Source organism: Vibrio sp. 2134-1 (assembly GCF_033339495.1).
In genome coordinates, this window is the sequence record NZ_JAWOUS010000026.1 from 1 (window position 1) to 45,890 (window position 45,890).

The window sequence follows — 45,890 nt, forward strand, 5'->3', positions numbered from 1 at the left end:
TTTAAAATACAAAACGCCCGATGAAGTACATCGAGCGTTTTAGTTAAAAAGTGTCAACCCATATCAGGACGGGTCAGGTAAACATCACTGCTCGCTCTGTCTATTCTTGTCTCATAAACCACTGAACACATTGAAAGGCCATATAAAACGGCTCAGTACCAAACGTTGCACAAGGTTCTGGTGGCTGAATCTCAATTACACCATCGCACTTGGAAATTATTCTAAGCGTTGGGCATACTTCTGACTTCATTTTAGTTGTAGATATGAACCATGACGTCATTAAGCCAGATAGAACCGCAATTTTTGGAATTTATGCAGCAAGAGATGCAAGTAGATGCAGCTCATGATCTTAAACACGTAAAACGCGTGGTCAAAACAGCGAAACAGCTCTGCAAAGAAGAAAATGCAGACATCGCGATTGTATTACCGGCTGCCTATTTGCATGATTGCTTTACTTACCCGAAAGATCACCCAAATCGCAAAGAGAGCTCAATCATCGCAGCCAAAAAAGCGGTCGCATTTTTAGAGAGTATCGATTATCCGCAGCAATATCATGATGCCATTGCTCATGCGATAGAGGCACACAGCTTTAGCGCAAACATCAGGCCAAATACGTTGGAAGCCAAAATCGTCCAAGATGCCGACCGTCTGGACGCTTTAGGCGCAATTGGCGTGACGCGATGCATTCAAGTCAGCACTCAATTTAACGCGCAACTTTACAACGACAGCGATATATTTGCCGAAGAACGTGAACTTAACGATAAACAATTCACTCTGGATCACTTTCAAACCAAGTTATTCAAAATCGCTGAAACCATGAACACGGAGTCAGCGAGACGCGAAGCGCAAAAACGCAAAACCTTTATGCAAACGTACCTAGAGCAGTTACACGACGAGGTAACAGCGTAAATGTCAGAAAGCTATACGTTAATTAAAGAGCTTAAACGCCAACTAAAGTTAGCTGGGCTGCATTATGCGGATGTTGCACAACACCTTAATTTAAGTGAAGGAAGCGTCAAACGTTTACTCGCTGAAGGTCAGCACATTAGCCTTGAGCGCTTAGAACGAATTTGCCAATTGATTGGTTTAGAAATGGCGGAACTATTTAAGCTCGCGGCTGCGCACAATAAAGGTCTAGAGTCGCTAACGTTAGAGCAAGAAAAGCAGCTGGTTGACGATAAAGCCCTGCTGCTCGTGGCGATCTGTGTTGTAAATGGCTATCAGTTTGAACAAATCGTTCAGCAATATACCTTCAATGAGTTGGAACTGGTGCAAAAGCTTGCTCATTTGGATCGGCTGAACATCATCGACTTGCAGCCAAATAACAAAATTCGTTTGCGTATATCTCCGACATTTAAGTGGCAGATGGGCGGCCCTATTCAACGGTTCTTCCAACAGCAAGTTCAAGACGCCTTTTTCCAAAGCTACTTTTCTGGTGAAGATGAAAAGTTCTCCATGGCAACAGGATTGATGAGTGTACCAACCAACAAGAAGCTACAACAGAAACTGCAAAAGGTCATCGATGAGTTTTATCAGGCTTGCCAAAGTGATAGCTCTCTCGATATGGACGAAAAACACGGCACCTCTCTGATTATTGCGATGCGTCGCTGGACGTTCCCTCTGTTTGAACCATGGGAAAGAAAACTCACCAATAAGTCTCGCAATTAGTAACTCAATAAACAAATGGAAATAAAAGCAACGAATTTCGTTACTTTTGGTGGCATACAACGTCACTTGAAAGAGAAAGCTGGTTTAATCGTTCATTGAGCATAAAGTGCTCCCATCTCATTCGACTTTGTTTAATCGGGGCCCGTATGTTTTTCTCAAAACGCTTTTTTCCTTACTTTGTGACGCAATGCCTTGGCGCACTCAATGACAACATCTACAAAAACGTTCTGTTATTGATGGTGACATACAGCCAAATTGATAACCTACCAATATCCGTCAATCTATTCGTTAATTTGGCGGCAGGCTTATTCATCCTACCTTTCTTTCTATTCTCAGCGCATGCTGGTGCCGTCGCTGACAGCATGGACAAAGCCAAATTAATCCGACGTCTAAAGCTCATCGAGCTGGCTATCATGTCTTGCGCAGCAACCGCTATTGCCACCCAAAGTGCCATGCTGATGCTGGTTCTGCTGTTTATGACAGGCACTCAATCGGCCTATTTTGGCCCCGTGAAATACGCCTTACTACCACAAGCGCTCAAACCAAATGAGCTTGTTAAAGGAAATGCTTGGGTTGAAATGGGCACGTTTCTTTCGATTCTTATAGGTACGCTTAGCGCAGGCCTGCTGCTAGCCATTCCTAATGGTACCTTGATTGCTTCTTGTACCGTGATTGCCTTGTCTTTGCTTGGGTTCATGAGCAGCGTGAATATTCCAGCGATGCCTAGCCAATCAGATGACAAAGCGAAATTTGAACCGATTTCTGGTTTAAAGAACACGTTAAAAGTGGCAAAAAAGCAGAGAGGCATCTGGATGTCTATTCTTGCCATCAGTTGGTTCTGGTTCATGGGTGCGACTTACCTAACTCAATTCCCTAACTTCGCACGCGAACATTTGTTCGCAGATAGCACTGTCGTTTCTTTACTGTTGGCATTGTTTTCCATTGGTATCGCGACAGGCTCTTGGTTGTGTGAAAAGCTCTCTTTCAACCACGTTGAGCTTGGTATTTTGCCATTCGGTATCCTTGGTCTGACAGTCTTTGGCGTCGACTTGCTATGGGCAGTCCCAAGTTATCCATCACTTCCGGTGCACTTTTATGATGTTCAAAGCTTCGTTGCTGAATCAAAACATCTACGCGTCATGATTGACCTGTTCCTTGTTGGTGTAAGCGGCGGTGTCTTTATTGTTCCTCTTTATGCGTTCATCCAATCGCGTTCAAACAAAGGGGAGTGTGCACGTGCCATTGCTGCTAACAACATCATGAATGCGTTGTTTATGGTGGTGTCTGCTTTGGTTTCGATCGTTGTACTCAGCGTACTAGAGCTTTCTATTGTGGAACTGTTTGTCATGATGGCAATAGGTAACTTCTTCGTGGCAATCTATGTCTATCGTCAAGTACCGGAATTCACACAACGCTTTATCAGTTATTTACTCAGCCATTGTATGTATCGTGTGTCCGTAAAGGGGCGCCAACATATTCCTGAACAAGGTGCTGCGTTAATCGTGGCTAACCATGTTAGCTATGTCGATGCATTGATTTTGATGGGAACCTCTACTCGCCCGGTTCGTTTTGTGATGGACAAATCCATCAGCGAGCTACCTGTTCTTAAATATGTATTCCGTCATGCCGGTGTTATCCCGATCTGTTCTCCACGTAAGTGTGCCGACACTTACCGACGAGCATTTGAACAGATTGAACAAGCACTTAACGACGGTGAGGTTGTCTGTATCTTCCCTGAGGGTCGTTTAACGTCTAACGGTCAATTGGGTGAGTTTCGCCCTGGTGTAGAGAAAATCCTTGAACGTAACCCTGTTCCTGTCATCCCTATGGCGTTAAAAGGGCTTTGGGGTTCTTTTTTCAGCCACAAAGGCGGACATGCTCTCACAAAACGACCGACTCGTTTTTGGTCAAAAGTGGATGTTGTTATCGGTGAAGTGTTAAGTCCTGCGTCTTTAAATCGTCATCAATTGCAACAACAAGTACAGGATTTACTGGGCTGAGTCGCTTGCTACAGCAGTCAAACTTTGCAGCAAAACGTAAATATGCACCACAAAGCACAAGTAGTTTCTTGTCAATTAGAGTAGGATATCTACGACGTCATAAATCTAGGAGGTATTATGAAAATCATCATCTTACATGGTCTTTATATGCATGGGCTGGTCATGCAGCCTCTTAGCCAAAAGCTGAGAAAACTCGGATACGAAACGCAAGTACTCAGCTATAACACCGTTGCTATCGATGAGTCTTCACTGTTTGATTCTATTGATCATTCGCTTAATCCACTGACCACAAACGTGCTCGTGGGACACAGCTTGGGAGGCTTGATGATTAAGCGCTATCTCGCCAACAGAAAACCGAGCACTAACTTAATCTCTCATGTTGTCGCTATCGGTTCGCCTCTGAAAGGCGCGTCCATTGTAGGTCGAATTCAAGATCTCGGATTGGGTGCAATTTTAGGCAATTCGCCACACCACGGATTAAACAAACATGATGACGCTTGGGATTTCCCTCAAAAACTCGGCAGTATCGCAGGAACGATGCCGATTGGCGCTCGCCCATTGTTGATCCGTAATGACAACACCATGTCGGACGGTACCGTTACCGTAGAAGAGACAAGACTGGACGGTATGCAAGATCATATCGAAGTGAAGCAAACGCATACGAGCCTGATTTACAACACCTTCGTGCCGCAGCAGATTGATCACTTTATTCGCACAGATTATTTCCGTCGATAGCACACTTTTCCATCATACAGATGGAATCGACTTTCCAAGCTATTCAGTTCGCAGTACTATCCTAGCTCCACTTCTTCACAACTTAGATGAAGTGGTACATTTTTAATTGTTCTCAGGGCGGGGCGAAATTCCCCACCGGCGGTATACTTTTTCAAGTGAGCCCGCGAGCGCTCGATTCGTCGAGGTCAGCAGATCTGGTGAGATGCCAGAGCCGACGGTTATAGTCCGGATGAAAGAGAATAAGAATACACCAGCATAGCGAGTCAGATCGCTAAGAATGCTGGTGCACTTCTTTTTGATCGTATTTTACGGCGATCTCTCATACCGCCCTGATTCTGGTGAAATTTAGGAGTTAACCATGAATCAGTCATCACTACTTGCCGAATTCGGCGACCCAATTACTCGCGTTGAAAACGCACTTATCGCTTTAAAAGAAGGCCGTGGCGTACTGCTTCTTGATGATGAAGATCGCGAAAACGAAGGCGATATCATTTATTCAGTCGAGCACCTCACTAACGAGCAAATGGCATTGATGATCCGCGAATGTAGCGGCATCGTTTGTTTGTGCTTGACAGATGCTCAAGCAGACAAACTGGAACTGCCTCCAATGGTAGTAAACAACAACAGCGCAAACCAAACCGCATTTACGGTTTCTATTGAAGCGAAAGTTGGTGTAACAACGGGGGTTTCAGCAGCAGACCGAGTGACGACCATTAAAACGGCGGCAAACCCGCATGCGAAACCTGAAGATCTTGCTCGCCCGGGCCACGTATTCCCTCTGCGCGCACGTCCAGGTGGTGTAATGACTCGCCGTGGTCACACAGAAGGTACGATTGACCTGATGCAAATGGCAGGGCTTCAACCCGCTGGCGTACTATGTGAAGTGACCAATCCAGATGGCACGATGGCAAAGGCACCGGAGATCGTAGCATTCGGTCGCCTGCACAACATGCCGGTACTGACGATTGAAGATATGGTAATGTACCTAAACCAGTTCGAGTTGAAACTGGCATAGTCAGATCTCAGCTCTTGAAAAAAGCCGCGCATTTGTGCGGCTTTTTTGATCGATCCTCTTTGCACTTGAGTAGTTATACTTATTGAAAACAAGGGGAACAACACCATGAAAGGATTACTGAAACTCGCCGCTCTCGTTAGCTTTCTCTCCATGAATTCGCTTACTCTTGCATCTGAGTGCCCTGATATTCTTCAAGGTAAGCAAAGGTTGTTAAACTCAACGGAAGAAGTCGATCTATGCGAAAGCTTTAAGGGAAAGACACTACTAATCGTCAATACAGCAAGCCAGTGCGGCTTCACTCCTCAGTTCGAACAGTTAGAAACCCTCTATCAAACTTACAAAGACCAAAACTTCACCGTTATCGGTTTCCCGAGCAATGACTTTCGACAAGATAGAGGAAGCGAAACAAACACAGCGAAAGTCTGTTATCTCGATTACGGGGTCACCTTTCCAATGATGGCTCGCTCTTCAGTATTAGGTGTAGATGCGAACCCAGTCTTCAACCAGATTACTAACCAAGCAGGCATAAAACCAAAATGGAACTTCTACAAGTTTCTAATTAGCTCTGAAGGTAAAGTTATTGCTACTTTTCCAAGCTCCACATCACCGACAAGTACTACGCTTACCAATATGATAGAGCAACAATTGTAAGGTGACGACCATGACAACACGCTCAACCATGCTACAACTCGGTTACTTAGGCCTGGTTCCATTTGTGTTTAGTTTAGGGCTGATTTTCACTGACATCTCACTCTTCAATTTAAGTGGTCAGCAATTTTTCATCGCATATAGCGCCGTTATATTAAGTTTTTTATCCGGCATCCTTTGGGGTAATGGCATTGAGCATTACTACCACCGCCTTAGCCGAAATATATTAATTCTCAGCAACCTTTTTGTCTTACTAGCTTGGGGCGCACTACTGCAGGGCCACAAACATTACGCAGTCGCAACCCTACTCTTAGCAATTGGGTACCTTGCTGTTTGGTATGCAGAAAAGCTCGTGAGGAAAGTCGAACAAGACGCCGAGCCCAAGGGATATCAAGGAATGAGGAGCAAACTGACCTTCGGCGTAATCGTAATGCACGGATTGGCTTTAGTTTCATAACCTGGTCTGTCCAGTACTAAGATCACAAAAAAACGTCTTTTTATAAAACAATGTTCATTTCGTGAATGCACACATATTTTGAACACTGTTTTGTTTCATTTATGAATCAATCCACATATAAGTAATTCAAAGCATTCACAAAGGATATGAATATGTTTTTTCGCAAACTTTTGTTTAGCACTGCGATGATCAATGCAACGACAGGTTGCGTGTCTTACCAGGCACAACAAGCCGCCGCTCAAACAGTAAATAATACAGGCGCTGTGCTTACCAATGTGATTAAAACTACGATTGCTCAGCCATGTAATGTTGCAATCACTGCTGCTAGCTTGTTTTATCCGCATGCCATATTTATGACTAGTGTTCCGACTCAAGCATGTACAAGCGTTCTTAGATAATACGAGTGTGATAAGCATAAAAAATGGCGACTCTACTGTCGCCATTTTTAAGCTTCAATGCTATTTATAGTTACAGCGTCAATAAGTAATTAACTAATTGATTGTACTCGTCGTAAGTACGAATTTCGTTGGCCAAAACAATGTATTTATTGTTCACAACCACACCCGGAACCCCTCTTAACGTGCTGGCAGAGAATTGCTTATCAAAACCTTTCTGCATTGAGTTTACGGCGAAACTGTTGTAAGCCGCATCAAACTTCTTACCTTCTACGCCATTATCAACGAAGAGTTGTTTCAGCTCAGCTTCGTCTTTTGGCGCTTGTCGCTTTTGATGAATTTGGGCAAACATGGCAGGAATCATTGTATCTTCAACCCCGAGCGACACCATCGTCGCGTAGGACTTGGCCATCGGAATCGCCATATCTCCGCCCATGAACCCCACATGTACCTTTTCAAACTTTGCCTCTTTTGGCAGAGCAGGTTTTAAACGCTCAATAAGCGACTCAAACTTGTAGCAATGTGGGCAATAAAAAGAAAAGAATTCCGTCACAACAGGTTTCGATGCTTTCTTAACATCCAGAACTTTGTAGTGCTTCCCTTCTTCAAATTGCGCTGCATGAGCGGTAAAAGTCAGTAAAATTGCACTACATAAGGCAAGTAGTTTTTTCATTGTTTATTTCCTTGTGGCATTCAAATGCCAAATCATTTCATTTGGTAAAAAGGGGTAAACCCCAAGTAATTTGAGATGAGGAATTAAACAATCGGAGGACGATAAAGCTTGGTGATCACTGTCACTACTTTTTCGACTAGAGGCCTATCAATCAAAGCAAGGCTATAAGGAAGAAGCAGTAAGTCGTTTTGAGATAAGTTGGCGGGAATTTTGACCATGCAGGAAGAGCTACAACTCGTGTGAGATTGTTGTGCCTTATTGATGGCTGACTCATCGTGATGTGATTCTACGCAGTCGTCATTGACGCCAAGTTGTTTGTGCAGAGCAGCCTGTTGAACAATAAGATCGCGTACTTCAATTGTTTTCATCGGAGCGGAAGCCTGCGCCACAGGAGCGACACTACTCAAAAGCATAGCAACTAAGCAAACTATCGCAGTCAACAATGTACGGTTAAACTTCAACATAGCTACATCAAGGAAAATGGTGATTTAAGATAATACATGATAACGGTTTGACTTCAAGATACGGACTCTCGGCTCGCTAACAAACTCTGTTCTTTGACTATTTTAGGCTAGTGAATTTTCTCTCTAACGCTCCCTCAGTACACGAAACCAGCACAACGAGCTATTCACCGTTCGGATACTCCCCTCATCAGATACCAGCAACAATTCGATAAAACTTGAAATCATTATGAAACACGAGTAATAGTTAGAACAGTTTTTGTACGAACAAGGAAAGATCAATGCTTAAAAAAAGATTCTTTAAGACAAAAGATGAAGTCGAAGTCACGTTCGAGCTAGATAAAGATCAGTGGGACTCTGTCCAAATTGCTGGAGACTTCAACAACTGGCAGCCAGAACCGATGAAATTAGTGAAGAAAAGTCGTCAGTTTAAATTTAAAACCCGCTTACCTAAAGCGCGGAATGTTCAGTTCCGTTACTTGCTCGATGACGCGAAGTGGGAAAATGACCCACAAGCTGATGCTTACGTTCCAAATGCATTTGGCAGCGACAACAGCGTCGTATGTACCACCGAATAAGCGGTAATTTCGCTTTAAGATTCCATACCTAGGCGCAAACGTTGCGCCTTTTTACATCTCTCGAAATGTGATTGGTGATTAGATTTAAATCATTAATTGGCAATTTTATCCAATTAACTCATCCGATAACCTTATTCTGAGAAAGCTTTATTTGAAATAATTCGTAAATTTGTTTAAGTTCCATTGATATTAAATATTGTATACATCACTTAAATGAACGCACAACAAATCAAACCATCTCTAATCATTGTGGAAGACGATCCCAAATTACAAACTATGTTGGGTGAGTATTTTGTTGAACAAGGTTTTCAGGTCAAATGTATCGACAATGGGACGGACGCACCCAATGCGATTATTGACACACAACCAGACGTGGTGCTGTTAGATTTGATGCTACCCGGGCAAGATGGTCTGAGTGTATGTCGTCAAATCCGAGAATGCTACAAAGGCAAAGTGTTGATGCTAACAGCAAGTGATGATGACTTCGATCATGTCGCCGCATTAGAAATAGGCGCAGATGACTTTGTTACTAAACCCATCAAACCTCGCGTATTGCTGGCTCGTATTCGCATGCTATTAAGAAGAAAAGAGGCGGCGCCTACCGAGTCCGAAAACGGCCTACAAATTGGTGTTCTGTGTTTAAACCGGTTGCGTAAATCGTGCGTAATGAACCAAGAAGAAATTGCGCTGACAGACGGCGAGTTCGATTTGTTGTGGGTTCTTGCAACGCATGCTGAAAAAACACTATCACGCGAGTGGCTGACCAAAACACTGCGTGGTATTGAATACGATGGAACAGACCGCACCATTGATAATCGCATAGTGACACTGAGAAAGAAGCTAGGCGATGCTTCTTGCTCACCACAAAAAATCATTACCGTTCGCGGCAAAGGCTACCTATTTATGCCTGATGCATGGAATGAATAATGAGACGTATTTATCTGGAAAGCTTTGTTGGCCTTATCATTCTGTTTATGGCTAGCTTGTGGGGATACGAGTTCTTAGTTTATGAGATCAACACAGATTATGACTACCTATTACAAGAGCATGAGGGTCAAGCTTTTCACGATCTGATCTATCCTATCTATAAAGAACACGGATTAGAATATACTCAACAACAGTTGGAACAATTTGCCACATCAAGCCATCGTTTGTTGGTGCCTCATACGCTTGAAGAGCTTCCAACAGACATCAAAAAGGCGTTTGAAAGTGATACCTCCGTTAACGTCGCTTACGATGAAGAAAGGGATATCTGGTTCCGCCTAGATGCGAGTACGCCTATCTTTAAAATGAGCGATAATCCGAATAGTCCTGTGGTTAAAGCAGCCAACTTTGATGACAATATAGTTTGGTTGTTCTTTTTAGCTGGATTTGCTCTGTATTGCATATTGTTGATCTGGTTCTTAAGCCGTCGGATTCGAGAGCTAGAGAGAGTGACCGTTGAGTTTGCCTCAGGTAATTTCAAGGCTCGAGCTAGTACCTCAAGCGCTAAGTCTGTTGGGACGTTAAACAAAAGCTTTAACACGATGGCCGATAAAGTATCTCGCTTGATCACTAGCAATAAAATGCTAACTAACGCCGTTGCACATGAATTGCGTACCCCAATCTTCCGCTTACAATGGCAAGCAGATTTGTTATCGGATTCAACCTTAACTGAACAACAGAAAAAGTATGTTTACAGTATCGTCGAAGACATTGACGAGATGGAAGAAATGGTTGAAGAATTGCTTTACTACGCAAAGATGGAGCGTCCTGACACAGCATTACAAACTCAAGAAGAAGTCGTCCTATTCAACTTAGTCAAAGAGTTACGACAGAGATGGCAAAAAGAGACTACGCTCGCTATCTCGCTTCAAGAAGTAAACTCAGAAAACGTTCTCGCGTTTGCTGACCCAAAATTGTTAAAGCGAGCCTTAGATAACTTGCTGCGCAATGCAATGCGGTACGCAGATAAGCAGATTTTAGTAGAGATAAAACACGATCAGCACCGCTGCTTCATCAATGTTCATGATGATGGCATAGGTATTGAAGAAAAGCATTGGCCTCATCTATTCGAACCATTTTACAGCGCGGATGAATCTCGCAACAAAAAGACGAGCGGGTTTGGGCTCGGTTTGGCGATTGTCAGACAGATAATGGAGCTTCAACGTGGAGAAGTTTCGATTTGCCATAGCCCACTTGGAGGAGCTTGCTTCACACTTAGCCTCAAAAAATCAGACAGTTAACTTAACCTTCCTACCCCGTTTACAGAAGACGACACTTCAATACACTCAAGCGACAGAGCCCAACAATAAAACAGTGTACATTTAATCCATAAGATTCACACACTAAATGGATAGTACTCATGTATAAATCTTTTATCCTGATTATGGCGCTTACTTCTACGCTTACAGCTTGCGCCTACAACCAAAAACCTGTCGTCGACATGACCAATGTCGACCCTAGTACATATGAACAAGACTTTCTTTACTGCCAAGGCTATGCAGAAAATGTCGACAAATCAGAGGCAGCGAAATCTGAAGCCACTAATGGGGCAGTTACAGGCGCATTGATCGGCGCAGCTGCTGGTGCGCTAGAAGACGGATTAGGTGGAGCGGCTGTCGGTGCTGCTGCCGGCGGTGCTGTAGGAGCTGGAGCTGGTGCTTTGAGTGGAACAAATGATTCAACCAAAACTCAATCTCTCGTATTGCGTAAATGCCTCCAGCACAAAGGCTATACCGTCTACGATCTTGATTAAATAAGCACTTTTCTTAAATTATCGCGCGATGGATTCTATTCACAAATGTTTCACGCTGTAACGATTAATCTCGTTACCTCTCTGGGATATGTGTTCCATCCCAATGCTTAAATAGTAAGGTCATATTTTGAAGCCAGGTAAAACAGGTATACGCCGTGTCATGGATGCGACCGGCTATTCATTTCAAGGATTGAAAGCCGCATGGACACACGAAGCCGCTTTTAGACAAGAATTGATTCTCGCCTTGGTGCTTTCCGTCTGTGCTTTTTTCCTTCCTGTCACCACATACGAAAGAGTGCTGATGATCAGTAGCCTGTTCTTGGTATTGATCGTCGAACTCATTAACTCCGCCGTAGAAGCGGTTGTCGACCGTGTTAGCGATGACTGGCACGAGCTCAGTGGTAGAGCCAAAGATATTGGCTCAGCAGCAGTATTTGTTGCGTTAACTCTTGCCCTTTTTATTTGGGCTTCGTTCTTGCTCTAATTTTTATTCAAGACACTCATTATGAAGACACATGATTTACAACAGAGAGGTATCTCTTACGTTACCTTTACTTTCCTGTTGGCGCTGTATTTCGCTCTCGTCGTAAATATCCCTATTTATAAAGAACTGATCGGCATCTTTACACACTTAGATAATGTCAAGATTGGATTTATTATCACAATACCAATTTTCTTTCTTGCCGCGCTCAATTTCCTTTTTAATTTATTTAGTTGGCCTTGGATCGGCAAGCCGTTCTTTATAATTTTAATCATTGTTTCAAGTATGGTGAGCTACGCAAGCTATAACTATGGCACACTTTTCGATTCTGGAATGATTGCCAATATTGTTGAAACCGATTCGAGCGAGGCGAGTTCTTACCTGAGTGCTCACTCTGTAATTTGGACGCTGATTATGGGAGTTATCCCATCGATAATTGTCTTTAAGGTCAAGCTGCAATCTCAACGTCACCAATTACTGTACTTCTCTATTACCAAATTAGTATCGATGCTGTCGTCGCTAGCTGTCATCGCCGTCATTGCCAGCGTGTACTATCAAGACTACGCATCTGTAGGGCGCAACAATAGCCACCTAAAAAAAATCATCATACCCACCCAGTTCGTTTACAGCACGACCGGGTATGTGAAGGAGAAATATTTCACCACGCCAGAGCCATATCGAGAAATCGGCACAGATGCAAAGCAGTCAGATAGCGCCGTACAGCAAGCACAGCGCAAACCAACACTACTGGTTTTTGTCGTAGGAGAAACCGCTCGAACGCAGAACTACCAACTCAATGGCTATACACGAGAGACAAACCCTTATACTAGTAAATTGGATGTTATCTCATTTCAAGACGTCGCATCTTGTGGCACCGCGACTGCTGTATCTGTGCCTTGTATGTTTTCACAGCTCACGCGAAACGAGTTTGAACGCACCAAAGCGGATAACCAGGACAATGCTCTCGATATAATGCTGCGCGCTGGGGTTGACCTCATTTGGAAAGAAAATGACGGTGGGGATAAAGAAGTAGCCCACAAGATCAAGAAAATTGAAGTGGATCGAAAGCAAGTAAGCCCTATGTGTAATGGCCAAACTTGTTACGACATGGCGCTATTAGATCATTTTGATCAGGAAGTCGCGGATATGCACGGTAACCGAGTGGTCGCCATGCACCTTATAGGAAGCCACGGTCCGACCTATTTTCAGCGTTACCCAAGAGACAACGCCTTCTTTAAACCAGACTGTCCACGTGCAGATATCGAAAACTGTAGCATCGAACAAATAGTGAACACATATGACAATACCATACGCTACACCGATCTTGTATTGGCAGAAACCATCAAAAAACTTAAAGCGTTAGAGTCTGAGTATAATACCGCGCTAATTTATATATCGGATCACGGTGAGTCACTAGGCGAAAATGGATTGTTCTTACATGGTATGCCTTATGGCCTTGCACCAGATTTCCAAAAACGCGTTCCTTTGATCATGTGGCTGTCTTCGGGCTTTAAACAAGCGAAGCAGATCAATACCGACTGTTTGTATAAACAAGCACAGAATGCAGGCCAATACTCACATGATAACGTATTCCACTCTTTATTAGGCATTATGGATGTACAAACTCAAGCCTACGATAGCAAGTTAGATATATTCAAAGCCTGCCGAGCCGTTTCCTGAATCATTCAATAAAGCCTGGCTCAAAGTGTGAATCAGGCTTTTTCTAACAAGGTATTTAAACTCATCGCCGCGCCAAGCGTTATACTGACAGTCCGCGATCCATACATCGAGATAAGGACTAGGATGAAAATTGGTATTATTGGTCTAGGGGATATCGCTCAGAAAGCATACCTTCCTGTTATCACTCAGCTTCCAAATATCGAACTTGTATTTTGTACCCGCAACCCAAACACACTTGAGAGCCTGGCTAAGCAGTATCGAATCTCAGAGATCTGCCAAGACTACCAGCAACTTCTACACTTTGGCGTCGATGCCGTCATGATTCATGCGGCAACAAGCGTACACCCTCAAATAGCGGCATTTTTTCTGCAGCATGGAATTCCAACCTTTGTCGACAAACCATTAGCGAACAGTGCTGATGACGTGGAAAAGCTGTACGACATTGCCGAAAAAGAGAGACAGCCACTCTATGTGGGCTTTAACCGTCGTCACATTCCACTTTACAACCAACATATGCCACAAGTGCAGCAAGGCAACATATCTGACTTAAAGTCGCTACGCTGGGAAAAGAACCGTCACCAACTACCGGGGGATGTTCGTACCTTTATATTTGATGATTTTATTCACCCATTAGACAGCGTTAACGTCACAGCCAAAGCCGATCTAAGAGATGCTTATGTAACTCATCAACTTGAAGGTGGTCAGTTGGCGCGTTTAGATATTCAGTGGCAACATGGAGATACTTTGCTCCACGCCTCGATGAATCGCCACTTCGGTATCACTACAGAGCGCGTTCAAGCTTGTTATGCAAACAAGGCAGTTGAGTTCGACTCCTTCGTTGAAGGCAAACTATGGCAAGCTAACCAAGAGCAAAAAATCAATTTGAAAGACTGGACGCCAATGCTGACGAGTAAAGGTTTCCATTCGATGTTGCTCGATTGGTTTGGCGTCGTTGAGTCTGGAAATATTGCTGATGAAGTAGTAACACGCAACATTGCCAGCCATCGATTGGCAGAGCAAATTTGTCAATATCTCGAGAAAGTTGTCTCTAGATAATGCGATTCTTGGCTATATGCTTGATTGAGTATTACGCTCTATACTAAAAAGACTTGCCTTAGGGAAGGCATTCATTCTCTGTTAAGACTACGGCGATTATTCTATCAATCAGGTCAATGAGGGCACGAAAGCACACATCGACAAAACAGACGGTTTAGATTTGTTTTACGGTGCTCTCAGGTATCTGGATCATCACATTCAAGAATAAAGGAAATAGAATGAGAACACTTGGTAACATCATTTGGTTTGTATTTGGTGGCGTATTTATGGGGTTGCTATGGTGGTTTTTTGGTATTTTGGCCTTTATTAGCATCATCGGAATACCTTGGGGGCGTGCGTGTATCGTTATGGGTAATTTTTCCTTTTTCCCATTCGGTAAAGAGGCCATCTCACGCGATGAATTGACCAATGAAATGGACATTGGCACGAGTCCGCTCGGCGTTATTGGTAACGTCCTTTGGTTTGTATTTGCAGGCCTTTGGTTAGCTATCGGTCACGTACTTTCTGCCGCAGCATGCTTTGTCACCATAATCGGCATTCCGTTTGCGCTCCAACACCTCAAGCTAGCGGTTATTTCACTCGCACCAATTGGTAAAACGGTTGTATCGTCTGAAGAAGCTGCAATGGCTCGATATAACATCAATCGTTAGCGATCGGCTAATGCACTTTCTATCCTCTGGGCAGTCATGCTCAGAGGGTAACGCCCGTCAAAAGTAAGCCTATAATCGCTATCGCATATTCAATAATGGCTGATTGTATATTCATACCGTCACCTTTACGTTGAAGTTTATCCTAGCTCAGCACTGCTTTACTTTTATAATTAATCAATACACCCAAGTGAGTTCAAGATGCTAGACTCATAGCGTCGTCACTGATTCAAACTCCAAGAACGACGTAACGAAAAAGCGAGCTATCCTATGCTCGAAATATGGGTTCTTTCCCCCCTCGAAGTAGAGTTCAACAACAAAAAAGACGAACTATAATCATAGCCAAAATTAATGCTTTTCGACCTAAAATATCTCACATCAATCAAAGAAAGCTTCTAAGATTTTCTCTTTTTGAGTAAATATAGACAGTTACAGTAGCGAAATTCTTCTCGGTAAAAATCCCCACTCAATCTCATGATCAGTTTTTAAAAAAACAACAAAAATTCGTTGTTATCTAGAGTAATTATTTTATTTGTCGCAGAGCAATTCCATCAATATCATTTGCGACATCGGAGCGCTAGAGCATTGAACTTTTTAGCATTTATCACAGGTATAGAACGTAAAAAACCTTTTATTACTTATTTTTCTTTTTTACATATGTTCTAACTCAACGTCTATTCAGACAGGAATATACCGTGGATAAATATCAAGCAGCTTATGCTAAACGTCTAGAGAAACTAAATGGTGATCCATCTCCTAAAACGATAGCCCGCCTTTCGGCTTGGGATGCGTTTTTTAACAAGGAGTACGAGCTCCAAGACTTGGAATACCAGCTATCGGACGCTGCACACCAGCACTATGAACAGTCGCATGCGAAGAGCGACATTAGCTTCAAAGAATTCAAACGAGCGTTCTATAATGAATCCATCAAAATTTACAATTTAACTGATGGCGCTTCTATCCAGAAAGTATTCACCCCATTACTTTTGCTTACAACGCTCTGGATAGTGTTTGTATGCCTATTTAACAAGTGATCATCAAACTATTCCAACAACGATCAGTATGGGACTACAGGTATGGCTCTATGTCAGGGGGGCTAATTGGCTCGGTCTCCTTCACTAAATTAGTGACTCAATTACCCGCAATTCCATAGGCTAAAAGTGACAAGGGCATCCATTGATGCCCTTTTTATTCAAAGGAACGCAACCTAGACCTTTGGCCCACTTGGGTATAAAACCATTATGCGTTAAGCTGCACGCTATTATCCGATTGATAAAGAGTGGAGCGAAGTGATGGAAAAAGTAGGCTCTCGAGCATTGATTGTCGAAGGTGGAGCCATGCGAGGCGTATTTTCATGCGGCATACTCGATCATTTTCTTGCTAGCGAGTTCTCTCCATTTGATAGCTTTTGGGGAGTGTCTGCGGGTGCTAGCAACTTGGCTGCCTACTTAGCTAAAATGCCCGGACGTAACTTAAAAATCTACCTCGATTACAGCTTAAGAAAAGAATTTATCTCTCCATCTCAACTTCTACGTGGTGGTGATATGATGAACTTAGACTGGATGTGGAATGTCACCCTCGAAGAACTTGGCATCGATAAATCTGCGCTCAAAGCTGATTCACGACCTTTCTTTTTAGGCGTGACGCGTCAAGACAATGGGCAAGCGGAGTACCACCTTCCTGATGTCGACGACTTGGCAGAAACAATGAAAGCCAGCAGCGCACTGCCTGTACTTTACCGAAATGGCGTATCACTGAACGGAATTAGATACGTTGATGGTGGCGTCTCAGACGCACTTCCTGTTGCAGAAGCAATAAAGCGAGGAGCCAAAAAGATTATGATTTTACGCAGCCAGCCCGCAAGCTATCAAAAGCCAAGAGGAAGATTCAGCGCCCTAACTAGGAGGATGTTGAAAGAAACGCCCGGATTAATTGAACCGATGTTGACACGTGAAGTTCGCTACAATCAGACCTTAGCGCTGATCAACAACCCACCACCTGGTATCAAAATCATTCAAGTGTGTCCTCCTGAAACATTCAAGTTGAAACGGCTGAGTCGATCGCCAGCACCACTGCGTCATGCTTATGAGTTAGGAATTGAAGCAGGAAAGGAAGCCATCATACGATGGAGTCAGAAGTAGAAAAAAGCCACGTGGATTAAACGTGGCTAACGCAAATTCGATGGCAGTGGATTATCGTATTTGCTTCTGGTCGAGCCCAATATTCAGGCTCAAAACTGTTTTAATTTGCTCGCTAACTGAAAAAGCGAGTAGGCTGTCAAAACTAGTAAGTTTCAAACAACCCAGAGTTGTAGTCTTGGATGGCTTGTTCTATCTCTTCCATGCTATTCATGACAAAAGGGCCATAATGCACCACGGGTTCATTAATTGGCTCACCAATAAAGATCAGTGCACCACTCTCTTTTTCGGCCTGCAATTCAACCCATTCACCTTTCGATAAAATGGCCATTTCGCCTTGATTGATCTCACGACCTTTTAATTGAATACGACCTTTATAGACATAGAGCATCATGTTGTTGTCTTGATCCGTGTTCAAATTCAAAGCTTGACCACCCATCGCTCTCCAATCGGCTACCGTGGCAGCAACACCTGTCTCTGTTAGCGGCCCCTGAATTCGTTCGTTGTTTATAGTCATATGACCCGCAATCAAACGTACAACCCCCGTATTCGGAGTATCAAACTCAGTGATCGTTTCAGGTTGAAAGTCATGATATTGAGCTGGCTGCATCTTATTTTTCGCAGGCTGGTTAATCCAAATTTGGAAACCATGCAGTTCGCCTTCCTTCATAATAGGCATTTCGCTATGGATGACGCCTCTTCCTGCTGCCATCCACTGTGCACCACCGGAACGAAGCTCGCCAACATTATCCATATGATCACGATGCTGGAAATGACCTTTCAACATATAAGTAAGCGTCTCGATACCGCGGTGCGGATGCGGAGGGAAACCGCCGATATAGTCAGCACGGTCTTCTGATTTGAGTTCATCCATCATCAAAAATGGAGAAAAGCTAGCATGATTGAAACCCGCTACTCGGCGAATTTTCACTCCATCACCATCAGCAGTAGCTTGCGCAGGAATAAGCTGACGAATTTCTCTGAATGTACTCATACTAGTTCTCCTAGTTTATCTTTGTGACCGCTTGCAAATCGCATGTTCAATCTATGGCTATCGATAAGGTTCTATTTTAGGTTGATGAGCTAAAATTATGAGCCATACTATTCGTTCTACTTATTCAACTTTTTCGAACAATACAATTTATCGAGTTAATAATGAGCACATTTAATTTATCTAAAATAAATGTAGCTATTTTCTAAACAAGGTGTATAGTGTGCCTTGGCTCTTAGAAGAGAGCTGTTAATGCAACATTTAGTTTAAGTTTCCTCTCAGTAAAATCTTGAATCCCCAATTCAGACACCTGCGTACAACTTCCTCTTGATTGAACATTCAATAGCTTAGAAAAGATCCACAAAACAAATCATAATTTTAATGTTTAATTCAAAGGTATTTTTATGTCTAAAGTAACTGGTTCAGTAAAATGGTTTAACGAAACTAAAGGCTTCGGTTTTCTATCTCAAGACAACGGCGGCCAAGATGTATTCGTACACTTTAACGCTATCGTTTCTGACGGTTTCAAAACACTGACTGAAGGTCAGAAAGTAAGCTTCAATGTAGAGCAAGGTAAAAAAGGTCCTCAAGCGACTGAAGTAACTCCTCTATAAGACTGCTTTTCTTGGTGTAGCATGCCCATGCTGCACCAAACCTCTCTCCTTCAAAAATATTCTTTCATCAATCACTCAGCCTAATTTTAGGCATTGCTTTGTGCTATCTAAAATAAACTGAATAGTACTGCTTAATTTATTATTTATAGGAAAAATCATGTCCTCAAAAAGAACTGGCCGTCAAAGGCATTGGTATCAATTACTTAACAAAGAGAAAATCACTAAAAAAACAGGAGAATAAATGTTAGAAATTGAATTTAATTTAGAACAACCTCAAACCTCTTGGAACGCTAAAATACATCAATTAAATGGTGATATTTTACGAAGACACGTATTACCGAAACTTCTTTCTCATAGCTTTATGATCGATTTTGAATATTGTGAGAAAACGCAATCTGGAACTATTCTCTGTGATTCAGGTTCAAAGTTAGGAAGTTTTACTGTTAACTGATTCAGTTTTCATGCATTAATGGATAATGCAACTAATTTGGAAGGTATCCAATGGCTAGAAAAAGTAAGAAGCAGTCAGAAAAAGACAAAAAAGAGTCTGAACAAAACGCGGCGGCGGTAAAGCAGAAAACTCGACGCCGCATAGAAGACATTATGGAACAAAGAGAATTTGATAAGTTATTCGATCTATAAATGCTCTCTAGTGCTTTCTCTGCCTTTATCGTTGTGCAAGGTACCGCCACCTACCTTTGCTCAAACGAATCTCCACTCTTTTAGACTACTCTTCTAATTACACGTGCCTCTCACACACGCAAAAACAACTGGCTCCTCTATACTCAAGTGACTTGCAAATAATCGTTTCGCTCACAGGAAACCCCGTGACTAATGACAGCTAGGTTATTTGCGTATAGCCAAAGCGATATTTTTGCGTATAATCCCTCTCGTTTGCTTCGTATAACCCCAATGATATGGTTTGGGGGTCTCTACCAGTTCCCGCAAAGTGCTGATTACGAAGAGTTGAGATCATCGTGGGTCTTACTCTTTGTGATAGCGTTCGATTTATTTCTATCTATACCTATTCTTAGAGTAACTGCATCCACAATACACATAAGGTGGAATATGAACGCATTTATTCAAGGTCTTCCAAAAGTAGAGCTGCACTTACATATCGAAGGTTCACTTGAGCCGGAACTCTTATTCAAATTAGCAAAACGAAACGGCATCGAGATCCCTTACTCTTCTCCGAGTGAACTACGCAGTGCATATCAGTTCACTGACTTACAATCATTTCTCGACCTCTATTACCAAGGAGCGGGAGTTCTGCGTACGGAGCAAGATTTTTACGATCTCACTTGGGAATACTTACTGCACTGTAAAGAAGACAACGTTGTTCATACCGAAATCTTTTTTGACCCTCAAACACACACAGAACGCGGCATAGACTTTGACACTGTTATCAATGGAATCGCTCGCGCGCTAAAAGATGGTCACGAAAAACTTGGCATTACCTCGCAAATTATTGCGTGTTTTCTCCGTCACCTTTCAGAAGAGAGTGCCATAGAGACCCTACAGGCTATTCTGAAACACCGTGATAAGATCATTGGTGTTGGACTAGATTCTTCAGAACAAGGTCATCCGCCAGCTAAATTCAAGCGCGTATTTAAACAAGCAGTAGAAGAAGGCTTACTTACCGTTGCTCACGCAGGTGAAGAAGGCCCCGCACAAAATATTAGCGATGCAATTGAAATGCTTTACGTGAGCCGCGTGGATCACGGTGTTCGCTGTGTTGATGATGAAGCATTAGTTGAATCCTTAATCGAAAGCCAAATGCCACTGACAGTGTGTCCGTTATCGAATCTTAAGCTATGTGTATTCGACGATATGAAAGATCACAATATTGTGGATTTGCTACGAAAAGGTGTCGCCGTAACGATTAACTCAGACGATCCTGTGTACTTTGGTGGCTACATGACGGATAACTTTCTGGCCGTCAACAACGCACATCCAATGAGTAAGAGTGAACTTGCCCAATTTACAATGAACGCGATTGATGCCAGCTTTATCGATAACGAGTTAAAGGCGAAATATCGTCACCTTGTTAGCCAATACGTAAACCAGCACGAAGCGTTGCAATAAAGGCATCAGTGCCACGCCTTAGGTCAAACGCGTAGGTATTAAAACCCTACAAAAACTCTGTGGTTAACCGCATTTATAAACGCTAGACTGAGAAAGCTAAACTAGCACACAAAAAGGAATAGAATCATGATTCAACAAGGCCAAGCTCTACCAGTTGCAACTCTAAGTGAGTTGACTGCCGATGGTATGGTTAACCACGACGTTACAGAACTGTTTGCGAACAAGAAAGTCGTACTCTTTGCTGTACCTGGCGCATTCACCCCTACCTGTTCAGAAGCTCATCTACCAGGCTATGTGGTATTAGCTGATGAGCTAAAGGCAAAAGGTGTTGATGTAATTGCGTGCGTTTCTGTAAACGATGCATTTGTGATGCAAGCGTGGGGCGAAGCTCAAAATGCTTCTGAGATTCTGATGTTGGGTGATGGCGACGCTAGCTTTACTAAAGCATTGGGTCTTGAAATGGATACAGGCGGCTTTGGTGGTATTCGCTCACAACGTTACGCGATGATCATTGAAAACGGCACAGTGACTAAGCTTAACGTTGAAGAGCCAAAAGAGTTTGAAGCAAGCAAAGCAGAAACGATTTTATCGGCGCTTTAAGCTTACTCCTAAATACAAAAACGGAAGCCATCGCTTCCGTTTTTTGTTGGCTAACGCATTCTGACAACACTCGTTTGTTGCTTACGCTGCATTTCCGCAAAAGTCAGCACAAACGGGGATGACTGCTTTACACGGCTTGGTAATGAAGAAAGCGCATTGTAGGCATCCTGTTTCGTTTTAAAATCACCAACAGTTACCGTATACCAACGCGTGCCTCGGCTGTTTTTCCAGTTAACCCAAACCGGATGCTTAGGATCGATATAGCGAATATAATCTTTCACATCTTTTTCTTGCTTTAGCGCGAGTACCTGCATTGTGTAATGGTTTGGGTTTAAATAACCATATGCATCCTGAGAGGTCATGACTCCAACACATTGGCCGCTATCGACCTCCTGCTGGTAAGGCATAGCGCAGCCCATGAGCGATAAAATCAATGTCAAAGATAAAATCTTGTGCACGTGTCACTCCATTCTTGTTCTAGTTTCTTTTCTCTCGCACCCAAAAACACAAAACGCTCTTGGTCAGGTAAAAACACACCCTTACAAGAAGGCCTGCGTTTTAACGCAACGAGTATTCCAAAAACGTAAGGCGACCACGTTGGTCGCCTTAGTAAATTGATTTAATAGAACATTAACAAGATAGAGTGATATAGACAGAAGTTCGCTACTGTTTAGAACCAGCTAGCGACCAATTGTTTAAACCAGTCTAAAATTCGCTTGAATAAACTGCCTTCCTCCACGGACTCCAATGCAACGAGCTCGGCTTCATTTACGACCTTACCGTCGACTTTGTAAAGCACTTTACCAACCACTTGTTGCTCAGAAATTGGCGCAACTAAATCACCGTTGTATTCAACTTCCGCTTGCAGATTTTTTACATCTCCTTTTGGCAAAGTGAGATAAACATCGTTAGCTACGCCGACAGTAAGCTCGTCTTTTTCGCCCATCCAAACTCGAGCTTTCGCAAGTTCCGCACCCGCCTCAGTCGGCATTACCGTATCGTAAAAGCGGAAGCCATAACTCAACAGCTGCTTGCTTTCTGATTCACGAACATTCTCACTCTTCGCTCCCATCACTACGGCAATCAAACGCATATCACCTTGTGTTGCAGAAGTCGCTAGACTATAACCCGCGCCGCTTGTATAACCAGTTTTCATGCCATCGACATTCATACTACGATCACGAAGCAAGCCATTACGGTTGTATTGAGTGATGCCATTGTAAGTAAACGAGGTTTCGCTATACAGCGGATAGATATCAGGTAAGTCACGAATAATCGCTTGGCCCAACTTGGCAATATCATAAGGTGTCGAATATAAACCGTCACTGTCTAGGCCGTGAGGGTTGGTGAATGCCGTGTTAGACAATTCAAGCTTGGCGGCCCAACTATTCATCAAACTCACAAACCCTGATTCACTTCCCGCAACATGCTCAGCAATAGCGACACTGGCATCGTTACCAGATTGAACAATCAGACCACGGTATAAGTCAGACAAAGAAACGGAAGTATTGACTTCAATAAACATTTTTGAAGAATCTGGGAAATTTTTTGCCCAAGCATTTCGGCTGATGACAACCTCATCATTCAACGTAATATTGCCTGTATTAATTTCTTGACCAGCTACATAAGCAGTCATCAACTTCGTTAAACTCGCGGGGTTTAAACGTTTGTGGGCATCACGTTCAACCAGTACTTTCCCCGTATGGAAGTCCATCAAAACATAACCACGAGAACTGAGTTCCGGCGCATTTGGCACAACTGAAGGCGCAGCATAAGCCAACGAGGATACAGCAGCGAACCCTGTAATTAACACTGTGTGTAATATAGTACTTTTTCTCATCATGACATCTTATCTTAGTAGCATTTAAGGCTTACAAACGGTACCCGAATGAATTCAAAGCGCGGGATTACCTAGTTAAAAAACGAGTATATTGAAACGGCGCTCAGTTACAGCCACCTTGTTACGATTGGTTACTTTTACTCAATGTTTGTCGAAAATAATGAGAGGTAGGTAGAGCTTTCGTCTTGAAGAATGAAACAGGAGCGAAAATAATTCCGTAACGCTATGTTTTTGAGAGGGGAGAAAAAGCGCGCAAGTCAATTCAGGGAGTAAGTTGGTATAGGAAAAGTAGTTGAGCTTTTATCCATATCTAAATAGGAAACAACAAAAACAATCAACAATAAGTCCAGCTAATTACTTACCAAGAAAACATATTGAAAACGCATCATAAAATCGTAATTAATTACCGATAAATTTAAAAACCTAATATTATAATTTATGTAAATTTCATTTATTATTAAACTGGAGAAAAATACAGCTTTCCTTTTTTAAAACTAAGAGACGATTTTTTCGATGTTTTTAGGTTTATCTCATCAGAGAACTTGGTATAACAGTGAGGGATAAGGCATCCGGACTTAGCGCGAAAGGATAACCCACTGTTATTTAAGTTCACACGCTGCTTTTTAATGACTAGAGACTTTAAACTGCGGTTACCTTCGGTTTGTACGGCTATTCTTTGACGTATCCCAACCCAGTACGACTCAAACGACGACATCATACATATCCTCTTTCATGATATAAGCATTAATAATTAAACATCGCTAAAAGCTAAGCTTGTCTTAAATAAAAGTACTAGAAATTAATTTTATTTCATCAAAAAAATCAACCCGCATATTCCACACAAATTTAGTGGTTATGTCAAATATTAATTATCATTAATTTTATTTATAATGGATATAAAATCAGTTTATAATTTTTAAATAATTTAATTATTAGAAAGCAGTATAACCAGTCCATATTTAACATGGAAATATGAGCTTTGTTTTGCATCATAATATATAAATACATTAAAGATTCATCTACGAACTAAATGCTCTTCAAGAGGTGATATAAATTAGCATTTCGAGACTAAATGAGAATAAAAATAGCGCACCGTATATGGTGCGCTATAGATTTGATTAAGGTCACTGTATAAGCATAGATAAAACTAAACTCATTTGACGTAGCTAGGCCAAGATTGCTTATGGTTTAAGTTTCAATACTTTATCAATATCTTCTGCGCTGTGGCGCTCAGGTAACTGCTCCCATTCTTCACCCCATGAACGGTTCACAATTCGACCACGTTTTACCGCTTCACGCTCATCAATTACTTTTGCCCAACGCACAACGTTTTTGTAGCTTTCTACGTCTAAGAATTCAGCCGCATCGTAAGCACGACCCAACACAAGGTTGCCGTACCATGGCCATGTTGCGATATCAGCGATGCTGTACTCATCGCCACCTAGGAATTCATTGTTCGCAAGACGCTTGTCTAATACATCTAACTGACGTTTTGCTTCCATTGTAAAGCGGTTGATTGGGTACTCGAACTTCTCTGGTGCGTACGCGTAGAAGTGACCAAAACCACCGCCTAGATATGGCGCAGAACCTTGCAGCCAGAATAACCAGTTCATTACCTCAGCACGCTTAGCGCCTTCTTTTGGTAAGAAATGATCAAACTTCTCTGCTAAATAAAACAAGATGTTGCCAGATTCAAACACGTTCACTGGCTCAGAACCCGAACGGTCAACCAATGCCGGAATTTTAGAGTTTGGGTTAACAGCCACAAAGCCAGAGCCAAACTGGTCGCCATCGCCAATCTTAATCAGGTATGCATCGTATTCTGCTGCCGTTACGCCAGCCGCCAAAAGCTCTTCAAACATGATCGTCACTTTCTGACCATTTGGGGTACCCATTGAGTAAAGTTGGAATGGGTGCTCACCAACTGGAAGCTCTTGCTCATGACGTGCGCCAGAATCCGGACGGTTGATGCTCGCCCACTGACCGCCGTTTTCATTATCGTTTGTCCAAACTTTTGGTGGAATGTATTCGTTAGCCATTGTTTTCCCTTATTGTGTTTGAATGCATCTTCAAACTGACGGGTCTTACGCGCCAGCAAGCATTATTAACATCACCTCTTCGCCAACTGCGATTAGGCATACTCAAGATATTAGGTCGAATTCGCTAAATAAAAGTCCTGCAATCTCTTTTAGTTAGAACCTTTGGTTATGGGATTTTCTTTCACGCTATAAGTAAAAACGTCGCGATAATGTGAACTAGGTTCGAGATGCCAACGATGAGTAAGCGACACTCGGCGGCGCACCTCTATTTGGGGATTTAGAACAACCGCTAAACTTCAAAGTCACCAAGAGTGAAGTTGTTTTGGATACTTTAGTTCAAACGACCTACGTGCGTGAAAGATAATCTACCTAGGTATTTTGAACAAAAAACGCCCTTCATGGAGATATGAAGGGCGTTTTTGATGCCTACTGAGGAGCTGTTATATCAAAAGGCTCGTATATCAAAAGGCACTCCGCTTGATATGACCAATTATAAAGATGACTCAAACAAGCCTGTAATACCTTTCAAAGGGAAAAGCCTTGCTTGTTCCAACCCTATCAACGTTACTTTACTAAGGTCATCAATAAAGAAACGACTGGTCATCGTGTGTTTGCCACCATTAATGAAAATCTCGATGACAGAATTGTCGATATATATATCAATCGTCTGCTTAGCGTCCAATCTTGGTGCTTTTCGAATGCTACCAAATTCTTCTGCGCACAAATGAGACATGTGACGACGGTCCAGAATAAACTCGTGCTTTGTCGCACTAAAGACGATGTTGTCACCTTTGAGGTTACTCAGCTCAAGTTCAAAGCCATCGCCCTCAAGGTCTAATTGGATCAAACAACTTGTGCTTTCCAGTGTATGGGACTGTGCAAAGACCACCTCTTCTTTTCTTAAACTCTCCAATTCAGGGAGTGGAGTTTGAACAAGAAAACCATCTTTCAACGTTAGTTCTCTAGGAAGAGACAACATTCCTGCCCACTGGTGTGTGACCGATGGTGTGTCGATTTCTGGCAACCCTATCCATGCAATAAGAATGCGACGCCCATTCTCATCTAAATAGGTTTGTGGGGCGTAGAAATCAAACCCATAATCTGGCTGCAAAATATCTTGGTGGTTTTCTAAAGTCATCGACTCTAGGTTCAACTGATCACCCACGATATATGCGACAGAATAGATGTTTTTGAAATCATAAGGATTACCACTGCTCACGCCCTGCGGAGAAAACAGCATCACCGATTGACCATTAATCTCAAAGAAATCAGGACACTCCCACATGTACCCAAGGTCAGAAAACTTGGTCTTGATAGGACCTTTATGCTGCCACGTTTTCAAATCTTTGCTTTGATAGAGCGCCATTGAACCATGCTCGGTTTTGGTTTGAGCTCCCACCACCATCAAATAGTCATCGCCTTTCTTCCAAACTTTTGGATCACGAAAGTGCTCCGTGTAATGTTCGTTCTCAATGACCACACCATGCTTTTCAATGTTGCCGTCTGAATCCATGGTGGCAAAGCACTGTGTTGGAATTCGATTCCAGTTTTGGTCACGCTTATTACCAGTAAAAAACAGCAAAGCCTTGTTGTTTTCCACCAAAGCGCCACCCGAATAAACACCATGTGAATCGTAGTCTTGGTCGGGATGAAGACCCACACCATGATCAGTAAAATAGATGAAGTCTTTAGTAGAAAGGTGGTACCAATACTTCATTCCATGGACTGGTCCCACAGGCGTCCACTGGTAAAAGATGTGGTGCTCACCATTGAAATAGCACAACCCATTTGGGTCATTTAACAACCCAAATCTAGGGGCGATATGAAAACTAGGAAAGCCTTTATCTTGCTGACGTGAAAGTGTCATTTCTTCGATATCACACTGAGGGATTTGCTCAAGTCGGCGATATCTTTGCTCTACAGTCCAACGGTTGTTTAAGCTCATAATTTTTCTCAACTGAAATTGGATCTGGAGATCATTGCCCAATAAATTGCAGCAATTCTGTCTGGGTCGGAAGCGCGGTCATTGCGCCTTTTTGCGTCGTCGCTAATGCACCACAGCCATTTGCCCATTGAATCGCAGAGCTAACAACAGGATGATTTTTCCAATCGTCATACCTAGACAGGCATGCCAGTAGCCCTCCGACAAAAGCATCACCCGCACCTGTGGTATCAAGCGGACTAACGACTTGACCTGTGATCAGTTCACTCTGACTTTCAAAGACGCGCCAAACACCTTTCGCACCTTGTGTCACCAAGACCAAAGCAATATTCAAAGCGGCTATTTGTTGTAAACCTTGCGCCATCGATGTTGAGTCAGTTAAGAACAAAAGCTCTTCTTCAGAGAACTTAACCACATCGGCCATCGCTACAGCCTTCATCACGACAGCTTGGATTTCTGATTGATCTTGCCACACTTCATCACGCAAGTTAGGGTCAAAGCTAATGAAACCACCAGCGGCTTTTACTCTTTTGATCGCCTCAAATGTGCTGCTTCGACTTGGCTCATTTGCCAGTGAAATCGAGCAGACATGCAGCCAATCACCTTGCTTAAAGTTAGGGATGTCTTCAACAGACATAAACTGATCAGCGCTCGGTTTTACCATAAACGTAAAGCTGCGCTCACCTTGCTCGTCTAAATCCACCACCACTGTTGATGTTCTTTGCTCAGGATCTTTAACGAGAAACTCCGTGCTCACGCCCTCTTGATCGAGCGTTGATTGCATGAATCGACCAAATGGGTCATCACCTACACGTCCAAAAAACGCACTCTTACCAGATAGACGAGCAATAGCTACGGCGACATTCGCTGGTGCACCACCGGGACATTTGAGTAAAGAAGTCTCAGATTCCGGTATTAGATCGACAACAGCATCACCAGTTACCCACACTTGATTCATCTTGCTTACCTTGAAATTAAAGCCCTGATAGTCCAACGTGTTGAACACCTTCACTACCAAGTAAAAATTGAAAAAGGCTAGCCAAGCCATTAGTGCTTGACTAGCACCCCAAACATTTAGGAAAAGAAGTGGATTTTGGGGGACTCCACCCCTAAGGAGTTCAGATTAAGCCGCTGCTTTTCTACCGACTTTAGCGCGGTCACGCATACCAAGAACAATGGTGAGAACAAATGCGGTCAAGAACGCGATCACCATACCCGCGATGTAGTACCCAATCTTCTCTGGCGTAATGGAAATGATGCCTGGAAGACCAGCTGCGCCCAATGCCTGAGCTTTCACATTAAACATTGTGATGAACGCACTTGATAACGCCGCAGCGCAAACTGCCGCAATAAATGGGTAACGTAGTTTTAAGTTAACACCAAACATAGCCGGTTCTGTAATACCCAGCAAACCCGTAACACCAGATGGAATCGCAATACCTTTCATCTTCTTATCTTTGCTCATCACGCCCACCGCCAACGCTGCCGCTCCTTGAGAAACGTTAGACATCGCCGCAATAGGAAAGATAAAGGTGCCGCCCGTCGTCGCAATATCCGCAAGAAGTTGAGTTTCAATCGCAATGAAGCTGTGATGCATACCAGTAATAACAAACGGAGCATAAATAAGACCAAATACCGCACCACCAACAAAGCCAGCAGTGTTGTATAGCCAGTTCAGACCATCACCCAATAGGAAACCAATATCACGCGTGAACGGACCGACGACAGTAAACGTCAGCAAACCCGCTATGAAAATCGCCAGTAATGGCGTTAAAAGGTTGTCTAAAACAGAAGGTATGACTTTACGTAAGCCTAGCTCAACCTTCGCAAGAATGAATGCCGATACCAAAACCGGTAACACCGAACCTTGGTAGCCCACTTTTTGGATTTCAAAGCCAAGAATATTCCAAACCGGAATGTTGCCAGACACAGATGCGCCGCCGAATCCCCAACCATTCAGCAAGTCAGGGTGAACCATCAACATACCTAGCGCCGCCCCTAAATATGGGTTACCGCCAAACTTCTTACTGGCTGAAAATGCCAGCAGAATAGGCAGGTAAACAAACGGCGCGTTCGCAAACGTGTTGATCATGTTCGCCAAGTCTGTCAGTCCTGGGTTGGCATCAATCAAAGATTTGCCATCAATGAACAAGCCTTGAGCAGTCAATAGGTTATAGATACCCATCAACAAACCACCAGCGACGATTGCTGGAATGATTGGAACGAAAATATCAGACAGCCCTTTCACCGCGCGCTGAACAATGTTTTGTTTCTCTGCGCCAGCAGACGCAACGTCGTTGGTGGACATTTCACTCATCCCCGTCAACTTCGCCATTTCTGCATAAACTTGGTTTACGATGCCAGATCCAAAAATGATTTGGTACTGACCCGCAACTTTGAACTGCCCTTTTACTCCTTCAAGGCTATCAATCGCTTGTTCATCTATTTTTTGCTCATCTGCAACGGCAAGGCGTAAGCGTGTCGCACAATGCGCAAGTGCGGTGATGTTGCTTTTACCACCTAATAGAGTTAACAACTCTTTTGCTACTGCCGGATAATTCATTTCATACCCCATTGGATTATTATCTGAGCTTGCGAAATTTTAGGGAACGTTTGCAAAACAGATTTTTGCTCAATAAAACCAAATGATCAAAGATAAAGCAGAGAGAATGTGAGAATGATCGTCAAATTCTCTCCCTAAGAGCAGTATAGGAGGTTAGAATCGCTACTTATCAAAGAGCTTTTCATCTTCTCTTTGCAAACAATCCCAAAAACGAAAAACAGAATGGATAGGAACAATGGCGAGTCTGCATGATGTCGCCCGTCTGGCTGGCGTATCAAAATCAACAGTGTCACGGGTTATAAACGATGAATATGGCGTAAAAGAAGCGACAAAACTGAAAGTCCGCCAAGCAGTAGCGGAGTGTGGCTATGTGCCAAACCAAGTCGCTAAAGATCTAAAATCTCAAAAGACCAATCTGGTTGGTGTCATTGTTCCTCGGGTTTCCTCTCATGCCACATCCCAAGGTGTCGATGGATTAACCGATGTCCTTGAAAAAGCAGGGAAACATGTCTTACTTGCTAGCACTCACCAAGCCCACGAAAAAGAACTGGAATACATTCAGATCTTTAACCAAAAACGGGTTGAAGGGATCATTCTTTACGCCACCCACCTCGATTCCAAGCTGGTAAAAGCAATTCAAAACTCAGCCGTTCCAGTTGTGCTCGTCGGTCAAGATGGTTCCATGTTTAATATTCCAAGCATCATTCATGATGACGCACGAGTAGGGTTTGAAGCGGGAAATAGACTGGTTGCAAAAGGTTGCCAAACCATGGGTTTTATTGGCGTGCAAGGTGACGATATCGCGGTAGATAAGCAACGCTCTGAAGGATTTGTTCAAGCGCTGCAACACCATGGTTTTGAGATCGCCTTCCATGCTCGTGGTGACTTTACCATCGATTCTGGCTATTCATTGGCAAAACAACACTTAACAAAGAACCCTAAGCTAGATGGCTTGTTCTGTGCGACAGACCGTATTGCTATCGGTGCGATGAGAGCGATTCAAGAGCTCGGGTTAACACCGGGTAAAGACGTTTTAGTGCTAGGAGTTGGTGATGATGAGCTCGCATCAGTGTGTACCCCAACCTTATCAACATTTAACTATGCATTTGATAAAGCGGGTGAAAATGGTGCGAAACTGCTACTAGATAGAATTGCCAACAGAAGTTTTGAAATGAGTAAGATGGTACTAACCTTCAAAACAATTGAGCGTCAGTCCTGTTAATGAAAAAGCGCCAACTGAAATCAGTTGGCGCTTTTCTTATTACTCTTTGTCGGTTAGATCCCTTTAGAACCAAGTTTCCATTTGCAGTGCAAACAGAACTTCACCACCATCACCCATCGTTGCAGCACCCGCATCCTGGCTAATCGAGTAGCCATTCAAGTCTTCGCTCCAATCAACGTAGCTAACTGCAAAACGTAGCTCCGGACGGTCAAAGAAACCTGCAGCGGTAGACATCTTAAGCGTTGGTGCGATTGTCGCTTTGTAAAAACTGCCACTTGCTTTATCAATCGCATTGTCTAGGTCCATGTATTGGTATGAGCCTTCATAAACCATCTCAAAGTTCTGCGTAAACTCTTGCGCTAAGCGGATGTTGAACGATGCCCACGTAAATTCATCATTTTTAGCAAAGCGATCTTGGCTGTGTTCTGCTAGCAACGCAGGTGCTACACGCCAGTTGTCGCCGATGCGTGTTACACCATAGCTGAACAAGCGTACGGCTTTTGCGTCTTCTAACAAATCTCCGTTTGAACCGATGCCTTTAAGTTCCGCACCCAGTCCATCACCCATCAAAATACCGGTTTTAGAGAAGCCTTCACTCATGCCAAAGAAGGTATCGCCATGGTAAGCAAACATCGCATGTAAACCTTTGTCCGCTGCGCCTTCTACGCGATCATTGTTATCAGCTGACGTCATGCCGCTCAGCATCAATTGCCAATTACCAAAACGGTTGTTCATTGTCGCGATATAGTTTTCAACATCAGTTGACGAGCTATCAATCTCACCAAAATCACGACCATAGATCGAGAAGTTTGCTTTCCATGAATCGTTCATTTGGACGTCATACACGCCAGCACCAGTACCAGATAGGAAAACGATATCCGAGTCAAAGAAGTGAATGTCAAAGTTATCACGGTCAAATCGTTTACCTGCCCAAAACGTTGCGTCAGCAAACGCACTTGATTCAGAGAACATGCTCAACTTGTTTAGCTCAGCATATACCTGACGAACGTTTAATTGACTCTCACTCGCTGTCCATTCGTTATTGGTTTCCGTACTATCTGCCAACATGATTCGGAACAATGCGCTGGAACCATCATCTGCAAAGCGTTTGTGAATAAGGTTTGCTTCCACATAATGATCATCCTCAACCCCTAATCGTCCAATTGGCGCGCCAATAGCACCAGCTGCCGTCATGTAAGGACCAGTACCCACTGCACCATTCAGATCATCATTAATGAGCAGCCCGGAACGAGCGTAGCCATGAAACTCAAAGCTTGAGGCTTTCTCATTTGCTTCTGTGGATACTTTTTCTGTCTGTTCAAGTCTCTGTTCTAATTCATTAATTCGCTTTTCAAGAGCGTCAACATCTGTTGTTGCGAATGCAGGTGCTGTAACCAGCCCAAGCGCTACTGCCATCGTCAAAGTGTGTAGTTTCATTTCCATAGTCTCACGTAAATTTATACTTAGGTTATTTGCAAACGTTCCCAAGTAAAATTGCAAACTTATGGTGACTTTAAATACCTATCTAAAGTCTGAATTTCAGAGCGCTCAGACTCAGAGCGTCTCTACCACTTGTGTCAATGATGGCGATAATATATAAACTTTTCGGGAACGTTACCGTTAAGAGGCCATTTTGTTACTTCTATCACGTTCAATTGTGTTACTTACAGAAAAATCATTAACCAGCGCACATTTGAATTAATTGTTAGCGCTAGAGGAAGTAGTTTGAAGGTGACAGGCTACAAGGAAGGAGTTTAGTGTTCATTTGAGAGAATAGTGCTCACTCGCTTCTCTATGCTCCTTGATGGTAACTCATCTCTATTTATTGATGAAAAGTAGCAGCTAAGGTTGAACGTAACTAAGAGCGAAGCGGATCTCGATACCTTGGTTCAAACGACATGAAAGGCAGTTAAGGCCCTTAACTTTCGTGAAGAGCGTTTTGTTATTCTAGTCCAAGCTAACGAAACTCATTTTTGGACAAAAATGAGTTAGATTTCTTGCTCAAACTCACCGATCTAGGATTAGCAACACTAAACCATATTTTCTAGCAGCAAAATGTAAGACCTGACTCCATCGTGTTTTGTAGCTACGAATGCTTATATCCCACTGCCTAGTGGTGCTTAGTTAGGCAGTGAATAATCAATATGAGCTATGAAGTTTAAGTGAGCCTTGTGATTTGGTCTCTGACGATATCTAGAGCTGATTGCAATTGTGGGCGGCTTAATGGACCTGCCAGTGATATCCTCACTGCTGCCGGCACTTCATACCGACCCACAGCAAACATTTCCGCTTCTCTCACTCTGACCCCATGTTTCAACAACGATTGGTTAAAATGATACCCTGTTAACGGCTCTGGCAAAGGTAGCCAGACATTGTAGCCAGGAACGCCGATATGGATTTCGGGAAATACAGTCTTCCAGATCCGATGACGAGCACTGAGTTCCATCGCGATCTCTTCATCTACTGCCTGCATAGCTCCACTGGTTAGCCAACGACATACCAGGTCGATGATTAGAGGGCTAACATACATACAACTGGCTCGTAGCGCACGTTGCAATAAATCCTTAAAGGGTAGTGGCAAAATGATAAATCCCAGTCGTAATCCCCCTGCGAAGTACTTAGAAAAACTGCCCACGTATAAGGTAATATCTGGAGCGATAGCAACTAAGGGACTCTTTCGATCAGGCGGTGGGCAGTAGAGAACATCGTCCTCAATAATCAACACATTGTAACGACGACATATCTCTATGATTTTTAGTCTTCGGCTATCCGTTAACTGAGCTCCGGTCGGGTTCTGTATTCCCGGCGTTAGATAAAGCAGTTTTGGGCGATGCCTCTTACAGTGCAAAGCCATATCTTCTGGATCCAATCCATGTTCATCGACTTTTACTGGCACTAGCTTTCGTTCGGATTGCTGACATGCATAGATGAACTCTGGATAACACAGCCCTTCAGCAAGAATTGTATCTTTAGGGCGGCTCAGAGATTGAATAATCAACGATATCCCGTGTTGCCCTCCATGAGTCCAAACTAGACGCCGTGCATCAATATCGATATTGAATTTGGTCATCAGCCATTGTCGAAGAGTCTCGTTATGACCCTGAATGCCATCAGCGGAGTAGTAATCCAGCACGGCTGCCTGCGCAATTTCCTTGTGTGATAGCTCTTTCAACGCATTCGCCAGAAATTTCGGCTGCGATAATAGCAAAGGTCGGCAACGTGCCAGATCAATGCCTTTTTCTTCCAATACCGGATGATAAAAGTGGTTCAGTTCAGTTTCTCTGTTACGTACATAAGTACCGCTTCCTACTTTTGGTTCCGTTAAGCCCCTCCGCTCTAGCTCCCTATATGCCCTCGTCACCGTTCCAACCGTCACACCTAAGCGATAAGATAAAATACGCTGAGGAGGTAATTTCGTATCTGGTTCGAGTTCACCACTCTCTATCACCTCTGCAATCGCTTCAGCCAGTGCCATAAACTTAGGTCCGGAACGACCCGATATATCAGGGACTAACATTGTCTCTCTCCGAAGGGGTACAATTAATTCTTGTATTCAGGATAAATAAGGCCTGACGAAAATGAAATCAAAGAATTGTCACCATGACGCATTAACTGTAGGTCTCTCTCACTTCATCCCTTTATTCTTGGCTTATCAGCACTAATTTGAGAAGAAAAGAAATGACAACATTATGGGAACTCACTCCAGCGATGAGTTTATTTGCGTTTGTCACCGCCATAACACCCGGCCCAAATAATTTATTGCTCGCCAACTCTGGGGCACAATTTGGTATAAGGAAATCATGGCGACACCTAATTGGTATCCGTATTGGCGTAATAGGGTTAATTCTGCTTTGTGCGTGTGGTGTCGGTGTAGCCCTCCAGACTCATCCAAGTTGGTATCTAGCCATAAAATACATCGGTCTGGTTTACATGTTCTGGCTGATGATTAAGCTGCTATGTACCAACCCTTTCTCGGGCGAACCCACTAAAAGCAAACCAATCAACGTAACTCAGGCTACGTTGTTTCAACTGGGTAATATGAAGGCTTGGATGGCATCACTTGCTTTGGTCACAAGTTATAGTCTCCCTTCTAACTATTGGTTCTCTGTTACATTGATTACTTTCGTGTTTACGACATTCGGACTGTTTGCAAATATTACTTGGGTCTGGATTGGTAAAAAAATTCGTATTTATCTCAATACCGTATTAAGACAGCGCATGTTCAACATCAGCCTAGCGACGATCACATTCATATCATTGTTACCAGTTTTGGGGCACTCTGCCTGAATGGCAAAGATTAGAATTTTGTATGCCTAAAAGTGTAGATTATCTAAATTCGGATTTTGAATTGTAACGCACTTCGGGGCACTTCTGTGCTACGAAGTGCCAACTGTAAAGGTTCTGTACAGAAATCATTTACGGGAATTTGAATATTAACAAGCAATGAATTTATTAAAAGCATGGAAAGTAGATCGTGTTTGATAACACAGCTCAAAGTCCACTAGAGCTCTAGTTCAACAACATTGCTTAAGTGTGTCTATACACAAATGCAACTCGAAACTAACCAAACTCGCAAACATTGTGACACAGGCATATCAGAGGTTTTGCCAGTGCCCTTTTCCCAGAGGTGATTACTTAGCTAGCTACTGTTCCACAAACGTTTGCCAATAACACATATCTGCCCCCCCAAATTTCATCATTAAAGTCATAAAGTGGATTGTGAAGTGCCGCTCTACCGCATTAATCGACGCCATTAACAACTATGTTATAGCAGCTTTTTACCTCACGTTGCATTAAGGGGACCTCTTCACTATCAACGGACAACGCATATAGAGTACATACATCTTAATTGAAGTACCCCCAACCCAAAGTATTATGATTTAAAACTAATACCAAAATTTAACTCCAGTTTTGGTATTCCACACTTTTCGTGTCGTATATTTGAGCGCCAATACTAAAAGCAACGCTGGATTTAGTACATGTACTCAAAATGTGCATAAACTTTTGTTGTATTCCTGTACCTACTCAACAACATTATTGCCACCTTTAGCTGTCGCCAATGCTACCTTCTAGTTAAGTTCAGGAGAGTTGTTTCCACGTCTTTCAGTTATAATATGTTTCAATGATTCTAAAAGCCTGTCAAAACAGGTCAATAACTGAAAACCATGTTCGAAGATTAGGGCGACTTCTGTTAAGCCTTGTGCTTAAGCTAATTAAAACAAAGTTGAATTCTGGAGTTTGAGGTGATAATGGAACAAATATCAACCTAAACCTAAACCTAAACCTAAACCTAAACCCAAAAACTTTACGACAGAACATTAATTTTAGAAAGTTCTATAACACGATCTGCTCGTTCGATAGTTTGCTTTCGATGTGCTATTACGACCTTAGTAACTCCAAGTTGAGCTAAGTTATTATTGACCGAAATTTCATTGTTTTCATCTAAATGACTTGAGGATTCATCTAAACATAATAACTTTGGTGATTTATACAATGCTCTGGCTAAAAACAAACGTTGCAACTGCCCGCCGGAAAACGCGCTCCCCATGTCCCCTACTAAAGAGTGATATCCCATTGGCATTAAGTCTATATCATCCGAAATACAAGCCATTTTGCAGCAATCGAGCATCTTTTTTTCATCAAGGCTAGAATCAAACATCGTAATATTTTCTGCAATCGTACCGGATAACAAGCTATCATTTTGCATCACAGAACCAATACAGGATCGATACTCACTCAAGTTAAAAGCAGTGATATCAATGCCATCAAGAAAGATCTTCCCTTGAGTAGGCTTTAGTAACCCTAATAAAAGCTTCATCAAGGTGGTTTTGCCACATCCAGAAGGCCCTGTAATTGCGATACATTCACCAGGTTTTACATCGAAAGACACTGACTTTAAAACCCACTCTGTATTATCTGCATAGCGAAAGGCAAGGTTTTCCACTGTCAAGTGCCCTTGAATTTGTGTAGGTAAGACAGCTTTTGCATCGGTACTTTCTCGATTTTCTAGTGCTATATCGGAGAGCCGTTCAAGATGGAGCCCAAGTAATTTAAAGGAGATTACGTTATCAATGAATGCGAACATACTTGAAGTAAACTGTCCTTTGTAAGCAATAAATGCTAGAAGCATTCCAACTGTCAACTCGTTCTCCATTGTTGCTAATGCACCAAAGTACACAACCAATATTGATTCAAGTCCAGATAGTAGGTTGACCAACACTCCTTCAGAGATACGTAGCTTACCCAATCGAATGTCAGTATTGATAACTTCCGCGTATCGGTTGAGCCAATTGTTTTGCCTCACCGACTCATGGCTAAATAATTTTATAGTTTGAATCGCCCTAATAGACTCAAGAAAATTAGAATCTTCCTTCGCACTAGCAACAATCGACTCTTCTGTAACTTGACGGCAAGGATAGTAAAAAAAAACCTGAATAATAAACGATGTAAATACAAACCCTAAAACTAAGGTCGCTAACATAGGGTGATATAAATACATCATGATAATAACGACTATAGCCATGACACCATCAATAAATGTCTCGACTAAACCTGTCGTAAACAACTCTCGAATAGAATTGAGGGAACTAAAGCGTGAAACAACATCGCCGACATGACGTTTTTCAAAATATAACAAAGGTAAACGTATCATATGCTGAAATAGATTTGCACCCATTTGAATGTTAAGGGCACTACTGAGGCGAATTACGATCCAGCTCCGAAACGCACTGATTAGAATTTGGACTAGATTGAGTAATGCAAACCCAGAAGCAAGTACAAATAGCAGAGGTTTATCGTTACTGAGTAAAACATTATCTATCACCCATTGCATGTAATAGGGGGAAATCAATGCCGAAAATTGTAATAGCAATGAAAGTATCAATAACGTACCTAAAGTTCGTTTAAGGCCTGTCACCTTTTCCCACAACTGATTGATACGAATTGTTTTACTAGTATCATTTTTCTCAAACTTGGCGGTAGGAGTGAGTTCCAACGCTATACCCGTAAATGATTGACTAAACTGTGCGAGAGTGAGTTTACGTCGACCAAAAGCAGGGTCATTGATATAAACGTGCCTTGACGAGACTTTCGTAAGTACTACAAAATGATCAAGATTCCAATGTAGAACACATGGTAATGCAAGGTGTGAGATATCTTCGGCTTCACATTTGACTCCGCGGCCCGCGAGATGTAGTTGATCTGCTATGTGAATTACTTGCTTGAGATTCATTCCTTGTAATCCAAGCTTCATGTGACTACGCAGAGAGCTAACGTTTACTTTATGACCGTAGAACGATGAAATCATGGCCAAGCATGCTAAACCACACTCTGATACCTCTGACTGTAATATGATAGGTACACGCTTAAGACCTGAGAAAGAAAGTAGATCTAGGGATTGAGTTGTGATCTTGTCAGATATATTTGAGACTTCCATTAACCTAATTGCCCTTTAAGCGCGTAAATGGGATCTAGGAGCCATTCTAGCAATGTTCTCTTCTCTAGTATAATGTCTGCATCAGCTATCATACCTACCTTAAGTGGAAATTCTTTTCCATAGGCGGTAACTGACTGCTGATTTATCTTTGCTCTAACACGGTACACTGCTTCATTAATTTTAACCGGTAGCACTTTGTCTGTTGGCAAGATCAATGCTTTATCCATATTCACAACCGCCCCCGTTATCAAACCAAATTTTTGGTAAGGAAAAGCATCAAATCGAACTTGTACTATATCTCCATTCTGAACAAAACCTGCAGAACGTGTCGGAAGTAGTAATTCAATTTCCAACGATGAATTCTCAGGAATGATGCTAAGAATGGGAGATTGGTTATTTATACGCATGCCTAACGATGGATGAATTGCAGTTACCACTCCTGATTCTGGTGCCATTTTTACAAATTCATATTGGTTTTCTAACTCGTATTGCCTTGTCTCCAATTCGGAAATTTGTCTTTCTAATAGAGCTTTCTTTATTAACATCTTTTCTGGCAAGCTTTCTAATTCAGACTCCAATTTAGATAAATCAACCATAGTTATTGCTATTTCTCTCTCAAAACGATCATTCGTTTCCTTAGTTTCGAGATATTCTTCTTGAAACATAGAAAGCTGTGTATCAGAAATATACCTTTTTTTAAATAGTTTTAAGTTTTTTAAGTATTGTTCTTCTTTAATAGTCAGGCGTCTTTTATTCGTGGCTCTTGCTTTTTTCACAGAAGACAAACTCTGATTTAATTGTACAATCTGTCGCTCAATCCGTAACCGTTCATTTCCAAGAATTTTCTCTCTTGTCTTAAGCTCTACCCGAAGTGTTGATATCTGCTTACCAATTTCTTTACTCAATGCATCAGATAGTTCCATACCAGTTGCTAAACTTTGACTATTTCTGACCTTGATTAATGGTTGCCCAGCGGTAACGTATTCGGCCTCTTGAACATATAGTTCATCTACAACACCTTCTCTATCCGAGAACACTTTAACTAACCCTTTCTCTGGAATTAAGTACCCTTTAACTTTCTCTTTACGTGAGTACTCAGAATGTGTGAGAAACATTACGACCAAAATAAATATCAAGAATATCATTAAAGAAGAAGTATAAATTGATATAGGCTGAACAATTATTATATTCCCAGTAATTCTGGTTCGCTTAGATTTAACAACCTCATCCCTAAACAGCATTGATTCCATTCCAAAATTATAGAATTTAGATATATCTATAGTATGCCCTAATCATATAAATGGAATAGTGAATAATTCACAAAACATGTGCCAAATGTCACATATCATGAATTTATGTAATAATTATGTTGAAATCATTCACTTTGAGAGCGTATAAGTCATACAGCAGCGCAATATTTCATTAACAAAACTAGTTTTATTGTGTTGTTTGCAAAAGCACCGGCTTTTTAAGGTCACGCTAATATAAGTTAAATTGACAAGGATATAAATAATGAAGAAAGTGACTTGCTCTAAAGTTCAAACTTTAAGTGAAGAAGATTTAAATCAAGTTGTAGGCGGCTTTGACCCCAGAAATCCAAATGATTATACAAATGCAATAAATGAGATTGTAGGTAGTGCGTTAGGCGGTGGTCAGTATGGTGGTTCTGGTACAAATGCAGCAAACATTAAGAAAGGTAACGATATGGGTCAAAGCACTCCAATTAAAACCGGAGGCTGTAATACCCGAGCCAGTGGCAGAGGTCGAGGTTCAAGTAGCAGTTCGAGTAGCGGTTCTGGCCTAAATGTAATTCGCGTTTTCGCTGCTAAAGCATCTTAGAAACTTAAAACTAATAGCCAAACTTAAATATAACTGTACCATAACTTTCCATATTTTTACCAAATAAGGTTGTTTTTGTTAATTATTTAGTTGATTTAGTTCTTTATATGAAAATGTTTCTCATTTCAAAAGTTACAAATCAAGTTTGGCTTATTCTATAGATTTTTAGGCTTTGGCTTATACTGTTTGGTATTGAGACTAAAAATTTTTTGGTTGACTGTACGGATTAATTATTAGTTAACAAATAGCTAATTAGATTTATCTGCGTCAAAGTAATTAAACTTTAATAACTTTTAATATGAAAAAAAAATCACTCTTCTTTTTGGGATTTTTTGCGTTATTGTTCTTCTTGTCGTGGTTATTGTTTTCTAACGCAAATACTTCTAGAGAGAATGAACTAGTAGTGCATAAATGTAGTAAAAATGATACATTAACCACCACTTTAAAGTTTTTCGTCGAGCGCTCAATTGATATGAGTGAAGACGAGATTTTACTCCAGATTTCCGAATTAGTGGCCACCTCCAATCAAGTTTTGCAACGTTCATGTATACCTATTGAACGTCTCTTGACTAGTGTTACTTTTGTTGATAATGCTTTCACTCCGCACAGTGCGAAAGAATTTTCACTTTTATACGATCGCCTGATAAACAATTTGTCTGACCAAGAAAAGCAAGAGCATCTAGGGTCATTAACTGACTTTATAGTTGTTGTCGTTAAGACTCTACCATCAGAATATAAAGGTTACACTTATCCTGGAGACGTTGCTCGAATGGCTGCTATTACACTAAATGGTAACCAATATGTTCTTGAACATGAACTAGGCCACCTTGCAATGGCAGGTCATGAGAAAGGCGGACTCCAATGGTTTCAGTCAGCACAATCCCAAGCGCACGCTTACCATTGCGGACCTTACCGTACAGTAATGAATGAGAACCTAAAAGATGGTTTTGTGATTGGTTTGTATTCGAACCCTGATATTAGTATTGGTGGTCAGCAATGTGGAGTGCAAAACGAAGCTAACAATAGTGAGGTGCTCAGGCAATGGGTTACTTTTACTCAAGAGAAGCAAAAATTGCTAGAGAAAGTACGAGGATAATTAATTGGTCGACTTATTTAAACGAGCGGTCTGCACGTTCGATAAATTTATAGATGAAGAGAACTATGATCTAATCAATGAGATTATCTGCAAAGAAAACATAAGAACGAGAGAACTTTCTAGCTTAAATATGTATGAAGTGCCAAATTCGTGTCATTTTATCTGGCTTGGTAACCTTAACCTAAATAGCTTGGATTACTTAAATATCTGGCAAAAAAAAACTTCATCTTTGACACTTTGGATAGACAGTCAAACACAATACTCTTCTTTGAGAAATGAATTATTGAACTTAATTTGCAATAAAAATGGCTGTAATCTTATAAAATCACAAAATATTTTATATCAATTTGCAACAAAAAATGGGATTTCAAGCTTAGATAAAACATTAGAGTCATACTCTCAAATTTATTTCCCAGAATTAGTATTCAAACTTCAATTAGAGAAAGATAAATATAGTCATAATTTATCAATTTTGGAAAGTAAGTTTGAAGTCAAAGATATACGTGGAGATTTTGAAGCTATTTTTTTTGATGATGATTTCAAAAAGTTCTACTTGTATGAAACGATCTTAAGGGGTAATTTCGCAGCTGCAAGCGATATATTAAGAATATTGATCCTTAAGTTGTATGGTGGTGTTTATATTGATGTGGATACACTTCCTAAATTGGAATACAACTCCACATTACTTCAACATACAAGCCAACTGACCCCTTCTCTTTTAAATTTAGTTGATGTTGTACTTAGTCACACCGCCGCATCTCAGTTGCTAGGTAGCAATCCTAAGAATGAACCTGAGTTAGATGGTTGTATTGAGCTGCTCAATGCGCATCACCCGAAGGTCTTATCTGAGTTAGAACAAGTCATCTCTAAGGGGCTGCATTTTTCAATGTTTAAATATCCTGTTGTACACCGGCACCTTTTATCGATATCAGCTTCTAAGAACAGTTTGGGTGAATTTAATAATAATCTCATAGCTGCTCATCCAAACTCAAAAGCGCTGGGGATAGTATTAAGAGAAATGAAAAAACGCTATCGACACTGTGAAACTCACGGCTACATATTTGAGGCGTTATCTAATACTAGGATGAATGACGATGATTATTACCGAAGACTCCAGCACTATCGTTATGATGGACTTAAAAAAGGAGTTGATGAAGAAGTAACCCTTATACTAACTGGACCATCACTATTGTTAGAAGTCATGATTGGATGTGCTTATCAATTGTGCAAACTAGACAACGAAGCAAGCCCCAGTGCTATCTCCTATGCTTTTAAACTTAGACAGTTTGGTCTTTCTTATTCAGAGCAAACTATGTTCACCCTCAAACACATAAACTCTTCTTGGATGAATAAATGAGATTATTACTAATTTTGATATTTAGCTTCTCCAGTTATACGTATGCTAACGAAAAGTCCATTTTAGGCAGTTGGAAATGCATCAAAGACGGACCCGCCGCAGCCACTATTGATAAGACCATCTACAGTCAAGAATCCTTTCAAAGTGATATATTCACACTACTATTAAAAGTCCCCGGTGGAGAGGTTTTACGATACAAGACAGCAGTAAAAGGGCAATGGAAATTGTTAGATAATACTGTGCATCACCAAATCCAAGAGATCCAAATTACAGCGCTCAATGAACTAGCATCTTCTTATGTCAAAGTACTTAGAAAAAAGGCAGATAATATCACTGGATACAGCTCAAAAATTCACAGTGTTGGTCCTCGCTTTATGAGTTTTTGGGTCTCCTCACAAAGTCTTAGCTACTGTTTTAAAATATAATGTGCTTTATTGCGTGGTTTAGTTTCAAAGCCAAGCGAATTTTTTGCGAAATTCAACTTGAGATTGAACACTAACAAAATTGTCTGCATTTTAAACGATATACTGAGTTTCGAGTATGCCTATTCCTGTTAGTTTGTTGAGTTATTTTATCATGGCGTATGTCTCCGAAAATTTCGAAGCGTTAGTGAAGCGCATATGTAGGAGAGGAATAAAGTTTCATACTACTTCCTACTACAAAGTCTGACTCACGCTACAACTGAGTGATAAAGTATCAAACTGGTTGTCTTGAGCATCCACAGATTGAGCGGTCCCATTCAAACACGTTTCTGGACATTTTTGAGTTAGTGATTTTGCTAAATTAGCGAAATACTGATTAGTTTATGTATGGATGGGCTTCAAATGCGTGGCCAAACTCCTTTGGCCACTACAAACGGTAGGATTAGTATCCCATTAACCAACCAAGGTGTGTTAGCTCCAAGAATGGTAAGAATGCTGAAAATTGGCTAGGACATTCGTGACGTGCACCACCCAGTGGACGTTAATGATATTACCCCTATGAAGATGCCCCTGCGCTATGTGACGAAGTATTGGCAGTGATTACCAAGCTTCCTCAAAAAGTAAACGGCTATTTACTTTCATTGATTACCAGTTCGCTAGTGGCCATCTTCACTAAACCTTTAATCGCAAGTCTCGGGTGGAAGAACATAAGTTTTGCTTGAGAACTTCAATGCAAGCTCCCGTTCAGATACACATTCAATATAGCCTTTCTCATTAAGCTCTTGTTTTGTTGATACATTCGTATGCCAACCATATGAAAAGGAAGCCAAGAATAAGCAGCTTAGAACTAGCACAACCGCTTTAGGTAACCATCTTAAGCATCGGCCAGTAGTGAATACTATCAATGACAATAACGATGCAGTGATCATTGCGTAGCTAAGAGCCAGTAATGACGCGTCATTTAGTGGGCTGTATATTTCGACCACATTTGGGAGACTTTCTGAGTCGTAAAGGCCATTGGTAGAGAACGGGACTATGATCAATGATGATGCTATGCATGCCGCCAAAAATAGTCCAGAGCGAAAACGATTAATTTTCATCAATCAACCTCTCAATTTCTTTTTTCATTGGTTCGGTGAACTTGTATTGGTCATCAATAGCCGAAACAACTTTACCAATACCGAAAGCAGTAAGCACAAAGAAACCCAACAATAACGCTGTTGGTGGCGCTGCAAACGCTGCGGTAACTCCAACTCTAAGCCCTATCGTTATGCCTTGAGCAATCACACCAGCAACCACACCTTTTGATACATCCGATGTAAACTGTCCTACTACCTCACCTAGCGTTTTTTCATCGTGCAATATGTAATCAACTGCATTAACCGCACCAATGAACACAAGTTCTACATAGATATTGCTGCTCAAGAAACTGACATTGCCTCGAACGGTGTTTAGGTCGTGGCCAATTTTAAGCATTTTAGACGTTGCTTCCTGCCAACGGACACCTAAATCTAAATATCGAGGCTTGTAGTTCTCAACCACAATGTTCATTACACCATTGATATTGACGGCTTTGGCGGTTGCCCCAAATCCACCGAGAGCTTTGGCCACGTCATAAGCGTCTTTAAGTCCCTTGCTAACGCCAGTGTAGTCCTTACCTATAGTGAGCTGTCCGTGCGTGTCTTTAATGAGCAAATCCAAATACTCGTTGGCTTCTTCAACGGTTAGTACGGCAATACTGACGTTCTCTTGTTGAGAGGTGTCCCATTGATATTCTTTAGCTTGCTTTTGTAAATCATCGTCCCATTCTTTTTCTGTTAAGCCATAAGCTTGTTGGGCAGCTTTGCGTTCAGCAAGAACGCGCTCTCTATTTTCAGCCCATCGTTTCTCATCGCTCGCGGTATATCTCAGCTCTTCCTGACGTTCTAGGCGTTGACGTACTGTACGTTCTCTTGTGGTTTTTTGTCTTTCTACTGGATCTACAGGAGCGGATTCATATCTCATGGGGTTTAGTTTTACTAGTAAATGAAAAAGGATAATAACAATATTTTCAGTGCTTTATCATTCCCCAACAAGATGCCTCGAGGAATTAACTGGTTAAATAGGCAAATTATCAAGTCAAACAAGCAATAGTGAAGGGGCAGTTATGTTGGTTTGTATTCTATCGGATAACTTTTTGTAGGGTAAATTTACATCAGCAAGATATGAAAGAGCATTTACTCTGAATGACTTTGGGGCAAAACCTTCTTAGAACTATTACATACACAACGTGCCCACTACGAATGTGTTCACGGGTAAAAACACCATATGTATCGCTTCAACTAAACAGGTACCGTACACAAAGACCACAGCCAACATCGACCAACTTCTTGGATTTGTATCCAACTTTTTGGCTCGATAAGTAAATTACCACCTTCTAAAGAAGGTGGCTTTGTGTGAGCCCCCTAAAAGGGGGCCTTTGTTTAGTCCAGCGCCA

General features: G+C 41.9%; 43 protein-coding genes, 1 pseudogene and 2 riboswitches. Of the genes and pseudogenes, 30 read left to right on the forward strand and 14 right to left on the reverse strand.

Annotated elements, in window-relative coordinates:
* The first annotated feature begins 270 nt into the window (after positions 1-270).
* The 8 genes from R7R78_RS20950 to R7R78_RS20985 all read left to right on the forward strand — a co-directional run bounded on the left by R7R78_RS20950 (position 271) and on the right by R7R78_RS20985 (position 6,921).
* Positions 271-909 (forward strand): HD domain-containing protein, encoded by a 639-nt coding sequence (locus R7R78_RS20950; RefSeq protein ID WP_017819864.1) that lies wholly within the window; start codon positions 271-273, stop codon positions 907-909.
* A complete protein-coding gene (locus R7R78_RS20955; protein WP_042522681.1) occupies positions 910-1,668 on the forward strand; it encodes a helix-turn-helix domain-containing protein in 759 nt (252 codons plus the stop codon).
* A 146-nt stretch (positions 1,669-1,814) separates the two neighbouring features.
* Positions 1,815-3,668 (forward strand): MFS transporter, encoded by a 1,854-nt coding sequence (locus tag R7R78_RS20960; protein WP_213876900.1) that lies wholly within the window; start codon positions 1,815-1,817, stop codon positions 3,666-3,668.
* Between the two features lie 117 nt (positions 3,669-3,785).
* The gene (locus R7R78_RS20965; RefSeq protein WP_005373653.1) at positions 3,786-4,403 is read left to right on the forward strand and encodes a hypothetical protein; all 618 of its coding nucleotides are present in this window, start codon (positions 3,786-3,788) and stop codon (positions 4,401-4,403) included.
* A gap of 104 nt (positions 4,404-4,507) precedes the next feature.
* Positions 4,508-4,648, forward strand: a riboswitch (FMN riboswitch).
* Positions 4,649-4,761: 113 nt separating this feature from the next.
* Positions 4,762-5,418: a 3,4-dihydroxy-2-butanone-4-phosphate synthase gene (gene ribB, locus R7R78_RS20970; protein WP_005373655.1), complete on the forward strand. Its 657-nt coding sequence runs from the start codon at positions 4,762-4,764 to the stop codon at positions 5,416-5,418.
* A 105-nt stretch (positions 5,419-5,523) separates the two neighbouring features.
* Positions 5,524-6,069, forward strand: a complete 546-nt coding sequence (locus R7R78_RS20975) for a glutathione peroxidase (protein ID WP_115386525.1) — start codon at positions 5,524-5,526, stop codon at positions 6,067-6,069.
* A gap of 10 nt (positions 6,070-6,079) precedes the next feature.
* Positions 6,080-6,523, forward strand: coding sequence for a DUF3429 domain-containing protein (locus R7R78_RS20980; RefSeq protein ID WP_005396352.1), 444 nt, complete (start codon positions 6,080-6,082; stop codon positions 6,521-6,523).
* A gap of 152 nt (positions 6,524-6,675) precedes the next feature.
* Positions 6,676-6,921 (forward strand): hypothetical protein, encoded by a 246-nt coding sequence (locus R7R78_RS20985; RefSeq protein WP_005373664.1) that lies wholly within the window; start codon positions 6,676-6,678, stop codon positions 6,919-6,921.
* A gap of 70 nt (positions 6,922-6,991) precedes the next feature.
* Here the strand turns inward: R7R78_RS20985 and R7R78_RS20990 are convergent, their stop codons facing one another.
* Together R7R78_RS20990 and R7R78_RS20995 are read right to left on the reverse strand one after the other, a co-directional pair.
* Positions 6,992-7,591, reverse strand: coding sequence for a thiol:disulfide interchange protein DsbA/DsbL (locus R7R78_RS20990; RefSeq protein WP_137282779.1), 600 nt, complete (start codon positions 7,589-7,591; stop codon positions 6,992-6,994).
* A gap of 83 nt (positions 7,592-7,674) precedes the next feature.
* The gene (locus R7R78_RS20995) at positions 7,675-8,055 is read right to left on the reverse strand and encodes a hypothetical protein (RefSeq protein WP_005373669.1); all 381 of its coding nucleotides are present in this window, start codon (positions 8,053-8,055) and stop codon (positions 7,675-7,677) included.
* Between the two features lie 278 nt (positions 8,056-8,333).
* Here R7R78_RS20995 and R7R78_RS21000 point away from each other — a divergent pair, with 278 nt between their 5' ends.
* From R7R78_RS21000 to R7R78_RS21045, 10 genes are all read left to right on the forward strand, one after another.
* On the forward strand, positions 8,334-8,630 hold the full coding sequence (locus R7R78_RS21000) for an isoamylase early set domain-containing protein (protein ID WP_053349287.1): 297 nt from the start codon (positions 8,334-8,336) through the stop codon (positions 8,628-8,630).
* A 213-nt stretch (positions 8,631-8,843) separates the two neighbouring features.
* A complete protein-coding gene (locus R7R78_RS21005; protein WP_005373673.1) occupies positions 8,844-9,557 on the forward strand; it encodes a response regulator in 714 nt (237 codons plus the stop codon).
* The gene (locus R7R78_RS21010; RefSeq protein ID WP_005373675.1) at positions 9,557-10,855 is read left to right on the forward strand and encodes an ATP-binding protein; all 1,299 of its coding nucleotides are present in this window, start codon (positions 9,557-9,559) and stop codon (positions 10,853-10,855) included. The genes R7R78_RS21005 and R7R78_RS21010 overlap by 1 nt, the downstream gene beginning before the upstream one ends.
* A 119-nt stretch (positions 10,856-10,974) precedes the next feature.
* Complete coding sequence (locus R7R78_RS21015) at positions 10,975-11,367, forward strand: hypothetical protein (protein ID WP_005385575.1); 393 nt, start codon at positions 10,975-10,977, stop codon at positions 11,365-11,367.
* 127 nt (positions 11,368-11,494) lie between these two features.
* Entirely contained in the window at positions 11,495-11,851 is a 357-nt protein-coding gene (locus R7R78_RS21020) for a diacylglycerol kinase (protein WP_017635149.1), read from the forward strand.
* Between the two features lie 21 nt (positions 11,852-11,872).
* Entirely contained in the window at positions 11,873-13,528 is a 1,656-nt protein-coding gene (locus tag R7R78_RS21025; protein ID WP_225474195.1) for a phosphoethanolamine transferase, read from the forward strand.
* A 123-nt stretch (positions 13,529-13,651) separates the two neighbouring features.
* Positions 13,652-14,584, forward strand: a complete 933-nt coding sequence (locus tag R7R78_RS21030) for a Gfo/Idh/MocA family protein (RefSeq protein WP_167416160.1) — start codon at positions 13,652-13,654, stop codon at positions 14,582-14,584.
* Between the two features lie 218 nt (positions 14,585-14,802).
* Positions 14,803-15,234, forward strand: coding sequence for a YccF domain-containing protein (locus R7R78_RS21035; protein ID WP_005373685.1), 432 nt, complete (start codon positions 14,803-14,805; stop codon positions 15,232-15,234).
* A gap of 692 nt (positions 15,235-15,926) precedes the next feature.
* The gene (locus R7R78_RS21040) at positions 15,927-16,265 is read left to right on the forward strand and encodes a hypothetical protein (RefSeq protein ID WP_017635147.1); all 339 of its coding nucleotides are present in this window, start codon (positions 15,927-15,929) and stop codon (positions 16,263-16,265) included.
* 258 nt (positions 16,266-16,523) lie between these two features.
* Positions 16,524-17,372 (forward strand): patatin family protein, encoded by an 849-nt coding sequence (locus R7R78_RS21045; protein ID WP_167416161.1) that lies wholly within the window; start codon positions 16,524-16,526, stop codon positions 17,370-17,372.
* A gap of 142 nt (positions 17,373-17,514) precedes the next feature.
* Here R7R78_RS21045 and R7R78_RS21050 read toward each other — a convergent pair whose 3' ends face one another.
* On the reverse strand, positions 17,515-18,363 hold the full coding sequence (locus R7R78_RS21050) for a pirin family protein (RefSeq protein WP_167416162.1): 849 nt from the start codon (positions 18,361-18,363) through the stop codon (positions 17,515-17,517).
* Positions 18,364-18,764: 401 nt separating this feature from the next.
* On the opposite strand from R7R78_RS21050, the gene R7R78_RS21055 reads away from it, so the two are divergent.
* The 5 genes from R7R78_RS21055 to R7R78_RS21075 all read left to right on the forward strand — a co-directional run bounded on the left by R7R78_RS21055 (position 18,765) and on the right by R7R78_RS21075 (position 21,659).
* Positions 18,765-18,974, forward strand: a complete 210-nt coding sequence (locus R7R78_RS21055; RefSeq protein WP_005373691.1) for a cold-shock protein — start codon at positions 18,765-18,767, stop codon at positions 18,972-18,974.
* A gap of 241 nt (positions 18,975-19,215) precedes the next feature.
* Positions 19,216-19,425 (forward strand): hypothetical protein, encoded by a 210-nt coding sequence (locus R7R78_RS21060; RefSeq protein WP_005373692.1) that lies wholly within the window; start codon positions 19,216-19,218, stop codon positions 19,423-19,425.
* 50 nt (positions 19,426-19,475) lie between these two features.
* Positions 19,476-19,616: a PA3496 family putative envelope integrity protein gene (locus R7R78_RS21065; protein ID WP_017633782.1), complete on the forward strand. Its 141-nt coding sequence runs from the start codon at positions 19,476-19,478 to the stop codon at positions 19,614-19,616.
* Between the two features lie 237 nt (positions 19,617-19,853).
* Positions 19,854-19,953: riboswitch (purine riboswitch) on the forward strand.
* An 89-nt stretch (positions 19,954-20,042) separates the two neighbouring features.
* Positions 20,043-21,059: an adenosine deaminase gene (locus R7R78_RS21070; protein ID WP_005373696.1), complete on the forward strand. Its 1,017-nt coding sequence runs from the start codon at positions 20,043-20,045 to the stop codon at positions 21,057-21,059.
* A 126-nt stretch (positions 21,060-21,185) separates the two neighbouring features.
* The gene (locus R7R78_RS21075; RefSeq protein WP_167416163.1) at positions 21,186-21,659 is read left to right on the forward strand and encodes a peroxiredoxin; all 474 of its coding nucleotides are present in this window, start codon (positions 21,186-21,188) and stop codon (positions 21,657-21,659) included.
* Between the two features lie 50 nt (positions 21,660-21,709).
* On the opposite strand, the gene R7R78_RS21080 is transcribed toward R7R78_RS21075, so the two are convergent.
* The 3 genes from R7R78_RS21080 to yghU all read right to left on the reverse strand — a co-directional run bounded on the left by R7R78_RS21080 (position 21,710) and on the right by yghU (position 25,538).
* Positions 21,710-22,117, reverse strand: a complete 408-nt coding sequence (locus tag R7R78_RS21080; RefSeq protein WP_005373701.1) for an SPOR domain-containing protein — start codon at positions 22,115-22,117, stop codon at positions 21,710-21,712.
* A gap of 212 nt (positions 22,118-22,329) precedes the next feature.
* Positions 22,330-23,499 (reverse strand): D-alanyl-D-alanine carboxypeptidase family protein, encoded by a 1,170-nt coding sequence (locus R7R78_RS21085; RefSeq protein ID WP_017819852.1) that lies wholly within the window; start codon positions 23,497-23,499, stop codon positions 22,330-22,332.
* Between the two features lie 1,181 nt (positions 23,500-24,680).
* The gene (yghU, locus tag R7R78_RS21090) at positions 24,681-25,538 is read right to left on the reverse strand and encodes a glutathione-dependent disulfide-bond oxidoreductase (RefSeq protein ID WP_005373705.1); all 858 of its coding nucleotides are present in this window, start codon (positions 25,536-25,538) and stop codon (positions 24,681-24,683) included.
* Between the two features lie 253 nt (positions 25,539-25,791).
* On the opposite strand from yghU, the pseudogene R7R78_RS21095 reads away from it, so the two are divergent.
* Positions 25,792-25,902, forward strand: a pseudogene (locus R7R78_RS21095) (dihydrofolate reductase); the annotation flags it as partial.
* Between the two features lie 126 nt (positions 25,903-26,028).
* Here the strand turns inward: R7R78_RS21095 and R7R78_RS21100 are convergent.
* From R7R78_RS21100 to R7R78_RS21110, 3 genes are all read right to left on the reverse strand, one after another.
* Entirely contained in the window at positions 26,029-27,483 is a 1,455-nt protein-coding gene (locus tag R7R78_RS21100; protein WP_167416164.1) for a sucrose-6-phosphate hydrolase, read from the reverse strand.
* Positions 27,484-27,514: 31 nt separating this feature from the next.
* Entirely contained in the window at positions 27,515-28,438 is a 924-nt protein-coding gene (locus tag R7R78_RS21105; protein WP_225474196.1) for an aminoimidazole riboside kinase, read from the reverse strand.
* A 165-nt stretch (positions 28,439-28,603) separates the two neighbouring features.
* Positions 28,604-30,043: a sucrose-specific PTS transporter subunit IIBC gene (locus R7R78_RS21110; protein WP_025767958.1), complete on the reverse strand. Its 1,440-nt coding sequence runs from the start codon at positions 30,041-30,043 to the stop codon at positions 28,604-28,606.
* A 235-nt stretch (positions 30,044-30,278) separates the two neighbouring features.
* Here R7R78_RS21110 and R7R78_RS21115 point away from each other — a divergent pair, with 235 nt between their 5' ends.
* Positions 30,279-31,265, forward strand: coding sequence for a LacI family DNA-binding transcriptional regulator (locus R7R78_RS21115; protein WP_005373712.1), 987 nt, complete (start codon positions 30,279-30,281; stop codon positions 31,263-31,265).
* Positions 31,266-31,328: 63 nt separating this feature from the next.
* On the opposite strand, the gene R7R78_RS21120 is transcribed toward R7R78_RS21115, so the two are convergent.
* Entirely contained in the window at positions 31,329-32,702 is a 1,374-nt protein-coding gene (locus R7R78_RS21120; protein WP_225474204.1) for a carbohydrate porin, read from the reverse strand.
* 721 nt (positions 32,703-33,423) lie between these two features.
* Positions 33,424-34,782, reverse strand: coding sequence for a PLP-dependent aminotransferase family protein (locus R7R78_RS21125; RefSeq protein WP_225474197.1), 1,359 nt, complete (start codon positions 34,780-34,782; stop codon positions 33,424-33,426).
* Between the two features lie 161 nt (positions 34,783-34,943).
* Here R7R78_RS21125 and R7R78_RS21130 point away from each other — a divergent pair, with 161 nt between their 5' ends.
* Complete coding sequence (locus tag R7R78_RS21130; RefSeq protein WP_225474198.1) at positions 34,944-35,552, forward strand: LysE family translocator; 609 nt, start codon at positions 34,944-34,946, stop codon at positions 35,550-35,552.
* Positions 35,553-36,570: 1,018 nt separating this feature from the next.
* Here the strand turns inward: R7R78_RS21130 and R7R78_RS21135 are convergent.
* Together R7R78_RS21135 and R7R78_RS21140 are read right to left on the reverse strand one after the other, a co-directional pair.
* Entirely contained in the window at positions 36,571-38,700 is a 2,130-nt protein-coding gene (locus tag R7R78_RS21135; RefSeq protein ID WP_225474199.1) for a peptidase domain-containing ABC transporter, read from the reverse strand.
* Positions 38,700-39,950 (reverse strand): HlyD family efflux transporter periplasmic adaptor subunit, encoded by a 1,251-nt coding sequence (locus R7R78_RS21140; protein WP_262634369.1) that lies wholly within the window; start codon positions 39,948-39,950, stop codon positions 38,700-38,702. Before R7R78_RS21140 ends, R7R78_RS21135 begins: the two co-directional genes overlap by 1 nt.
* A gap of 262 nt (positions 39,951-40,212) precedes the next feature.
* Here R7R78_RS21140 and R7R78_RS21145 point away from each other — a divergent pair, with 262 nt between their 5' ends.
* From R7R78_RS21145 to R7R78_RS21160, 4 genes are all read left to right on the forward strand, one after another.
* A complete protein-coding gene (locus R7R78_RS21145; protein WP_171346316.1) occupies positions 40,213-40,539 on the forward strand; it encodes a hypothetical protein in 327 nt (108 codons plus the stop codon).
* A gap of 298 nt (positions 40,540-40,837) precedes the next feature.
* Positions 40,838-41,635 carry a hypothetical protein gene (locus R7R78_RS21150; RefSeq protein WP_171346317.1) on the forward strand — a complete coding sequence of 266 codons (798 nt, stop codon included), beginning with the start codon at positions 40,838-40,840 and terminating at the stop codon, positions 41,633-41,635.
* A 4-nt stretch (positions 41,636-41,639) separates the two neighbouring features.
* The gene (locus R7R78_RS21155) at positions 41,640-42,992 is read left to right on the forward strand and encodes a TcdA/TcdB catalytic glycosyltransferase domain-containing protein (protein ID WP_225474201.1); all 1,353 of its coding nucleotides are present in this window, start codon (positions 41,640-41,642) and stop codon (positions 42,990-42,992) included.
* Positions 42,989-43,417, forward strand: coding sequence for a hypothetical protein (locus R7R78_RS21160; RefSeq protein WP_225474202.1), 429 nt, complete (start codon positions 42,989-42,991; stop codon positions 43,415-43,417). The genes R7R78_RS21155 and R7R78_RS21160 overlap by 4 nt, the downstream gene beginning before the upstream one ends.
* Positions 43,418-44,503: 1,086 nt before the next feature.
* Here R7R78_RS21160 and R7R78_RS21165 read toward each other — a convergent pair.
* Positions 44,504-45,418 (reverse strand): hypothetical protein, encoded by a 915-nt coding sequence (locus R7R78_RS21165; RefSeq protein WP_225474203.1) that lies wholly within the window; start codon positions 45,416-45,418, stop codon positions 44,504-44,506.
* Between the last annotated feature and the right edge of the window lie 472 nt (positions 45,419-45,890).

Coding starts and splice junctions, on each gene's coding strand:
- R7R78_RS20950 (WP_017819864.1), top strand. CDS start 271: ATGACGTCATTAAGCCAGATAGAACCGCAATTTTTGGAATTTATGCAG.
- R7R78_RS20955 (WP_042522681.1), top strand. CDS start 910: ATGTCAGAAAGCTATACGTTAATTAAAGAGCTTAAACGCCAACTAAAG.
- R7R78_RS20960 (WP_213876900.1), top strand. CDS start 1,815: ATGTTTTTCTCAAAACGCTTTTTTCCTTACTTTGTGACGCAATGCCTT.
- R7R78_RS20965 (WP_005373653.1), top strand. CDS start 3,786: ATGAAAATCATCATCTTACATGGTCTTTATATGCATGGGCTGGTCATG.
- ribB (WP_005373655.1), top strand. CDS start 4,762: ATGAATCAGTCATCACTACTTGCCGAATTCGGCGACCCAATTACTCGC.
- R7R78_RS20975 (WP_115386525.1), top strand. CDS start 5,524: ATGAAAGGATTACTGAAACTCGCCGCTCTCGTTAGCTTTCTCTCCATG.
- R7R78_RS20980 (WP_005396352.1), top strand. CDS start 6,080: ATGACAACACGCTCAACCATGCTACAACTCGGTTACTTAGGCCTGGTT.
- R7R78_RS20985 (WP_005373664.1), top strand. CDS start 6,676: ATGTTTTTTCGCAAACTTTTGTTTAGCACTGCGATGATCAATGCAACG.
- R7R78_RS20990 (WP_137282779.1), bottom strand. CDS start 7,591: ATGAAAAAACTACTTGCCTTATGTAGTGCAATTTTACTGACTTTTACC.
- R7R78_RS20995 (WP_005373669.1), bottom strand. CDS start 8,055: ATGTTGAAGTTTAACCGTACATTGTTGACTGCGATAGTTTGCTTAGTT.
- R7R78_RS21000 (WP_053349287.1), top strand. CDS start 8,334: ATGCTTAAAAAAAGATTCTTTAAGACAAAAGATGAAGTCGAAGTCACG.
- R7R78_RS21005 (WP_005373673.1), top strand. CDS start 8,844: ATGAACGCACAACAAATCAAACCATCTCTAATCATTGTGGAAGACGAT.
- R7R78_RS21010 (WP_005373675.1), top strand. CDS start 9,557: ATGAGACGTATTTATCTGGAAAGCTTTGTTGGCCTTATCATTCTGTTT.
- R7R78_RS21015 (WP_005385575.1), top strand. CDS start 10,975: ATGTATAAATCTTTTATCCTGATTATGGCGCTTACTTCTACGCTTACA.
- R7R78_RS21025 (WP_225474195.1), top strand. CDS start 11,873: ATGAAGACACATGATTTACAACAGAGAGGTATCTCTTACGTTACCTTT.
- R7R78_RS21030 (WP_167416160.1), top strand. CDS start 13,652: ATGAAAATTGGTATTATTGGTCTAGGGGATATCGCTCAGAAAGCATAC.
- R7R78_RS21035 (WP_005373685.1), top strand. CDS start 14,803: ATGAGAACACTTGGTAACATCATTTGGTTTGTATTTGGTGGCGTATTT.
- R7R78_RS21045 (WP_167416161.1), top strand. CDS start 16,524: ATGGAAAAAGTAGGCTCTCGAGCATTGATTGTCGAAGGTGGAGCCATG.
- R7R78_RS21050 (WP_167416162.1), bottom strand. CDS start 18,363: ATGAGTACATTCAGAGAAATTCGTCAGCTTATTCCTGCGCAAGCTACT.
- R7R78_RS21055 (WP_005373691.1), top strand. CDS start 18,765: ATGTCTAAAGTAACTGGTTCAGTAAAATGGTTTAACGAAACTAAAGGC.
- R7R78_RS21060 (WP_005373692.1), top strand. CDS start 19,216: ATGTTAGAAATTGAATTTAATTTAGAACAACCTCAAACCTCTTGGAAC.
- R7R78_RS21065 (WP_017633782.1), top strand. CDS start 19,476: ATGGCTAGAAAAAGTAAGAAGCAGTCAGAAAAAGACAAAAAAGAGTCT.
- R7R78_RS21070 (WP_005373696.1), top strand. CDS start 20,043: ATGAACGCATTTATTCAAGGTCTTCCAAAAGTAGAGCTGCACTTACAT.
- R7R78_RS21075 (WP_167416163.1), top strand. CDS start 21,186: ATGATTCAACAAGGCCAAGCTCTACCAGTTGCAACTCTAAGTGAGTTG.
- R7R78_RS21085 (WP_017819852.1), bottom strand. CDS start 23,499: ATGAGAAAAAGTACTATATTACACACAGTGTTAATTACAGGGTTCGCT.
- yghU (WP_005373705.1), bottom strand. CDS start 25,538: ATGGCTAACGAATACATTCCACCAAAAGTTTGGACAAACGATAATGAA.
- R7R78_RS21100 (WP_167416164.1), bottom strand. CDS start 27,483: ATGAGCTTAAACAACCGTTGGACTGTAGAGCAAAGATATCGCCGACTT.
- R7R78_RS21105 (WP_225474196.1), bottom strand. CDS start 28,438: ATGAATCAAGTGTGGGTAACTGGTGATGCTGTTGTCGATCTAATACCG.
- R7R78_RS21110 (WP_025767958.1), bottom strand. CDS start 30,043: ATGAATTATCCGGCAGTAGCAAAAGAGTTGTTAACTCTATTAGGTGGT.
- R7R78_RS21115 (WP_005373712.1), top strand. CDS start 30,279: ATGGCGAGTCTGCATGATGTCGCCCGTCTGGCTGGCGTATCAAAATCA.
- R7R78_RS21120 (WP_225474204.1), bottom strand. CDS start 32,702: ATGAAACTACACACTTTGACGATGGCAGTAGCGCTTGGGCTGGTTACA.
- R7R78_RS21125 (WP_225474197.1), bottom strand. CDS start 34,782: ATGTTAGTCCCTGATATATCGGGTCGTTCCGGACCTAAGTTTATGGCA.
- R7R78_RS21130 (WP_225474198.1), top strand. CDS start 34,944: ATGACAACATTATGGGAACTCACTCCAGCGATGAGTTTATTTGCGTTT.
- R7R78_RS21135 (WP_225474199.1), bottom strand. CDS start 38,700: ATGGAAGTCTCAAATATATCTGACAAGATCACAACTCAATCCCTAGAT.
- R7R78_RS21140 (WP_262634369.1), bottom strand. CDS start 39,950: ATGGAATCAATGCTGTTTAGGGATGAGGTTGTTAAATCTAAGCGAACC.
- R7R78_RS21145 (WP_171346316.1), top strand. CDS start 40,213: ATGAAGAAAGTGACTTGCTCTAAAGTTCAAACTTTAAGTGAAGAAGAT.
- R7R78_RS21150 (WP_171346317.1), top strand. CDS start 40,838: ATGAAAAAAAAATCACTCTTCTTTTTGGGATTTTTTGCGTTATTGTTC.
- R7R78_RS21160 (WP_225474202.1), top strand. CDS start 42,989: ATGAGATTATTACTAATTTTGATATTTAGCTTCTCCAGTTATACGTAT.
- R7R78_RS21165 (WP_225474203.1), bottom strand. CDS start 45,418: ATGAGATATGAATCCGCTCCTGTAGATCCAGTAGAAAGACAAAAAACC.